Genomic DNA, 57,494 nt, shown 5'->3' with positions numbered 1-57,494 from the left:
GCCGCAGCGATAGCGCTCCTGCAGCGCCTGCTCAAGCTGGGCGGCAACGGCCTGATAAACAGTGGTCGGATGTCTGGATATCTCCATCACGCTCAATACCTCATTCGCATTGGTTGAGGAACGCAGCGGTCTTGCTGCGGGATGGCGATTACATTGCGCATGTCAGATGACAGCGCCGTGACGGCTCAATGACGGGCGGATGAATTTGTTTTAGGGCAGCAGAATCACCGCGAAACGGACGGCGTTTTTAATAAATTATTTTTAACTGTTCTGTTTGTGACAGCATTCAAAAAATTAACGCTAATTTACATCACGCTTTCATCTCCCCTACAGAATACAGCCTGCGGATGTTCTGCTAGGTTAAAGGATGAACCCTTCTTGTCAGGCCAACTTTTAAAATGATTAACGCAATAAAACTATCGGATGGTTTTCGCCGCAACTTTGTGCGTGAAGTTATTTTGCCGCTGCTGGCAATTTTGCTTCTGACCTTCGTCGGCGCGGGCGTGGGTCTGTTCTGGGGCACAGCGTTAAGCAATAACGAAGCGCGCGATCAGCAACAGCGCATGATACAGGCTTCGTTTACCCAGAGCCTGACGGAACATCTGCGCCAGCTGCGCAGCCTGACGCGCTGGTCACCGCTGGCCGATCAGCTGGCGTCGTCGCATCCCGACCAACGCTGGCTGACGCAAAATGTCGGCGGCTGGCTCTATGACATGTTTGATCACCAGTTGGTGGTGCTGCTGGACCGCGACAACCAGCTGATTAACGTGTGGCGCAATGGCCAGCCGGTGCCGGACAAGCGCATCGGCCCTTATCTGCAGGACATGCTGAACAGTCCGCTGGTGCAAAACAGCGATGTGGTAGCGGGCCCCACCGATCACGCCGATTTCGTGCGCATCGGTCAACGCGCCGCCGCGCTGGCGGTGGGCGATATCAGCAGTACCAAACAGGCCGGGCGCTATCGTCTGGTGAGCATTAAGTTTCTCGATGATGGCTATCTGCGCAACCTCGCCGATCGCAGCCAGCTGCGTCAGTTGCATTTCAGCGACAGCGAGCCAGCGGGGAAAACCAAAGCGCGCTATCTGCTGAATTCACAACAGGGCGAACCGGTCGGTTACCTCAGCTGGAATCCCGATAAGCCCGGCGCGCAGATGTTACGCACCCTCGGCCCGTCTACCTTGCTGTCGGTGATCCTGATTACCGTGCTGTGTTTGGTGATGGTGCGCCGCATCTGGACCTCGTCACTCAAGCTGTCGCAGTCGCTGCTGAAACTCGGTGCCAGTGAAGCGCAGGCGCAACATCTGGCCTTTCATGATGTGTTAACCGGTTTGCCCAATCGTTCTCTGGTGGAAGATCGCTTAACCCAGGCGCTGGCGCTGGCCGGACGCCACGATCAGCGCGTGGCGCTGCTGCTGCTGGATCTTGATCGCTTCAAAAATATCAATGATACCCACGGCCATCACGCCGGCGATGAGTTGATCATTGAGGTGGCGCGCCGCCTCAATGAGATTGTGCGCACCAGCGACACCGTGGGCCGCATTGGCGGCGATGAGTTCATCATCGTGATGCCGGAGGTGGAGAATATTGGTCAGGTGCAATCGCTGGCGAAACGCATCATCAGCCGCCTGAGCGAGCCGTATCAGCTGGTGGGCAGCGAGCTGTGGGTGGGCGTCAGCATCGGTCTGGCGCTGGCGCCAAAAGACGGCACTGATCGGCTGGAGCTGATGCGCAAAGCGGATATCGCGCTTTATGATGCCAAAAACCACGGACGCGGCCAGTATCGCCAGTTCGAAAAAGTGATGGATGAATCGCTGCGCACCCGTCAGCAGATGGCGGCGGATTTGCGTCAGGCGCTGGTGAAGTTTGACGGGTTAGCGGTATGGTATCAGCCGCTAATGGATATTAGCGGCCAGCAGGTGGTGGGTCTGGAAGCGCTGTTGCGCTGGCATCACGCCATGCGCGGCGACGTTTCACCGGGTGATTTCATCGCCATCGCCGAAGAGACCGGCATGATCATCCCGCTCGGCGAATGGGTGCTGCGCGAAGCCTGTAAAACGTCGCTCAAGCTGCCGGATATTGTGGTGGCGGTGAACGTCTCGCCGGTGCAGTTCCGCGCGGTGAATTTTGTTGAGCGCATCATCCATATCGTGCAGGAAGAAGGTGCCGATCCGCAGCGCATGGAGCTGGAGATCACCGAAGGCGTGCTGATCGAAGATGAACACGAGGCGCGCAACAGCATCATTGCGCTGCGCGAAGCCGGCTTCCGGATTGCGCTGGATGATTTCGGTACCGGCTATTCAAGCCTTAATTACCTCAGCAGCTTCCCGGTGGACAAAATCAAGATTGACCGTTCGTTTACTCAGTCGCTGGGCGTGGCGCAGAACTCTACCGCGATTGTGGAATCGGTGGTGCGGTTGGGTCACGCGATGGGCTTAACGGTGACTGCCGAAGGCGTGGAAACCGAAGGCCAGAAAAACGCGCTGGCCGATGCAGGCTGCAATCAGCTGCAAGGCTATTTGTTTAGCCACGCGGTGCCGCTGGATGACATTTTAACCATGTTGCCGTCCGCTTCCCGCCCTTAACGCCCCCGCGCGGCGGCCGCCGACTGCCGCGCTTTTCTCGCTAACGCATTGAAAAGCTGCGTGCGCATCGGGACCATTCTCGTACCCTGATTAACGCGTTTAACCCACTCTCTCGTCTGTGCGCCTGCTAAGCAGGCGTCGATCCCTTCTTTTACTCTGTTAAGGAACCACAGATGAAACCACGCTATCCGGATTACACCCTCGACACCGACCGCGCGTCGCGTGAAAACGGCTCAACCGCCTATATCGCGCTCGATAATTCAACTTATGTGATTGAGCAAACCGCCACCAAATCCCTGAGCAGTTTCCCTGAAAGCCTCGTCAGTGACACACCGGTAAGCTACGCGCACCAGCCTTCGTCCTACGCTTACGGCGTAAAAGCGGTCACCCCGGTTATTCGCTATGCCTGGGATGACGTTGGACAAGAGCAAGGCATGCGCGCCAGCGGCAACCGCACCGACGATGCCGCCCCGACTCTGCGCGGCACCGGCCCGGCGAACACTTACATGGACATTATGTTCACCAACGGCAGCGTAACCCGCTACAACGGCATCACAACCGACGCTGACGGTAACTGGAGCTGGACGCCACGCGCCGATTTGGCCGACGGCACCTGGACGTTTACCGTCCAGGCCGACGGCCAGGAGACGTGGAGCAATGCATTCACGTTGATCATCGACACTCCGGCGGCACCGGAAGCGCTGATTACCCACATCTACGATAACGTGGGCAGCGAGCAAGGCGAGCGTTTCAGCGGCAGCATCACCGATGACTCGACGCCAACCCTGCACGGCACCGGCCCGGCTAACACGCTGATCGATATCCTGTATAGCGATGGCGGCAGGGTGCGCACCAACAGTACCTTCACCGACGATGAGGGCAACTGGAGCTGGACGCCCTGGCAGAATCTGAATGACGGCTACTGGACGTTCCAGGTGCAGGTTGAAGGCGCACCGAGCTGGAGCCAGAGCTTCGCGATCACCATTGATACGCCGGAAGGCCGTATCGCGCTGCGCGATGCCGAGATCACCCATATCACCGATAACGTCGGCAGCGATCAGGGCGACCGCTTCAACGGCAGCATCACCGACGACGCGCTGCCAACCCTGCACGGCACCGGTCCGGCGAATACGCTGATCGATATTCTGTATACCGATGGCGGCAAAGTGCGCACCAACAGCACCTTCACCGACAACGAGGGCAACTGGAGCTGGACGCCCTGGCAGAATCTGAAAGACGGCTACTGGACATTCCAGGTGCAGGTGGAGGACGCACCGAGCTGGAGCCAGAGCTTCGCGATCACCATTGATACCTCGGCTGATACGGCAAGCAGTGATGACGCGTTCAGCAACGGGTTTACGTCACTGAGTTTTGGCGACCTGTTATCGGTTGTTGATAGTGACATTTTGATTGATAACGGTAAAACGCAGTACATGCTGGACAACGACGCCAGTAACGTGGTGAAGCTGGAGGATATTTTATCCGGCAACGATATTGACGGCTGGCAACAGCAGCAAGGCACCCTCACCGTGGCGGGTGTTCAATATGATGTTTACCACTACACAGATGAGACAGAATTACTGGTGCAACATGCCGTTTAATCGGCATTAAGTGAGAGCCGTATTAACCAAGCCATGCCGCCTTTGCAGCATGGCTTTTTTGTTTTTGGGCGGCGTTAAATGAAGTGCGCGTGAGTAGGGTTTAATGCCGATCAGTTAAGCGCCGTAGCAAATCACCGTACCTTCCGTTGCGGCGCGATTCATCGCGCATGCTGACGGCCGCACCCCGCCCCGCCCGGCACTGCGCCGCTCCAGGAATTTTCCTCCTTTGCAGACGGTTCTTGATACGGGCCCGTTACGCGCTGCTCTACCATTCCCGCCGCCGTGCGATGTCGCGTTGACCGCGCCGCACCACCTTTGACAACACAATTATGGACGATACCTATGAATGACTTATTAGCCCGCAGCCCGGTGTTCTATCGCGAAAGCGCCGACGGCAGACTGGTGTTCGGTAACAAAACCGCGCTCGAGCCCGGCGGCTTTATCGAGCTGGTGATTGGCACCGACACCTTCCGCGTCCCGGTGGACGACAAGGGCTTTTATCGCTGGGAGGCGCCGACGCCCTACGCCGACGGCGAGTACAGCTTCTCCATCCGCCACTTTGACGCCGCCGGCAACCGCAGCACGCCAACGCTCGGCACCGTGATTGTCGACACCACCCCGCCATCCGCGCCCGACCTGATTAACCTCTACGACGACCAGGGCGCCGTGACCGGCAGTTTCGACGCCGGCAAAGCCACCGACGACAAACGCCCGACGCTGACCGGCATCGCGCAGAAAGGCAGCACCGTTTACCTGCTCAACGACAAAAATGAAAAAATCGGCAGCGCGGTGGCGGACAAGGTCACCGGCAAGTGGGTGATGGAGCCGTCTCAGGACCTTAACGACGGCGTTAACAGCCTGCGCCTGATGGCCGAAGAGACCTTCGGCGGCAAGCTGCGCGCCGGCGCGCCTTCCGAGGCGTTTGACATCGTGATTGCCGGCGAGGACGTCAAAGTCACCATCACCGACGCGCTTGACGACGCGGGCAGCTTCACCGGCTCGCTCGGTCACGGCGCGCTCACCGACGACGCCACCCCGACCCTGCGCGGCGAGGTCTCCGCCGGCAGCACCGTTATCGTCTATTACCGCCTTGCCGGCAGCCCGACCTGGGCCGGCAGCGCCACCGCCACCGTCAGCGGCGACAGCTGGAGCTGGACGCCGGGCAGCAACCTGCCCGACGGCCGCTATGAGTTCCAGGCCAGCACCGGCGAGGTCGCCTCGGTGCTGTTCGAGCTGGAAATCGCCGGCACCGCCGGCATCGCCCAGCGCACCCGCATTGAGTCCGTGACGGACGACTTCGGCCCCGTCACCGGCCCGCTGGCAAACGGCGCGATGACCGATGACGCCACGCCGACCTTCCAGGGCCGCGCGGAGGCCAACAGCCAGGTGGTGATCCGCTACACGCTGGCGGGCGGCGCGGCCGCTTCCGTCACGGTTAACGCCGACAGCACCGGCCACTGGAACTGGACGCCGGGCGTCAGCCTGGCCACCGGTCAGTGGACGTTTGACGTGAAGTCGCAGGGCCAGTCCGGCTGGAACGACAGCTTCACGCTGACCATCAACCCGGACGCCGACCGCAACGCCACCATCGACGGCGCGCTGGACGACTTCGGCCCGGTGACCGGCAGCCTGAGCAGCGGCAGCAGCACCGACGACACCACGCCGACCCTGCGCGGCAGCGGCCCGGCGAACGGCAGCATCACGCTGCGCTATAAGCTGGGTTCGGGCGAGTACGCCTCTACCACGGTGAACGTGGACAGTGCAGGCAAGTGGACGTGGACGCCGTCCGCGCTGGCGAAAGGCAGCTGGACCTTCGAGGTGCAGAAGGCCGGCCAGAGCGGCTGGAGCAGCTTCCAGCTCACCGTTGATCCGGCGCTGGACCTGAAGCCGACCATTGACAGCGCCTGGGACGATGTTGGTGCGGTGACCGGCAGCCTGAACAGCGGTGACGCCACCGACGACAGCACGCCGACCCTGCGCGGCAAGGGCGTGGCCGGCAGCGTGATTTACTTTCAGAGCGGCACGTCCGGCGGTGCCTGGTACGACGCGGGCAGCACCGTGGTAAAAGCCGACGGCAGCTGGGAGTGGACCTCGCCGGCGCTGAGCAGAAACGGCACCTGGGAGTTCCGCGCCAAAGCCAGCCACGGCGGCGTCGACAGCACCTGGACCGGCAAGTTCATCCTTAAATACACCGCCGCGGAGGCGCCGGCCATCACCGACGCGCTGGACAACGCCGGCCCGGTGACCGGCAGCCTGAGCAGCGGCAGCAGCACCGACGACAGCACGCCAACCCTGCGCGGCAACGGCCCGGCGAACAGCACCATCACGCTGCGCTACAAAACGGACGGCGGCAGCTACGCCTCCACCACCGTGAACGTGGACAGCACCGGCCACTGGACGTGGACGCCGTCCGCGCTGGCGAAAGGCAGCTGGACCTTTGAGGTGCAGAACGCCGGCCAGAGCGGCTGGAACAGCTTCACGCTGACCATCGACCCGGACCTGGATCGCTATCCGACCATCGACAGCGCCTGGGACGATTTCGGCGCGGTGACCGGCAGCCTGAGCAGCGGCAGCAGCACCGACGACACCACCCCAACCCTGCGCGGCAGCGGCCCGGCGAACAGCGTGATTACGCTGCGCTATAAGCTCGGCAACGGCGGCTACACCTCCATCACGGTGAACGTGGACAGCAGCGGGCACTGGACGTGGACCCCGTCCGCGCTGGCGAAAGGCAGCTGGACCTTCGAGGTACAGAAGGCCGGCCAGAGCGACTGGAGCAGCTTTACGCTCACCGTCGATCCCACGCTGGACCGCAACGCGACCATTAACGGCGCCTACGATGATTTTGGAACCGTTAAGGGCATTATCGCTAACGGCGGCATCACCGACGACGCCACCCCAACCCTGAACGGCAGCGGCCCGGCGAACAGCGTGATTTCGCTGCGCTATAAGCTCGGCAGCGGCGGCTACGCCTCCACCACCGTAAACGTGGATGCGGCCGGCAACTGGACCTGGACGCCGTCCGCGCTGGCCAGCGGCAAATGGACCTTTGAGGTGCAGAAGCCCGGCCAGAGCGGCTGGAGCAGCTTCACGCTGACCGTTGACCCGACCGTGGACCGTAAACCGACCATCGACAGCGCCTGGGATGACGTCGGCCCCACCACCGGCCTCATCAGCAACGGCGGCACCACCGACGACAGTACGCCAACCCTGCGCGGCACCGGCCCGGCGAACAGCACCATACTGCTGCGCTACTTCCGCCTGGCCACCCTGGTTGAAGGCACCATCAAAGTGGACGCCAGCGGCAACTGGACGTGGACCGCGCCGGAGCTTACCGACGGCAACTGGACCTTTGAGGTGAAAAAAGAGGGGCAGCACGAGTGGAGCAGCTATGAGCTGAACATTGACTCCAGCGCCGACCGCTACCCGACCATCGACGGCGCCTGGGATGACGCGGGCCCCAACACCGGCAGCCTGAGCAGCGGCAGCGGCACCGACGACGCCACGCCGACCCTGCGCGGCAGCGGCCCGGCCAACGGCAGCATTACGCTGCGCTATAAGCTGGACGGCGGCAGCTACGCCTCCACCACGGTGAACGTGGACAGCGCAGGCAAGTGGACGTGGACCCCGTCCGCGCTGGCGAAAGGCAGCTGGACCTTTGAAGTACAGAAGGCCGGCCAGAGCGGCTGGAGCAGCTTCACGCTGACCATCGATCCGGCGCTGGACCTGAAGCCGAGCATCGACGGCGCCTGGGACGACGTCGGCGCGGTAACCGGCAGCCTGAAGAGCGGTGACACCACCGACGACAGCACGCCGACCCTGCGCGGGCGCGGCGTGGCCGGCAGCGTAATTTACTTCCAGAGCGGCACGTGGGACGGCGCCTGGGAAAACGCCGGCAGCACCGTGGTGAAAGCCGACGGCAGCTGGGAGTGGACCTCGCCGGCGCTGAGCCATAACACCACCTGGGAGTTCCGGGCGTTGGCCAGACTCGATGGCGCTCAGAGTGACTGGAGCGGCAAGTTTGTGCTGGAGTACAACAACCCGGGGCCGACCATTACCGATGCGTTTGATGATTTTGGTCCACAAACCGGCAGCCTCGCCAGCGGCGCCAGCACCGATGACAGCACGCCAACCCTGCGCGGCACCGCGCCGGCGGACAGCGTGGTGATGATCCGTGCGCAGCATGCGTCGGGTGAGACAACTTACAGCGTGCAGGCGGATGCGGATGGAAAGTGGAGCTGGACGCCGGATACGGCGCTGGCGAAGGGGGAATGGGATTTCCAGGTCAAAAACACTGAAACTGGCAGTTGGGGCAAGGTTTTTGAATTAAATATAATCAAAGAAATTCCTGATGGAGCAGAAAAAGCAGATCTAGACGACCTGGAATTGGGAAGATTCAATTGGGATATGCATATTTATTTCTTTAATAAAAAAATAAGCACAGCATTTCATGACACACCGGATGTAGTTTTGACCCCTGACAACGCTCCAGATAATTTCGGCGGTCATTCATTTAAATTCACCAGAGGTCAATATATTGATGTCTATCGTACAGTGAGTACTAGCTTAGTGGGTAGGGTTCAAATGGATCTTTGGAACAGTAGCAGTAAAGATATGACTTTAGTTTTGAATTCTGGTTATCGTTGGAGCATACAAATAGTGCTTAAAGCAGGTGAGGCCTTCACTTTGGACACGAAAGATTACGTAGACAATAAAGATGTCGGCATCTATTACAAGAATTTTCAGCACCTTACAATTACTTGCCCCGAGTCTTTAGCATACCTGTATATGGATAACTTGGTTGTGACTCATTTTCCTGACAAAGGATTATATGACGCTCAAGATGAACCCGAAAATATCGTCCACTTCCTCGACGGCGTCGACGAATTAACCGATCACCCCATCACCGGCAGTGAAACCCAGGTCGATACCCTGCAATTAACCGGTAAAGATCAGCTGCTCGATTTACCTCAGCATCAGGCAGAGATTCAATCGGTGGAGATTTTTGATATTCGCGGCAGCGGGGATAATACGCTGAAGATCGATCTGGATGCGCTGCTGCATTACGGCGAAAAAGATCTGTTTATCGAAGACGGCAAAACCCAGCTGATGGTGAATGGCGATGCCGGCGATGTGGTGCAGCTGAAAGATATTCTGCCGGCAGGCAGCGATATCAGCGAATGGCAGCATCAGCAGGGCACGGTGACGGTCGCGGGCGTGGAGTATGAGGTTTACAGCCACGGCGATGACGCGGAACTGCTGGTGCAGCAGGGGGTGAAAACCGAGCTGATTTAACGGTTAGATCCTCTATTATCTGTCTGGAAAGCCACCGAAATTCGGTGGCTTTTTTTGTTGTTTACCCACTCAGAAACTTCGGGCATTGCGCAACGGCTGGCATTGCGCGATAAATCGCGCCGCTACGTTGCGCGGCGGTCACGTCACACAAATTTCGCACGTTACCGTGGCGGCATCGCACCCCTTGCCACTCGGCATCATCCCATCGCCTGCGTCATCAACCCATAAGCCTGCATCGCGCCGGGCTGTGGCGCCCATGGCGTGCCGCGCACCATGATGGTGGGCGCATCCACCTGCTCCAGACCCAGGGTTTTCAACCATGCCGCCAGCGTTAACGCGGCGTCGGTATCGATACGCACAAACTCGCCGCGCAGCGTCTGCATCAGGGCGGCAATCAAGGTTTGCGCGCTCGCCAGATTCAGCGCAATCACCGGGCCAATCGACCAGCCGTGACCAAACCGCCGCAGGCTGGCGAAGCCCTGCACGCGCTGCTGCGCATCCAGCAATATCCGGGTTTGTGCAGCGGCAATCAGGTGGGTGATTAACGCGGGGCGCCACAGGCCGTGTGCCTGGTGATCGAAGGCGGTCAACGGTTGTGCCTCTGCGGGCAACGCGTGACGCAGCGTGAAACCGGCTGGCACCGTCAACGCTGGCACCGCCGCCAGCGCGCGCGTTTGATGCTGCAGGATCTGGCCCGTTACCGCAAAACCGAGTTTTTGATACAGCGGTTTGCCGCTCTCGGTGGCGTGCAGCCGCAGCCGGTAATCAGGGAATTGTTCCAGCAGCGCCAGCATCAACTGTTTACCGATGCCCTGCCCTTGCCAGCGTGGGCTGACGATGACGAGTCCGATGGTGGCTGCCTGCTCGCCCCAGCGAAACCCCAGCGCGCTGCCGGCATAGTCGCCCTGATGTTCAGCCACCGTGCCTGCGCCGAACGTCAGCGCCTGCTGCCAGTCTTCGCGGCGATGCGGCCATTGCAGTTGCTGCGTGAGGGCAACGCCGGAATCGATGTCGCGTGGCGTCATAGCGCGTAGCCTGATCATGTTTGCTCCTGATGTGCGGGAAATGCCCTTGTCTTTAGCACATTTCAGGGCGGGGATGAAAGCGGGAACGCGGTTGCGTGGCGGTGCGGCTGGGTTGCGCCGCACCGTGCTGGCTTAGATCTGGAAGTCGATGGCCGGTTCGTTTTCGGTTTCGTAGGATAGCGCCTGACGCTTGATCTCCTCCAGCGACAGGTTGGCATTACAGAGTTCGAGGAACTGCCAAACGTAATTGCGTTGCAGCTGGCCGCGCTTCAGGCCGAGCCACACGGTATTGGCATCGAACAGATGATGGGTGTCAATTTTTACCAGATCTTCGCCTTCGTAAATATCGCACGCCTGATCGGCGAGAATCCCCACGCCAAGACCGAGTTCCACGTAGGTTTTCACCACGTCAGAATCCTGCGCGCTGAGCACGATATCCGGGCGCAGACCGGCGGCCTGGAATGCCCGATCCACCCGCGAACGGCCGGTAATGCCCTGACGATAGGTGATTAACGGATAGCGGCTCAGGCTGGCGAGCGTAATGGGCTGCTGCTGTAACAGTTCATGATCGTGCGGCACCAGTAGCGAGTGATGCCAGCTGAACCACGGGAACGCCGCAAGACTGCTGTTGTTCACTAGCTGCTCGGAGGCGATACCGATATCGGCTTCACCGGCCAGCAGCATGGCGACAATCTCCTGCGGCGATCCCTGATTCAGCTCAAGGCGCACGTTGGGGTAGAGCTGGCGAAACGCTTTGATCACGCGCGGCAGGCTGTAACGCGCTTGGGTGTGCGTAGTGGCGATGGTCAGCACGCCGCTGGTTTCATTGGTAAACACATCCGCTAAGCGGCGCACTTTGCCCGCTTCATCAAGGATGCGCTCAGCAATGGTCAACAGCGCCTTGCCCGGTTCGGTCATGCCTAACAGTCGCTTACCACGACGAATAAAGATTTCCACGCCCAGTTCATCTTCCAGATCGCGAATATGGCGGCTGACTCCGGATTGGGAGGTAAACAGCGTATTCGCCACTTCGGTGAGGTTGAACTCGCAACGGGCCGCTTCACGTATAATTTTAAGTTGCTGGAAATTCACACCCTTTTCTCCTGATTCCTGCCCCTGTTTCGTCCATGTTATGAAGTTGGTGTCATCGCAACAAATAATAAAAAACGGTGTGTTATGCGGAATAGTAATAAGGGGTAGTTTGAAGGACGCCCTCACCCCCGCCCTCTCCCGCAAGCGGGCGAGGGAGCTGATCGAGCGGTTGGTTGGTGAGGTGATTTATTTGGCTAATATAGGCTGGATCGGTCCCCTCTCCCATTGATGGGAGAGGGTTAGGGTGAGGGAAAAAGTGCGCTTAACTCATCCCACCAGCATCAATTCACGGTCCTCTACCGCTGGCTTATTCAGCAGCGACAGCAAAATATTCTTCACGGCCTGCGCCGATGGCGACAGCGGCAGACGCGCCGAGATGTTCAGCGACAGCGGCAGATTGAGTGACGGACTGTTAATGCGCGCCATCCACGCATGGGTTGAACTCACCAGCGCCCGCGCCGCAGATTCTGGCAGCACCGTCACGCCCATACCGCTGGACACCGCCGCCGTCAGCGTCGAAATGGATTCGATTTCGCCAATGATGCGCGCGCTCAGACGGCGCAGCGAGAACGCTTCATCGACACGTTTACGCACCGCGCTGTAATCGCGTGGCAGGAACAGGCTCATCTGCGCCACATCGGCCAGATCGACCGTGGCACCCGGGCACGCTGTTGCGCCCACCAGATAGAGCTCTTCTTTCATTAAAGGAATGCTGTTGATGCCCGCCGTTGGCGCACGGTCGTACAGCACTGCCATATCCAGCTGGCCGTTCATCACTTTTTCATTGAGCGAGGTGCCGCTGTTTTCATGCAGATACACCAGCACATCCGGGAACTGCTCACGCACCGTGTGCAGCAGCGGCATGGTGAGCGAAGATGCAGCGGTGCCCGGCGCTAAACCAATCGAAACCTGGCCGTTCAGTGCCTGGCCGGCGTTAATCACCGCCGTTTGCGCCTGTTCACACTGGCGCAGAATGGTGCGAGCGTGGGCATACAGAATTTTTCCAGCTTCAGTGGGCGTTACGCCGCGCTTGGTGCGGATCAGCAATTGCTGATCGAGTTCATTTTCCAGCGTCGCCACCTGCTGGCTAAGCGCAGGCTGCGCGATGTGCAGCACTTCTGCTGCCTGAGTCAGGCTGCCGATATCGACGATTTTTACAAAATACTTGAGTCGTCTTAAATTCATGTTGCCTCCGTCAATCCCCGAATACCCAGTTGGGTGTTTCAGCCTGCTGGCTTGTGGGAATGAGGTTGCAATATGCAGGCCAGGTTTGTTCGCGATGCAAAATTGCGTTGCCAGATTTTTCCTAACGGCACGGAAAATAAGCGTTTGTGATTACCTCGAAGGAGTTAATAAGCGTGGGCGATGACGTGATTCGCGTGAGCTTTAAACAGCATGCACCGCCGTGGGGCAGAAAATGCGAGTCAGGCGTGCAAAAAAGTGATGACCGGATGAGCTGGTTTGGTGCAGAAAACACAGAAAGTGAACAGAAACGGCGGGAATGGAACAAAACGAGCGGGAAAGAATGGGTTTAGCCAGCTGGAAAACTTATGTGGGCGGCGGTGCGCGTTGTCCCTCACCCTAACCCTCTCCCGCGCGCGAAAGAGGTAACCGACCGTGCACAATGTCACTACGCAAAATAATTCGCGCTGTAGCAAGGCGGCAAGAAAATTCAGCCCCGGGAGCATAGTTAACTATGTGACCGGGGGGAATTTTCGCAGCTAACGCCGCTACAGCGTGAAGTATGAAGCGTATTAGCGTTTTTTACGGTTGCGATGCATATCTATTGAAACCGCTGCGACGATGATGATGCCTTTGATGATGTCCTGCACGTAGGCATCGACACCGACAAAGGTGAAGCCGCTCTTGATCAGGCCAAGAATCACCGCACCAATCAGCGTACCGGTAATGCGGCCCACGCCGCCCATCAGGCTGCTGCCGCCGATAACCGCAGCGGCGATGGCATCCAGTTCGTACGCCATCCCCATACTGGACTGGCCACTACTGACGCGCGCCGCCAGCACCACACCCGCCAGGCCAGAGAGCGCACCGGCGATGGTGTAGACGATGATCAGGTACTTATTAACGTTGATACCGGACACTTTGGCGGAGGTCATGTTGCCGCCAATCGCGTAGACATATTTGCCGTAGCGAGTGTGTTTTAGTGCGATGTGGAACAGGAACGCCACCACCAGGAAGATAATGACTGGCATCGCGCCCTGGCCGATGGAGGTGAAGCCATCTGACAGGAAGCTAATCGGGTTACCCTGCGTGTAGTACTGCGCCAGACCGCGTGCCGACACCATCATGCCGAGCGTGGCGATAAACGGCGGAATACCGGTTTTGGTGATCAGCACGCCATTCATTACACCGCACAGCAGCCCTACGCCAATCCCGGCGACGATGGGAATCACCGCAGGCAGGTTCACCAGCGAGGGATACATCGGCGACAGGCTGTCTGAGGTTTGCGCCAGACTGGCCGCCACCACCGCGGTTAAGGCAATAACCGAACCGGATGACAGGTCAATACCGGTGGTGATGATGACCTGGGTCACGCCCACCGCGATGATGCCGATGATCGCCACCTGCAGAATAATCAGCACTAAGCGGTTGGTGTTCATCAGGAAAGATTGGTCACGTACGTACCAACCGGCAATTTCAAAAATCAGGGCAATGCCCACCATCACGACAAAAATCCCGGTGTCTTTTGGCAACTTGTGACGCAAATTGCCAAAGAAAGAACTCTGTTCTGCGGCCTGCGGGGCCGTAATTTTTACGTTACTCATAGGTGTCTCACGCCTCACTCGGATGCCAACGACAAAATGGATTCCTGATTGGCCTCTTCTTTATCGAGGATGCCGGTTATACGTCCGCCGTGCATAACCATCACGCGGTCGCTCATGCCGAGAATTTCTGGCAGTTCGGACGACACCATGATGATGGCCACGCCGCGATTCGCCAGTTCACTGATTAAGCGATAAATCTCTGCTTTTGCCCCCACGTCGATACCGCGCGTGGGTTCGTCAAGAATCAGGATCTTCGGTTGCGCCAGCAGCCAGCGGGCAATCAGCACCTTCTGCTGGTTACCGCCGCTGAGGTTATTGATGATCTGATCCATGGTGGGGGTTTTAATGTTCAGCTTGCGAATTTGATCCATGCAGTCCTGCGCCATTTTGATGTGGCTGACAAAACCGCTTTTATGGGTGTAATCGGGCATGTTGACGATGCTCATGTTCTCCATCACCGACAACACCAGGAACAGCCCCGACTTTTTACGGTCTTCGGTCAGGAACGCCATGCCCTTCTCTATCGCCGTTGACGGCGAATCGATCTTGACCGGCACGCCATCAATCAGGATTTCACCGCTGTCGAAACTCTCCATGCCGAACAGGCTTTCCATCACTTCGCTGCGTCCGGCACCCACCAATCCCGCTACGCCGAGGATTTCGCCCTTGCGCACCGTGAAGTTGATGTCGGTGAAGCGATCTTTGCAGGTGAGATTGCGCACCGTCAGCACATCCCCACCGATTTCACCGTTGAATTTCGGGAACAGCTGGGTTAATTCACGGCCCACCATTTGCGTAATCAGTGACTGACGCGTGTATTCGCTGGTGCTGTTGCTGCCGACCCACGATCCGTCACGGAAAATACTGATCTCATCGGTAATGGTGAAAATCTCATCCATCTTATGGCTGATATAGATGATGGCTTTGCCCTGCTCACGCAGGTCGCGGATGATCGTGAACAGGTGCGCCACTTCGGTTTCCGTCAGTGCGGAGGTCGGTTCATCCATAATCACGATGTCCGAATTCCATGACACCGCTTTCGCGATTTCCACCATCTGCTGCGACGCAATACTCAACTCGCCGACCAGACGATCGGCTTTCAAACGGATATTGAGTTTGTTCAGCAGTTCCTGCGTCTGTTTGTTCAGCTTGCCGTGGTCAACAAAGCCGTACTTCATCGGTTCGCGGCCGAGCCAGATGTTCTCGGCCACGGTCATGTAAGGCACCAGATTGAGTTCCTGGTGAATCATGGAGATGCCGGAACGCAGCGCATCCATGGTGTCCTGAAACTGCACCGGCTCCCCTTTAATGCGAATGGTGCCCTTATCGGGACGATACATCCCGATAAGGCATTTCATTAAAGTGGATTTGCCCGCGCCATTTTCACCCATCAGGGCATGTACCGACCCCGGTTTAATACGCAGTGAGACATTGTCGAGTGCCTTCACTCCGGGGAAGAACTTGCTGATGCCTTCGGCTTCAAGCGCAAAAGCGGTCATACATCACCTCCGTACGGCTAAGTCGGTTACGGTTTATTTCTGATTCTGACTGGCGAATTTTTCGTAGTTATCTTTGGTAATCAGCTGGAACGGGATATCGACGACTTTCTGCACTTTCTCGCCGTTAATCAGCTTGACCGCCGTTTGTACCGCGCCTTCGCCCTGACCTTTCGCATCCTGGAAGACCGTGGCGACCATTTTGTCGTTCTTAATCATCTGCAGTGCGTCCGGTGTCCCATCCACACCCGCTACCAGGATGTGATTCGGGTTTTTACCCAGCGCCTGCAGCGCACCGATTGCCATTTCATCGTTGTTAGAGGCAATCGCCTGAATGTCATCGCCCGCGGTCAGCCAGTTACTCACCACGTCCACCGCATCATTACGGGTGAATTTGGCGGTCTGTTTCTGCACAACTTTAATGCCCGGATATTTGGCGACCACCGCTTCCACACCTTTGGTGCGTTCACGGGTAGATTCGTTAGCCAGGTCACCCAGCAGAATCGCCACGTTGCCTTTGCCATTCATCTTTTTAGCCAGCGCTTCCATCTGCAGACGGCCCGCCAGTTCAGAATCCGAACCGACAAACGCCATTTTGTCTTTCAACTCGCCTGCCGGTTTACGGTTGACGAACACCAGCGGCACGCCGGCTTTCGCTGCGGCATCCACCAGCGGTTTCACCGCGTTGGTATCCACTGGGTTAACAATGATGGCGTCAACGCCCTGACCAATGAAGTTCTGCACCTGCTGCAGCTGCTGTGCCACGTCGCCTTTGGCGTCTTCAACCTGGCCTTTGATGTTGTCTTTTTGCATCTCTTTCTGCATTGCGTTGCGCAGAATAGTGAGGAAGTTGTCGTCGAACAGCGCCATAGAAACGCCTACCTGAAGGTCTTTTGCCATCACGGCGGCAGGTAACATGCAAACTAACAGGGAAGTTAATAACGCTTTTTTGAATTTCATAGGTAACCCTTCTTATTCGTTAACATGCTCAGGTTGGCTGAGACCGCGAATGAAAAATATCTTTTACATTCACCCAACGTCGCTGGCGTTTTTTTTGTGGTTGTAGAGGTAAGGCTTCTGGTCTAACGCTATCGGTTTACTGCATCTTTTCTGTGTAACCCGCTACTAATCAGCCAGTTATTTTCGAAATGCCGTTTCAGATGAAGCAACTCATTTCGCCGGTGATGATTAGCAGTTCATTTATTTCATCTAACTTGCATTTGAAACTTTCATCATAAAAGCACTGAAATGATTGTTTTAAAATCGGCAAATAACAAAACTTTGACATGCATCTAACATCTCAAAGGAATTGCGTTTAAAGTGAGATCTTGCTGGCAGTTTAGAATCTGATCATTCAAGGCAGAAAAGCAGCATTCCGCTGCTTTTACGCGCACTTAAACCAAAAGTGTGCAGTCGGGCTTTGACAACGGGGATCGGCATCGCTAATATGCGCCTCGTTCACACGATTCCTCTGTAGTTCAGTCGGTAGAACGGCGGACTGTTAATCCGTATGTCACTGGTTCGAGTCCAGTCAGAGGAGCCAAATTTAGAGAAGCCCGCTTAGGAAACTAAGCGGGCTTTTTGCTTTTTATGCGCCGGGGCGGTCGCTGTTGAGGTGTGGTGGGGCTTCGGTTGTGCTCTCTGAGCAGCGGCCCGCCTTAGCGGGTCATCCCCCGGATCGTCCTGATTCCCCTCTGGTATCGGTTCATGTTCTCCTTTTTGGTTAAATGGCCTGAAAAGGCGGTGTCAGGATCCAGCCGTGAGCTGGCGCAGTTGAGTTTTCTGGTGCAGGTCGAAAAGGCTGCGTGCGTCACTTCCCGCTCTGCGCGGTTAAAGTGGCGCACTGGACTGGTGCAGTGTCTGAAAATTTATTGTTGGTGCAGTTTTACGACCACGCAGCAGGAAAGCCTTGCGGCAATGCAGGCCGCAGTCCGTAAGGTAAAAGGCGCTGAGGGTACAGGTTAGCCAGGAGAATTCCGGCACGGTGCAAATTCAGACTAGCAGGCTGGCGCAGTAAAGGACGTATCGTGTTAAAACTCGGGCCTTCGTCGCGATGTTCTGCGACCCGGTGTTTGCAGAGGTCTGCACCGGTAAACGGATCAAGCGTCCTGATAACAGGCGGTTCTTTCAGGTTGTGAAGCGTTGGGCGCTGTCTACGACAGCATAGAGCAAGGGGGAGACTACGCCAGTGCCGCTGGCGGGGAAAGGAGAAACTGTTTTTACCAGCAAAAGATTTTTTAATCACTTGTTGTTATAAAAAATGAGGGCGCTGTATGTGACAGCGCCCTCGTTCAGGTTACATAAAAAATATCAGCTCAGAATGGCTTCCAGTCGAGCCAGCACCTCATTCACGACAGCGTCGGGTATGCGCTCCAGTCGCTTACCATTTCGGGCTCCCATATCAATGGTTCTGGGCTGGTCGCAGCGGATCACGCCCGTTGTTTTTGTTCCCGCCCCGTCCAGTGAAACGGTGAAACCGGCTTCGCGAGCAAAGTTTCCGCCGCTGGTCACAGGGACAACAACGGGCAACCGGGTGAGCGTGTTAAATGATGCCTTCGATACGATAAGCACCGGACGTTTTCCGCTTTGCTCGTGGCCGGCAATCGGATCCAGTGAAACAAGCCAGATTTCCCCTCTGTCCATTTACAGGATCTCCTTGCCCACCGCAGGCGCATCAATCCATTCACGATCCTCTTCACTCATTTCGGCGTGCGGATCGCACTGCGCCAGCAGTTCCTCAAGCGAATAACGGGGCCGTTTCTGGGGTTCAATAATCAGGCAGCCATTATCAATAGTCATACCCACTTCGCTGCCCATCGACAGCTCCAGCGTTTTCAGCACGGCGGGGGGAACCGCCAGCATGATGGATCCGCCGACCTTTTTAAGGCGAGTTGTATACATAGAGCACCTCCTGATATTATATTTTAATATAACATCTACAGCAGGCGATGCACAATTATTCATCTGATTCATTGTGATTTCCTTAGCGTAATAAAGCGTGAAGAAAGCCTTAATCCATCGAAGGACAGATTCAGCCGTTTTCAAAGGCGGCGTTGCCGATAAAACGGCGACCATCCTGATACATAAGGCGCTTCTTTCAGGTCATGAAGCATTTTGTACAGGCGGGAGCTTAGTGCGTAACAAAGAAGGCCGATAATAGAAAACTGTTTTTGCAGTTCAAAGGATTATGACGGATCGGATAAACAAAATGCGGCGCAGCTTCCGTAACCTTGCTTGCAGTGACTGAGCTTTAACTTGAATAAGCGCTTCGTATGGTGACCGCCAACCATGTGCGCATAAGCGCGCACCTGGTTTAGGTTAATCGATAGCGTTTGGCAGCGGAGCCAGCTCCAGACTGCTGCGGAAATCGTTGCCGACATAATCGTTATCTATCAGCTGGCGGCGACGCAGTTCTGGCAGCAGGCCGTTGAGCAGCAAATCCTGCTGATCGGGCTGGCCGAGTCCATGCAGTGAAATCACATCCAGCACGCCGGCGCGGTAGCGCTGTTCGATGGCATCGGCCAGGGTTTCTGGCGTACCGGCTACAAACCAGTGGCCGGTCTCTTCGGCTTTGATGATCAGCTCGCGCAGGGTTAATCCTTCCAGCGCATAGCCACGGAAAATGGCGGCGCGCCCCTGACGACGATGCACCTGCGCCAGTTCGGGAATTAACGCGGCGGGCAGCGGTTGGTCGAGCGGCACATCGCGCAGATCCACCTCGCCGCCCAGCATGTCGGCCACGCGTAATCTGCCCTGTTCATAGTTGATGCGTTCATGCTTATCGCGCAGACGGCGCGCCACATCGGCGTCGCTGTCGCCAATGATGGCGTGGAACGAGTTCATGATCAGCGGCGGATTATGTTCGCGGCCAAAACGTCGCGCCCGCTGCTGCACATCAGCCACGAAGGTTTGCGCGGCATCAAACGTGGGCTGCGAGGTGTAAATCACCTCGGCATAACGTGCGCCGAGCGTGACGCCCGCGTCGGATTGGCCCGCCTGGAACTGCACCGGACGGCGCTGTGGCGGCGGCGGTACGTTAAGCGGTCCCGCCACCTGGAAATAGTCGCCGCGATAGTGAATCGGATGCAGTTTGCTGTGGTCGAGACGAATGCCGCCGCTGGCGGTGCGCTGCACTGCCGCGCGTTCGTTGGCGTCATACAGCGCGTTCATCACTTCAATAAATTCAGTGGCGCGCGCGTAGCGCTCCTGCGGTGGCGGCAGCTGGCTTTCACCGAAGTTCTCCTCACCTACCGATGACGTTACCGCGTTCCAGCCCGCGCGACCGCCGCTGATGTGATCGAGCGTGCCGACCTGACGCGCCAGATTATACGGATGCAGCCAGCTGGTGCTGACGGTAGCGATTAAACCGATGTGCGAAGTGACCTGGCTCAATGCCGCCAGCGCAATCAGCGGATCTTGCGTGCCGGTGGTGCCCGCTAATCCGGCCGCATCGGCCTGCAGCAAATCGGCGGTGAACAGGCCGGTGATTTTTTCGCGCTCGGCAATTTTCGCCAGTTCGATGGCGCGCGTGATGCCCACGCCGGGCTGGCTGTCATTGGCGGCGGAAATCACACTGCTGGCGCCGACCAGCGTTTTCAGTTTTCTGCGATAGGTTTGCGACACAACACTCTCCTTTATGGTTGTCGCGCGAAATCCGCTTTGACGTTGTTTAAGGCGTCCGCATCGGTCAGCAGACGTAAGCCGGTGCGTGCCAGCACGCGCGCGCCAATCAGCAGCGCCTGATAGCCGCGCGCTGAGTTGGCCGCTTCACGGAACGGCACGGTGTGGAAAATCAGATCGTCGGGGCCGATTTTCAGCCACGGATGCGCCGTAGGCACCGCGTGGCTGATGTCGCCAGCATCGGTGGAGACTTTGTTTTTCTGCGGCGAGAGATCAACCTGTTCGCCTGCCGCGGTGAACTCTTCCAGCAGCAAGGCATCCAGCGCTGAGTTGAGTTTGAAATCGCGCGGGCCAATCTGATGGTCAATCTCGACGCGCGCGCCGGTCGCAAGCGCCACGCCTTCAGCAATGGCACGCAGACGCGGCTCAAGGGATTCCACCACTTCGCGGCTGTCCGCGCGGATGTAGTAATGCGCGGAGGCGTATTCCGGGATCACGTTCGGGGCCTGGCCGCCGTTGGTGATAATGCCGTGCACGCGCACGCCATCCGGCAGTTGCTGACGCAACACGCTGATGCCGTTGTAGAGCAGCACCAGCGCATCCAGCGCGTTGATCCCTTCATGGGGCGCGCTGGCGGCGTGCGACGGCTTGCCGTAGAAGTGGAAATAGAGATGATTATTGGCGAGCGTCGATTCAGTCAGGCGGGTTTTGCCCGAAGGATGCACCATCAGCGCCACGTCGACATCTTTGAGGTAGCCGGCTTCGACAAAGCGCTTTTTCACGTTGCCTTTGGGTCCGCCCGGTCCGCCCAATCCGCCCTCTTCCGCTGGCGTGCCTAATACCACTACGCGCCCGCCGGTTTGATCCAGCACCTGCGCGAGCGTGATGGCCGCCGCCACGCTGGTGGTGCCAATCAGGTTATGACCGCAGGCGTGACCGATGCCGATCAGCGCGTCATATTCCGCGAGAAAAGCGATGGTGGGGCCCGGTTTGTCGCTGGCCTTCACCGCGTAGAACGCGGTTTCATGTCCGGCGACGTTGCGCGTGACCGCAAAGCCCTCAGCGCTAAGTAGTTGCGTGAGTCGCTCACTGGCAAAATATTCGTTGTTGCCGGTTTCGGGATTTTGGAATATCGCCTGCGATACCTTGAGATAAGCGGCGCTGTGTTGTTCGAGGCTGTTTTCGAGCGTGAGCTGAAGTGGATTCAGCGACATGAGCATTCTCCTTTGGCAAAACAATGCGCAATAGATTGCGCCGCTACCTTAGATGCAGGTATTCGTAGCGGCGCGATTTATCGCGCATCAGTGATAATCAATGGCGCTTATCAATACGCTGCACTAACCGGTCGCCGAGCCACTGAATGCTGCACACCAGCACAATCAGCACCGCGATCACCGCGATCATCACTGAGGTTTCAAAGCGCTGATAGCCATAACGGATCGCCAAATCGCCCAGTCCGCCTGCGCCAATCGCGCCGGCCATCGCCGAAGCACCAATTAGCGCCACCAGCGTAACCACAAATCCCGACAAGATGCCGGGCAGCGCTTCCGGGATCAGCACGTCCCAGACAATGCGCAGCTTGCTGGCGCCCATGGCGCGCACCGCATCAATCAGGCCGCGATCGACATCACGCAGCGACACTTCCGCCACGCGCGCGAAGTAAGGCGTGGCGGTGATCGACAGCGGCACAATTGCTGCCCAGGTGCCGAGCGAGGTGCCGACCAGAAAACGGGTAAAGGGAATTAACGCCACCAGCAGAATAATGAACGGCAGCGAGCGGAAGCTGTTGATGATCAGGCCCAGCACGCGATTCACGCCGCGATGTTCGGCGATGCCGCCGGGGCTGGTCATCACCAGAATCAGGCCGAGCGGCAAGCCCGCCACCAGCGAAAACAGGCCGGAAATCACCGTCATTAAAACCGTTTCGCCTAACGCATTGAGTAAAAGATCAATCATGACTGGCGACATAACCCACCAACTCCACTTGAGCCTGCTGCGCGTGCAGCCAGCTGAGAATCTGTTGCTCGTCGGCCGCGTTGGCTGCCGGGAGCGCAATAAAGAAACGCACCACCGCGTAGTGCTGGATGTGATCGATGCCGCCCTGCAGCAGACGGAATTTGCCCGGCAGCGCACCGGCAAAGCGGGTGAGCAGATCGCCCTGCGCATCGTCACCGGCAAAGTGCACGCTGTAGATGGCGTCGCCCTGCTTGTCATCGCTGAGGCGCGCAGCAATATTTTCCGGCAGCTGCGGCAGTAAACCGCGCAGCAGCGTGCGCGTCAGGGCCGATTGCGGATGCGCAAACACCTGCCAAACCGGACCTTGCTCAATGATTTCACCGGCATCAATCACCGCCACGCGATGCGCCACGGATTTGATCACTTCCATCTCATGAGTAATCAGCAAAATGGTGATGCCGAGTTTTTGATTCAGGGATTTGAGCAGCGCCAGAATCGAGCGCGTGGTTTCCGGATCGAGCGCCGAGGTGGCTTCGTCGCACAGCAGCAGCGCCGGGCTGGCCGCCAGCGCGCGGGCAATGCCAACCCGCTGTTTTTGGCCGCCGGATAACGCCGCCGGATAGCTTTGCGCTTTGTCCGCCAATCCCACCAGCGCCAGCAGTTCCGCCACGCGCTGCTGGCGTTGCGCTTTTTCCATGCCGGCGATTTTCAGCGGCAGCGCGACGTTCTGCGCCACCGTTTTTGCTGATAACAGATTGAAGTGCTGGAACACCATGCCAACGCGGCTGCGCACCGTTTGCAGCTGTTTTTCTGACAGGCCGGTGATGTTACGGCCTTCGATTTCAATGACGCCTTCATCAGGTTGTTCCAGCCCGTTGAGACAGCGGATCAGCGTGGATTTCCCCGCGCCGCTGCGTCCGATCAGGCCAAGGATTTCGCCTTTCTGCACCGTCAACGAGATGTCGCGCAGCGCCTGGGTTTGTCCAAAACGACGTGACACACCTTGCAGGCGCACCACGCTGCCGCTGTCGCGAAACTTCACCTGCGCCTCGTCATGGGCACTTTCCGCCACGCCGCGTTTCACGGCGGTAAAGGGCGTTTCGGCTGCTGAGAATAACGTCATCTTTATCGTTCCTTACCAGGCCGTTTCGCCCGTGCCTTTGTAGACCTTGTCAAACACGGTCTTCACGGCATCGTTCTGATAAGAAGCCACCAGCGTTTTCACCCACGGCGCGCTGACGTTCTCTTTCTTCACCGCAATAAAGTTGTTGTACGGGTTATCTTTTACCGGCTCCTGCGCAATGCGATCTTCGGCGGTCAGGCCACTTTTCAGCGCCCAATCGGTGTTGACGACGGCGGCATCCAGATCAGGAACGGAGCGGCCGATGATGCCGGAATCCAGCTCTTTGATTTTCAGATGATGCGGATTGGCGGTGATATCGGCGGTGGTGGCCGCGATGCCGACGCCCGGCTTCAGTTTGATCAGGCCTTGTTGCTCAAGCAGCACCAGACCGCGCGCTTCGTTAGAGGGATCGTTTGGCACGCCAATCAATGCGCCCTCTTTCAGCGCTTTGGCGCTTTTCACTTTCTTCGAGTAGAGACCAATCGGCCACACGGCGGTATCGCCGACGCGTACGATGTCGTAGTGATTGACCTTGATTTGGTTATTGAGGAACGGCTGATGCTGGAAGGCGTTGGCATCCACTTCGCCGTTTTGCAGCGCTTCGTTCGGCTGGTTGTAATCGTTGAAAATGACGGTTTTCACCGTTAAGCCTTTCGCCGCCGCTTGTTTGATCACTTCGCGCCAGACGTCTTCATCTTCGCCGCTCATAATGCCGACTTTTACCGAGGTTTTGTCCGCCGCGTGCGCGATGGACAGCGGCGACAGCGCCGCGCTGGCCAGCAGCAAGGCGCCAGCCGTTAACAGGAATTTATTTTTTACTGCTGACAGACGTGTGTGCATAAAGTGCTTCCTAATCGTTATAATTGCGCGAGTCAAAATTAGCTGTCGTAACGACAGTTGACCGCAGTATACGCAGATGCTTATTCCTGCATTATGATTTATTCAGGAATGCTATTCCTGAAAAGCATAAAGCCGCCGCGCCGCTCGCATCGCCACACGCGAGAAAGGGCTGTGCTATCCTCCCCCTTTTGATGGACTTGTTACTATAAGCGCTATGTCGAACACCACACCTAAACGAAAAAATGACCCTGAAGGGCTTAAGAAGCGCATTCTTGCTGGTGCGCTGAAAATGTTCGCCGAGTTCGGTATGCAGGGCGCGCGGCTGGAGCAGATCGCTGAGCACGCGCATACCACTAAACGCATGGTGGTGTATCACTTCGGCAATAAAGAGCAGCTCTATATTGAGGTGCTGGAGCAGGTGTATCAGGCGATTCGGCAGCATGAAACCGGCCTTAATCTCGCCGAGATGGCACCGGAACTGGCGATGACCAAACTGGTGGAAGCCAGCTTTGATTACCACGTTTCGCATCCGGATTTTATGCGGCTGGTGTGTACCGAAAACCTGCTGCGCGGGCGCTACATCATGCAATCCGAACGCATCAAGGCGCTGAACAAAAGTGCACTCGATGTGCTGGATGACATTCTGACGCGCGGCCAGCAGCAAGGGCTGTTTATTGCTGGGTTGGATACCGTAGATGTGCACCGCTTGCTGAGCAGCATTTGTGTGCATCACGTCTCCAATCGCTACACCTTTCACACGCTGTTCACGCCGAACGATAGCGAGGAAGACAGCATCCGTCGCAACCGCCAGTTAGCCGTCACCGCCACGCTGCGTTATGTGCGCAAAGCCCCGTAGGCTGCGGCTGCGCGCTGATGGTCTACGCTTTTAAATTTGGGACCGTCACAGACCACAGACTAAGGAACGCCGTAGTGAACAAAGATCCCCACCTTTATCCCTTACGCCATACGCAGAATACCGACCAGGACAGCGCACTGTGGAACTGGGCGCAAAACTCGGTGGTTGGTCAGCGCAGTCAGTTACATCAGCCGCAAACTGAAGCGGAGTTGCAACAACTGCTGCGCACCGCCAGCGGCAAAGTGCGCGTGCTGGGCAACCGCTTGTCGCCGGGCCGCATGCTGGGCGTTGATGAGCAGGATTTGCTGCTGGATCTCAGCGCGTTCAACGGCGTGATCGCCCAAGACGAAGAGAGCATCACCTTTGCCGCCGGTACGCCGCTGGAGCAGGTTTACAGCACCTTAACCGAGATGGATCGCATGCTGGCCTCGTCGCCGGGCGTGATTGCGGTGCAGACGCTGGCGGGCGCAATGGCCACCGGCACGCACGGCCAGGGTTTAGCACAAAGCTCCATCGCCGATGAAGCGCTGCGCATCCGCATGGTGTTGGCTGACGGCAGCGTGCGTGAATTTGTGCGCGGTGAGTCCGATTTCGCTGCCGCACAGGTTTCGCTCGGCAGCCTGGGCATTGTGACGGCCGTGACGCTGCGCACCCGCCCTTTCCGCCTGTTTACCTGCCACAAATTCGCCGTCTCCGCCGATACGCTGGAGAACGATCTGATCGAATGGAACCAGCAGTATGAGATGAGCAAAGCCTGGTGGTTTGTCGATGACAATCTGATGCACGTGTGGAACGCGCACGAAGCCAGCGCTGAAGATTCGCAGGCATGGCACGCCAATCAGCGCGAGGTGATTGAGCATGGCGATGACACCGACAGCAGCCTGAATGACACCATCGACCAGACGCTGGCGCAGATGCATCGCGATACGCAGATTCACGGCAAAGGCGGCAAACAGTTCCGCACCGTGACGCGCTTCCGCGATTTCACCGACATCAGCGGCGATATCTATCAGCTATTTTGTCGCGGCATTGCCGTGCCGCAGATCAACGTCGAGATCGGCGTGCCGCTGGAGAAAACGCCGCAGATTATCAGCAAGATCAAAGCGTGGTATGCCGAGAATCATCCGCACATGCACTATCCGATCATTCTGCGCTGTACCGGCGCGTCTGAAGGCTGGCTCAGCCCGGCGTATCAGCACGCCACCTGCTTCTTTGGCTTTGTGGTTTATTACGCTGATGACGGTTCGCTGTCGCAGGATGGCCTGCATTTTCTCACTGAAGTCGAGAAGCTGCTGGCGGCCGAAGGCGGACGTCCGCACTGGGGCAAATATTACGATCCGCAGCGCTATCAGTGGCGCGATATCTATCCGCAGTGGGACGCTTTCCGCGCGGTGCGCGACCAGCTCGATCCACAACGCCGTTTTAGCAATGACTATGTCACTGCTTTGTTTGATTAAGTTTGAAGGGGAGAAACCATGTTTGCATGGGTAACGCTGTTAACGCAGCCGGACTATTTCATTGGCGTGAAGGCGCTGCACCGCTCGCTTAAGCGCAGCGAAACCCGCTGGCCGCTGATTGTCATGGTCACCGACGCCATCGATCTGGAGACGCGTGAAGCGTTGCAGGCGCTGGGCTGCGTGATCCATCCGGTGGATCCGCTGATGCCAAACGCCGAACTGGAGCAGCATTACGCCTCGGCGCAGTTCGGAGAAGTGTGGAGCAAGCTGCGCGCGTGGGAGCTGGTTGATTGTGAGCGCGTAGTATTTCTCGATGCCGACATGCTGGTGCTGCGCAACATGGATGAGCTGTTTACGCTCGATCTGGGCAAGCATGCGCTGGCAGCGTGCCACGCCTGTCGCTGCAATCCCAACAAGATCGCCAGTTATCCCGCCAGCTGGCAGCCAGAGAATTGTCACTATACCTGGCAGGATCGCGGCGAACCGGCACCGTCCACGCTCGATCGCTACCTGAACGGCGGTTTTTTGGTGCTGAAGCCGGATCTGGCGGTGTTTGCGTGGCTGCAGGAGAAAGTGGCGGGCATTACCGATCTGCGCCGCTACCCGTTCTCGGAGCAGGATTTGCTTAATGAAGTGTTCGAGGATCGCTGGCTGCCGCTTTCGTACAAATACAATGCGCTGAAAACCTTGCCGTTCCAGCACAGTAAGACGTGGCGCGAAGATGAAGTGAAGAACCTGCACTTTATTCTGGCGAAGCCGTGGAAACGCGACTTGAATCAGCCTGAATCGGAACGCGACCGCTACTACGCGCTGGATAAGCTATGGTGGGAGTTAGCGGCGGAATAAAAAAAAACAGCGCGATTCGTCGCGCTGTTTCATATGAATTGCCCGTTACTGCGGGCCAGTTCGCCGCGAATGGGTTTCCTACGAAGCTTATGAACGGGTCTTCGCAATGCGCTCAAGCGCGACCTGCGCCAAAAAACCTGAACGGGTTTTGAATTCGGGATGCGTTGCTACGCAGCGGTCAATGCGATCAATCAGCAGTTTTGGCAAGGTTACATTGATTTTCTCGGACCCGCCCAAAATGCGAGTGACATCCACATCAATAAGTACCCAAACATAACCTGCATATTGCGGATCTTTCATCAACGATTTCAATTCAGAAACCGCCGGGATGTCCTGCTCTAATTCTACCAGCAGCTCCAGATGGCCGATAATCGCCTCTTTGGCATTTGTTACCGCCGCTTCCAGCGTATCTCCAGCAGAAAAACAGCCCGGCAAATCCGGCACCGTGACGCCAAATGCCGTGCTTTGGTCGCCCGCCTCAATCGCGATGGGATAGAACATACGTCACCTCTTTCGAATTAATGGACAGTCAGTCCGGCTTGTTTCCTGATACTTTTCACCGTTTTGATCGGCAAATCCTTTTTGGGGTGCGGTATCGTCACCAGCCCTTTTTTTACCGGATGGACAAAATGGTGATGGCTACCGTTTACTCGTATCAGTTCCCAGCCATCGGCCTTGATCTCGGCCATTAATGATCTGCTATCCATGCCATTGCCTTACCGCGTCCTGAAAGCATAAAAAATAACCCCAATAACTCTAAATCGCAAGAAGAGTTATTGGGGTTATCTTTTTCCCAAATAAAAAGGTCGTCATAAATGACGACCTCAAGATGAGTGGTGAATGGAAATTTATTGCGCTTTTGGCTCGCCCATCGCTTTCAACTTCTTCGACAGCTCGCGACGCTCTTTGGAGAGGTCAGCGTTTTTGATGATGTACTCATCAACGCGGTCTTCATAGTCCACACGCATGCTGGCGATAATTTCCTGCACCGCCTCGATGCTCATGCCGGGTTTGATGTATTCACTCAGGTTGTCCAGCAGCAGCACACGTTTCTGGTTATCACGGACTTTCTTCTCGTTATCCACGATTTCGCGCTGCAGTTTGTTTTTACGACGGAACATACGCACAAACTCCAGTACGTCCTGAAATGATTGCTTGGCATTTTCCATGTTGGCACCTTTCTTGAGGCCTGCGTCGGCAGGCGGAATAGTCATAACGTTTAGCTTAGCGGCTTGGCCGCCAGGGTTGCAATTCTCACCGCTAAATTCGGACTGGCGCTTATCTTAGCGCAAAGAAAGGGTGATTCACATTAAGTCCTTGCCTGAGAAAACTATTTACGCAGCGCCAGACGCACTAAATCAGTCATACGCTCCAGCTGACGCGCCTGTTCAAGGCTCAGCCAAACGTAGCCGTAAATCGCCGTGGTTTCGGAACGTCCGCTGCGATTAGCAATCAGCTGCTCCAGTTCCTGGGTGATCTCCTCCAGCGCGTGGCTGTTGGCGGTGATCTGCTCGGTTTCGCCTTTCACCATCAGCGTGGCCAGCGCATTTAGCGTGTCTTCTGTCATCTGCTGGGTGCGGCGCAGCGTAGGCGCGTTGAGCATAATCAAGTGGCTTTCACGCGACGACCACCATGCATCAATTTGCATCTGCATGGTGTTGACCAGATTGCGATTGATGGTTTGGATCGCCTCAAACACCGATTTCGGAATGCGCGTCTCTTTACTCGCCGGCTCCAGCAGCGCGCGCATTTTGATCACGCTGCTCAGCAATTTCTGAAAAGGTTTATTCAGCCGCGGCTTCTCCAGCAAATTGGCGGAGAAGCCGGTGTGATGCAGTTTGGCCATGGCGATAAACGCATCCGATAACTGGATGCGCCAATGCGTATAGGCGCGCTGCGCCCAGATGGCGCTGAACAGCAGCGCCATCAGTGAACCGAGAATCACATCGCCTCCGCGCCACATGGCGATGGTGAAATCCCCGGCCGGTGCGCCAACCACCACGCCGAGCGTGATGCCGATCAGCAGCGCCATGTAGGGATGTTTTCCCAGCGTCAGATAGCCACAGACCACCATCACAACGGCGCACCACACCAGCATCACCGGCAGTGAAAACAGCTCAAGCTTGAGCGCGATCAGGCCAGAAATCAGACCGGCAAAAGTGCCGCTAATGCGCTGCACCACGCGCGGCAGCACGTTGCCCCAGGTGGAAATCGGCCCCATCACGACCACCAGCGTAATCAGAGGCCAGGTGCCTTCGGGAATGTCGGTGAGCCGCACAAACAGGAAACACAGCACAAAGGCGATAGCGATACGCACGCCGTGTACGGTGCGATAGTGGCGGTAGAACCAGAACTCAATCTGCGAGATGGGCTTGTCAGCGCGTAACATGGTTGTCCGGGAACGCTAAAAATTTGCGCGCTATGTTACCCTGGGCACGGCTGCATCATCAGGGTCGAACGCAATTATTTTTCAGGTTTTGCTGAAATACAACATGGATATTACATCAGGTTTTCTCAATAGAAACATTGATGTAACGCAGCGTGTTTGGTGCGTGCATTAAAACGGTTGCCATGAATGGCGATCGGAAAATCATGTCATCGTACACCAGCACACCTTTCTGGTCTGCAACGCCAACAGCGATTGTGTCATCATCGCCGCATCACGGCGACGATGATGACGCGGAAAGACGCGACAGATTACAGTTTCTGTTTCACGTAATCGCTGATGCGCGTAATGATGCCTGCCTCTTCCACCGCTTGCAGCGCGTAGAGCGGATAGCTGGCCAACTGCTTATCTTTGTCCATCACCTGAATTTCGCCAATCTGCTCGCCCGCTTTCAGCGGCGCTTCCAGATCTTTGCGATCAATAACGTATTTCGCCATCACGTTGGCCACTTCGGTGCGCGGCAGCGACAGGTAGATATCCTGCGTGGTGCCGACATCGACCTTATGCGGATTGCCGTACCAGACGTTTTCGCTACCGATTTTTTTGCCTGCGTGGAACAGTTGCACGGTATCAAAGCTGTTTTGGCCCCACACCAGCAGCTTGCGCGCCTGATCTTCACGCCCTTTCGGGCTCTTGCCGCCCATGATCACCGCAATCAGGCGATGACGTCCGACGACGTTGGAAGCGATGATGTTAAAACCGGCGCTTTCGGTGTGGCCGGTTTTCAGCCCATCGACGTGCAGATTTTGATCCCACAGCAAGCCGTTGCGGTTGTTTTGGGTGATGCCGTTCCACGTCAGGGTTTTCTCCCCGTACATGGCGTAGAAATCGGGCTCGCCGCTGATGATGGCGCGCGACAGCACCGCCAGATCGCGTGCGGTGGTGTGCTGGCCCGGCGCATCGAGGCCGTGCACGGTTTCAAAATGGGTGTGCGACAGGCCGAGTTTCTGCACGTAGCTGTTCATCATGGTGACGAAGCTGCTTTCGCTGCCGGCCACGTGGTCCGCCAGCGCTACGCAGGCATCGTTACCAGAATCGATGATCACGCCGCGCATCAGGTCGCGCACCGTGACCTGATCGCCCGGCTTGAGGAACATCAGCGAGGAGCCTTTGAACACCGGATTGCCTGCGCCCCACGCATCTTTGCCGATAGTGACTTTGTCATCGCGGCTGATTTTATTCTGATCGATAGCGCGATCCACGACATAGCCGGTCATCAGTTTGGTCAGGCTGGCCGGGTTACGCTCTTCATCCGGATTGCCAGCGGTGAGAATTTGTCCGGTGGTGGCGTCCATCAACACCCATGAAGCCGCATCAATCGGCGGGGGTGTCAGGGGAAATGGCATGCTGTCGTCAGCCTGCGCCCACGATGCCCAAATAATTATTCCAGATACAGTTACCAGCAGACGCCTTTTCAACACTTCTTCCTCAAAATCAAAAAATGAATTTACCGCCGCACGTTTTACGGCAAATAGCGCTTACAGATCTGAATAAATTGAAAAAAAGTATGAACTGCGCATAAATGCTGCGCGCCTGCTCGCAGCGAGGATGATCGAGGTTGTACTGCTACCCATGGACGACTATCCTGTGCGTTGATTCTCCATTGCCAGGATAACGCCGTGCCCGCCTCTGAGTTCACCTTCTTATTCCACGATTATGAAACCTTCGGTAAAAGCCCGTCGCTGGACCGTCCGGCGCAGTTCGCGGGCCTGCGTACCGATAAAGAATTCAATGCAGTAGGTGAACCGCAGGTGTTTTATTGCCAGCCAGCCGACGATTATCTGCCGCAGCCGGAAGCGGTGATGATCACCGGCATTACGCCGCAAACCGCCAAAGCGCGCGGCGTGACCGAGGCGGCGTTTGCCGAACGCATTCATGGCCTGTTTAGCGAGCCGCAAACCTGTGTGATTGGTTACAACAATGTGCGTTTTGATGATGAAGTGACGCGCAATATCTTCTATCGCAACTTCTTTGATCCTTATGGCTGGAGCTGGCAGAACGGCAATTCGCGCTGGGATTTACTCGATGTGATGCGCGCCTGCTACGCGCTGCGTCCGGAAGGCATTGAGTGGCCGGAGAATGACGATGGCTTCCCCAGCTTCAAGCTGGAGCATCTCACTAAGGCCAACGGCGTAGCGCACGAACAGGCGCACGATGCGATGTCCGACGTTTATGCCACGCTGGCGATGGCAAAACTGGTAAAAGAGAAGCAGCCGAAGCTGTTTGAGTTTCTGTTTACCCATCGCAACAAACAGAAACTGATGACGCTGATTGATATCCCGCAGATGAAACCGCTGGTGCACGTCTCCGGCATGTTCGGTGCGGCGCGCGGTAACACCAGCTGGATTGTGCCGCTGGCGTGGCATCCGGATAACCGTAACGCGCTGATTGTCGCCGATTTGGCCGGTGATATGTCGCCGCTGCTGACGCTGGAATCTGACGAACTGCGCGAGCGTTTATATACCCGCCACAGCGATTTGGGCGATCTGCCTGCGGTGCCGATCAAGCTGGTGCACATTAATAAGTGTCCGGTGCTGGCGCCTGCCAGCACGCTGCGTCCGGAAGATGCCGCGCGCCTCAACATCGATCGTCAGCAGTGCCTTGCAAACCTCAAGCTGCTGCGTGACCACGCGGAAGTGCGTGAGAAAGTGGTGGCGCTGTTTGCCGACGCCGAGCCGTTTACCCCGTCAGATGATGTTGACGCGCAGTTGTATGACGGTTTCTTTAGCGATGCCGATCGCGCTGGCATGAATATCATCCGCCAGACGCCGCCGCAGAACTTACCGGCGCTGGATTTGACCTTCGACGACAAGCGCATTGCTAAATTGTTGTTCCGTTACCGTGCGCGCAACTTCCCCGGCACCCTGGATGACGCCGAACAGCAGCGCTGGTTGCAGCATCGCCGCGAAGCGCTGAATGCCGAGCGCGTGCAGGCGTTCTTGCTGGAGCTGGAGTCGCTGGCGAGTTTGCATGAGGGGAATACGGAGAAGATGGCGCAGCTGAAGGCGCTGTATTTGTATGCGCAGGAGCTGGTGTCTTAGTTCTCTGCGATTTGATGCCCTCACCCCGGCCCTCTCCCACAGGGAGAGGGAGACGCTGCCAAATGCTGGCGTGAGCGCTCGATCGGTTCCCTCTCCCTGTGGGAGAGGGTTAGGGTGAGGGAAAACCCTTAAATCATCCCCCACACCAGCCACGTCAATGCGAAACCGCTCAGCCCCATCACCGTCGTCAATACCGTCCAGGTCTTCAGACCATCGGCCACTGACAAGCCCAGATAGCGCGTCACCACCCAAAAACCCGCATCATTGACGTGCGACAAACCTAACCCACCGAAACAGGCCGCCAGCGTCACCAACACGCGCTGCATATCCGTTACATCGCCCACCGCCTGGCTTAACAAGCCGCTGGTGGTCAGAATCGCCACCGTTGCCGACCCCTGCGAAGCACGCAGCGCCAGCGACAGAATAAAGGCCGCCGGAACTAATGGCAGATGCAAGGTTTCCAGCGTCAACGCCAGCGCTTTGCCCACGCCCGATTCCACCAGCACCTTACCAAACGCACCGCCCGCGCCCGCCACCAGAATCACGCTGGCGGAGCTGGGAATCGCACGTCCGGTGAGATCTTCCAGTTTCTCTTTGCTCCAGCCGCGACGCACACCAAGCAGCCATGCCGCCAGTCCCAGCGCAATCAGCAACGCAATGGCTGGCGTACCGATCACCGTCATCACCGCACGCAGCTTGCTGCCTTCAGCCAGCGTGGTATGCGCGACGGTGCCCATGACGATCAACAGAATCGGCACAACAATCAGACCGGTAATGGTCAGTGCACCCGGCGCTGGCGCGTCGTTCTTCGGCTTGCCTTCCGGCTTCGCCAGCTGCAGCTGTTCTAATACATCAACGGAAAGATGATATTGGCGCAGGTTCATCGCTTTCGCGACGTAATAACCGACGATACCCACCGGAATCGAGATCAGGATACCGAGCATCATCAGCCAGCCCATATCAGTGTGCAGAATGCCCGCCGCCGCCGCCGCGCCGGGATGGGTTGGCAGCGCCACATGCACCGTCAGCATCACGCCCGCCATCGGCAAGCCAAACTTCAGCGGTGACACGCGCGCCACTTTGGTGAAGCCATAAATCAGCGGTATCACGATGATAAAGCCGACTTCGAAGAACACCGGAATGCCGAGGATAAACGCCGCCATGGTCAGCGCCGCCACGGTCCGCTTGATACCCAGCGATTTACTGAAGCGTTGTGCCAGCGACTCGGCACCGCCCGAGGCTTCAATCACTGCGCCGAGCATCGCCCCCAGCACGATGATAATGGTGATATGCCCCAGCAAGTTACCCATCCCGCTAAAGATGGTTTCCATAATTTTGTCGGCTGGAATGCCGGTCGCAATCGCCACCAGCAAGCTGACAATCAGCAGCGCCACGAAGGGGTGAACTTTGGTTTTAATCACCAGCAGCAGCAAGATCACAATGCTGGCGGTAGCAATGGCTAACAACAACGCGGTAGACATGATAATCCTCTGATTTAATTAGTATAGTTTGGGTACAGCTCTATCTGGTATTGACGAATTCAGGTATGACTTACCCAGCACAGTGCTGAAAATCCCTGTGCTGGGTGGTTAAAAAAATTTATTTAGCGTAAGGCGCGAACCAGTCGAGGCCGGCTTCAGTGCGGCCGCGCGGGATGTATTCACATCCCACCCAACCGTCGTAACCCACTTCATCCAGCAGGTCGAACAGATAGGAATAGTTGATCTCGCCCTCATCCGGCTCGTGGCGATGCGGCGCAGAGGCGATCTGGATATGGCGATAACGACCAGCGTATTCACGAATCAGATGCGTCAGATTGCCGTCCACCAGCTGTGCATGGAACAGATCGAGCTGAGTAAAGACGTTGGCACGATCGATACGCGCCATCATCGCCAGCGTCTGATACTGGCTGGCGTAGAGATAATTCGGTTTAGTGACTGGATTAAGTGCTTCCAGCAGCAGGCGAATGCCGTGCGGCGCAAAACGCTCGGCGGCATAATGCATATTACGCACGAAAGTCTCTTCATAGGCTGCACGATCGGCACCGTTTGGCACCGTTGCCGCCATCACATGCACCTGCCGGCAGTTGAGTGCCAGCGCATACTCCAGCGCCCGATCGATATCGGCACGCGCTTCCTGTTCACGGCCCGGAATGGCGGAAACGCCCCACTCGCCCGCCTGCACGTTGCCTGCAGCGGTGTTAAACAGCACCAGTTCCAGCTGATGTTTTTCCAGCTCGGCTTTAATCACCTTGGCCGGAAAGTCATACGGGAACAGGAATTCAACGGCGCGAAAACCGGCGTTGGCCGCGGCGGCAAAGCGTTCGATAAACGGCAACTCACCGAACTGCGTAGATAGATTGGCTGCAAACTTAGGCATTAAACATTCCTCAATTCCGCGACTTCGCTATCGGTCAGATAACGAATCGAGCGGTCACCGAGCGTAAACATCAGGCGCGCGGTCTCTTCCAGTTCTTCAGTGTTATTGGCAGCTTCGCGCAGGGATTTGCCCACCACCACCGGACCATGATTGGCCAGCAGGAAGGCGTTATAACGCGAGGCCAGATTGGCCAGATCGTCTGCCAGGCGCTGATCGCCCGGCTTGTAATACGGCACCACCGGCACATCGCCGACGCGCATCACCACATACGGCGTGAACGGACGAATACAGTTTTCGCTGTCGAGATTGTTCAGGCAGGAGAGCGCCGTCAAATAGTGGCTGTGCAGATGCACCACCGCTTTGCACGCGGGATTGTTCAGATAGAGCGCGCGGTGAAAAGCCACCTCTTTCGAGGGCTTGTCGCCGGAGATCCATTCGCCCTGAATCGTCACTTTCGACAGGCGATCGGCCTGCAGTTCGCCGAGGCAGGAGCCGGTTGGCGTCGCCAGCAAGTTGCCATCCTCCAGCAGCAGCGACAAATTGCCCGCTGAACCGGTGGCGTAACCGCGCTGAAAGAAGGACGCGCCGAGCTGTACCATTTCTTCGCGTGCTTGTTGTTCCGTCATGCTGAATACTCCTGTTGTGCGCGGGCAAAGAACTGTTCGTCGCCAAAGTTGCCTGATTTCAGCGCCAGCGACAGCGGCTGATGGATATCGCGTACCCACGGCACGCCCGGTGAAATCATCGGGCCAATGTGGAATGCGGTAACGCCAAGGCTTTGTGCCACCACGCCCGAGGTTTCACCGCCAGCAACGATGAAGCGCTGCCAGCCACGGGTTTTCAGTTCACGGGTTACCGCAGCAAACAGCTTTTCAACCGCTTCACTGCTGCGCGCCGCGCCGTATTGCTGCTGAATGGCTTGCAGCTGCTGCGCATCGGCGGTAGCAAACAGCAAGGGCGCCAGATCGGGCTGATGATGCGCTGCAACCCAGTCACAGAGTTCCTGCGCATAGCTTTCGGCGTTATCGAGGCAGCGCTCCACCAGCACTTCATGCGAGGGCGCTTGCTGACGATACGCCTGCACCTGACGGTTGGTCATTTGCGAGCAGGAGCCTGAGATCACCACCGCGCGATCGCCTTGTGGGCGCCCGGCGTGTTCAGCATCGCTGTTCTGCTGCTGCGTTGCCCAGGCGCGGGCGATACCGATCGCCAGGCCTGAACCGCCGGTCACCAGGCGCGTCTGTTTTAGCGCTTCGCCCTGCGTCAGCAGATGCTGCTCGTGCAGCGCATCCATCACCACATAGTTGATGCCCTGCGCTTTCAGGGTATCCAGCTGCGCACGCACCGCATCAGCACCTTGATCCAATTGCGCGGCGTTGATCACTGCGGCCTGGCCTTTGGCCTGGCGCGTCATCAAACGCACCAGATTGCTATCGGTCATTGGCGTTACCGGATGATGGCGCATGCCCGATTCAGACAGCAGCTGATCGGCGACAAAAAGATAGCCTTGATACACCGTACGACCGTTAACCGGCAGCGACGGCGAGATCACCGTTTGCGTTTCGCCCAACGCCGCCAACAGCGCATCAGTCACCGGGCCGATATTGCCCTGCTCGGTGCTGTCAAAGGTGGAGCAATATTTGAAATAGAAACGATCGCAGCCCTGCTGTTGCAGCCACTGCAGCGCCGCCAGAGACTGATCGATCGCCTGCTGTGCCGGGCATGAGCGTGATTTCAGGCTGATAACAATCGCCTGCGCGCTCAGCGCGTCATGACTTTCCGGCACGCCGTTGAACTGGATGGTCGGCAGACCGTTCTGCACCAGAAAACTGGCGATGTCGGTTGCGCCGGTAAAATCGTCTGCAATAACGCCTAAACGCATGATTATTGCTCCTTCGCCTGCGGCAGCGTGATGCCGCTGAAGATCTTGATCACTGCGCTGTCATCTTCACGACCGTGGCCGGCGTTGCTGGCTTCGGTAAACATATTGAGCGCAGTAGAAGCCAGCGGCAGCGGGAAGTGCAGCGACTTGGCGGTATCCGCCACCAGATTGAGATCTTTAACGAAGATATCGACCGCTGATTTCGGCGAGTAATCGCCATCCACCACGTGACGCATGCGGTTCTCGAACATCCATGAGTTACCGGCGGCGTTGGTCACCACGTCATACATGGTGTCGAGCGGGATTCCAGCGCGCGCGGCGAGCGCCATCGCTTCAGCGCCCACAGCAATGTGCACGCCCGCCAGCAACTGGTGAATGATTTTTACGGTTGAGCCGAGACCGATTTCGCTGCCCACGCGATAGACTTTCGCCGCCACCGCATCCAGCACAGGCTTGAGCAGGGCAAAAGCTTCATCGCTGCCGGACGCCATTACCGTCATTTCGCCAACTGCAGCTTTGGCTGCGCCGCCGGAAACCGGTGCATCCAGCATCAGCAACTGATGCTGCGCCAGCTGTTGTTCAATCGCCTGCGCATCCTGTGAAGAGATGGTAGAAGAGACCATGACCACGGTGCCGGGCTTGAGCTGCGCCGCCACGCCGTTTTCACCGAACAGGATTGCTTTAACCTGCGCGGCATTCACCACAAGCAGCAGCACCGCATCGAGTTCAGCGGCAAAGCGGGCAGCGGAGGTTTGCGCATCACGTGCACCGGCCTGACGCAGGGTTTCCAGCGCCTGCGGATTGAGATCAACACCCCAGGTATTTAATCCTGCACGGATGCAAGACTGCGCTGCACCCATGCCCATGGAACCTAAACCAATCACGCCGATGTTATTCACGGTTGCTGACATAGCAAACCTCCATTGTTAATTTAAGTGATAATTTGTTCATTGGTGTTAAGTCTGCCGCAGTCAGTGGCGAATAAACGTGCGTGATATCACAAAAATTAACTTATGCGCGCAAGGATTAACATGGATTCACAGCCGGAGGTCAGCGCTTCGAAGTCAGTCCAGATGGGATTTCTGCTTAGATTACGGCGAGATAAATTGTGCTGCGGGCTGTGAATCGATGATCTACAATGTGAAAAAATGATAATTCAGGGAGAGCAAGGTGATTCCGGTTGAACGTCATCAACAAATTTTAGCGCTGGTGGGCGAACGCGGCGTGGTTAGCATTGCCGAGCTCACTGAGCGCTTGGGTGTGTCGCATATGACGATACGTCGCGATGTGCAGAAGCTGGAAGAGCAAGGTGCGGTATTGTCTGTTTCGGGCGGCGTGCGCTCGGCGGATCGTCTGGCGGCGGAGCCGTCGCATCTGGCGAAAACCAATATGTATAGCGGCGAGAAGATGGCGATTGGGCAGTATGCCGCGCGTCATATTCCGCGTAATAGCTGCATCTATCTCGATGCCGGCACTACCACACTGGCGCTGGCGCGCGAGTTGCTTGAGCGTGATGACTTGCTGGTGGTGACCAACGATTTCGTGATTGCGCGCCTGCTGATGGAGAGCAGCGGCTGCAAGCTGATTCACACCGGCGGTACGGTGTGTCGTGAGAACCGATCCAGCGTCGGTGAAGCGGCGGCCAGAAGTTTGCGCCAGCTGGCGATTGATATCGCGTTTATCTCCGCGTCCTGCTGGGGCCCGCGCGGGCTGTTTACGCCGGATGAGGATAAGGTGCCGGTGAAGCTGGCGGCGAGCGATGTGAGTAGTAAACGCGTGTTGTTAAGCGACAGTTCGAAGTACAACAAGATTGCGACGCATCTGGCGTTGCCGCTGGAGCGGTTTGATACCTTGATTACCGATGCGGGGTTGAGTAAAGCGGGACGCGAGGCGTTGAGTGCGGGGCGTTGGGAGTTGGTGTTGGCGGGATAGTGCGTGCTGTTCCCGGTCGGTGCTCGCTGTCCCCCATCCCGGCCTTCCCCCGCTAGCGGGGGAAGGAGACGCTGCCACATGCAGCTTCAGAACTCACATATGGCAGCATCTTCCTCCCCCATTTATGGGGGAGGACCGAGGAGGGGGACAGCGACGTCGATCAAATCACACTTCTTCGCTGAACTGCGGAACCGGGTTGCGGAAGGTGCGGGTCACAAAGGCGAGGTAAATAATACCAATCGCAGCCCACACCAGGCCGAGCACCATGGAGGTCTCTTCCAGGTTAATCCACAACGCACCCACCGTCAGGGCACCCATTACCGGCAGCACCAGATAGTTGATGTGATCTTTCAGCGTCTTGTTACGCTTCTCACGGATCCAGAACTGCGCAATCACCGACAGGTTTACAAAGGTGAACGCCACCAGCGCACCGAAGTTAATCAGCGCAGTTGCGGTTACCAGGTCGAAGTTGATCGCCATCAGCGCGACCGCGCCCACCAGCAGCACGTTCAGTGACGGCGTGCGGTATTTCGGGTGCACGAAGCCAAAGAAACGCTGCGGGAACACGCCATCGCGGCCCATCACGTACATCAGACGTGAAACGCCTGCGTGCGCGGCCATACCGGATGCCAGCACCGTCACCACCGAGAAGATCAGGATGCCAATTTGCAGCGCTTTACCCGCCACGAACAGCATGATCTCTGGCTGTGAAGAGTCCGGATTCTGGAAACGCGAGATGTCCGGGAAGTACAGCTGCAGGAAGTAAGAAACACCGATAAAGATCACACCACCAATCAGCGCGGTGAGGAAAATTGCGCGCGGGATCGTGCGTTCAGCATCTTTGGTCTCTTCTGACAGCGAACTGATACCGTCAAAACCAAGAAACGAGAAGCAGAGAATGGTCGCACCGGTAATCATCGGGACTACGTGCGCATTCTCAGACCAGAACGGTCTGCTGCTGGTCAATGTCCCCTCGCCAACACCGTGTGCCACACCGTAAACCACCATACCGGTAATCACTACCATCACTACCACCTGCAGCACCACGATCACGCTGTTGAAGTTGGCAACGGTTTTGATTCCACGCAGGTTGGAGATGGTCATAAAGGCCACCAGCAGCACCACGAAAATCCACGACGGAATGCCCGGCACCAGCGTCTCAAAGTAGCTTTTCGCCAGCAGGATGTTGATCATCGGCATGAACAAGTAGTCCAGCAGTGATGACCAGCCAACCATAAAGCCGACGTGCGGACTGATTGCCTTCTGAGCATAGGTGTAAGCGGAGCCCGCAGATGGGAAGCGGCGTACCAGCTTGCCGTAGCTCACGGCAGTAAACAGAATCGCGATCAGGGCGAAAGCATAAGCGGTGGCGACGTGGCCGTCGGTCAATCCAGACACGATTCCGAAGGTATCAAACAGGGTCATTGGCTGCATATACGCCAGGCCCATCATGACAACCGGGATCAGGGTCAGAGATTTTTTCAGGTGTGCACGCTGAGGTGCGGCAGAGGTGTTAAGCGACATTGTTCAGGCCCCCGCAGACGACAACCGCGATCGGTTGGGCTACAGGGCTACTGCGCAATTTGCTGCAGTGAGAAGTGATATTAGTGTTTACGATTGTCGCGGCGCCGTAGTCATCACGGAAGCGAGAACCAGCCTGCGCTGGTGCAATGTTAAACAGTCCCATCTTTGTTTTCCTCAAATCTCACGCACAAGCGTGTTTGTCAGTATCTATCTATCCGGATGCGTGTCCGGCCTCGTGTGAATGTCAGTGAGTACATCATGCAAAAAAATAACCGACGCGGTTAACGTCGGTTAGTTCTCATTTTGCAGGGCGCGTATTTTGCCCCAACTTATGCCATCGGCACAAGACGTTAGATCAATTCTTCCGGCACTCAGGCATTCTTGAGCATCCAGTCGATTTCCGTCGAGGTGATTAAGCGCTCAAACTGCATCAGTTCGTACTGTTTGCAGCTGTGCCACACCCCGCTAAAACGCTCGCCCAGCAGCTTTTGCAGCGGATAGCTATTCTCGAATTCATACAGCGCATCACTCTGCCGAATCGGTAATGCCAGCCCTTCGGCTTCATGTCCATTGCCCTGCACCGCATGCGGTAAAGGTAGCTGATTATCCAGACCGTGCAAGATACCGGCAAGAATTGTTGACACCACCAGATAGGGATTTGCATCCGCACCGGCCACGCGATACTCGATGCGATGGTTATCCGCATCGCCACAAGGCACACGCAGCGCAACCGTGCGGTTGTTATGTCCCCATGACGCCTGCAGCGGTACATAGGCTTCCGGCAGGAAGCGGCGATAGGCGTTCACGTTCGGCGCCAGCAGCGCCATCGAAGCCGGCATTAAATCGATCATGCCCGCCAGCGCGCGTTTCATCAGCGGTGAATCGCTGCCGTCATCAAGCGCGAAAGCGTTGTGGTCGGCGGCATCCAGCATGCTGATGTGCACATGCATGCCGCTGCCTGCGTACTCTTCATAAGGCTTGGCCATGAAAGTGGCGGTCATGCCGTGATTTTCCGCCACCTGACGCACTAGCCGTTTCAGCTGAATAGCGTGATCGCAGGCTTTCAGCACGTCGCGCGTGTGATGCAGGTTGATTTCGAACTGGCCGGGCGACGCTTCCGCCAGCGCGCCATCGGCGGGAATGCCTTGCAGCCTGGCCAGATGGTCGATGTCCCGCAGTACGTCGGCGAAGTGATCGAGATTATCCACCGAATACACCTGGCTCTGCATATTGCGTTCGTCACTGCCCGGCGAGCACGGCGGCTGAATGAAGCCCTCCGCATCACGCTTTTTATCCACCAGATAGAACTCCAGCTCTACCGCTACCACCGGGAACAATCCTCGATTACGCAGCTGTTGCCACAGTCGATTGAGGACATTACGGGGTTCAACGTCAAAGGGAGTGCCATCTTGGTTACACATGGTCAGCAACAGCTGAGCGATGTGCGTGGGATCGGCGGCAGAAGGAATCAAGGTGCCGGGCACCGGCATGCAGAGGTGGTCGGGTTCGCCCAGTGACTGACCCAGTCCGGCGTCTTCGACGGTGTTACCGAGAATATCCATAGCGAAAACCGAGGCCGGGAAGTAACACCCTTTTTCCAGTTTTGCCAATGCGGAGATGGGAATGCGTTTACCGCGAAATACCCCATTTAAATCATTAAGAAGAATATCGACATACTGCGTTTCAGGATGGCGTTCCAGCCAGGTTTTGACCTCCAGCTGGAACGCGCTTGTTCGCTTCTCTTCACTGTGTCGCGTGAAGTCTTCTACTTCTACGAGGTTCGTCATGATCCCACCCGCCCTTTACCGTTTAATATTGGTGCGCGCAATGCTCAAAATAACAGCCACTCCACTAACATAGCGCTAACGCAAAAAGTGTGCAAATGTAACAATTCTGTTTGAGGAATGAACGATCGGTTGCTAGATTGACAAAATATTGCACACTTTTAAGGCCAGCCGCGCATTTCCGGCGAAAATATTGAACAGCAACGCGGAGACGTTATGGGCATTATTTTTGACAAGCCCTTGATTGGCGTAGTGATGTGCCAGAACTTTATTGGCAGCCACGTAGGGCAAACGGTTCACAACAAATATCTCGACGCTATCGTGCTTGCCGGTGGCGTGCCGCTGCCATTACCGCATCAACTGATGCAGGCACCTCATCTATTAGAAAACAGTATGACCGTGCTGGATGGCATTTTGCTGACCGGCAGCCCCAGCAACATCGAACCCTGGCATTACGGCGCAGACGGTAAAGAGGCGCATGCCGATCCGGCGCGCGATCGCCTCGCCTTTGGGCTCATCACCCATGCGATGGGTAAAAAGATGCCGATGTTCGGTATCTGTCGCGGTTTGCAGGAGCTGGTGGTCGCTAATGGCGGTGCGCTGCATCGCCAGCTGCATATGACACATCTGTTTCAGGAGCATCGCGAAAACGACGCGCTGCCGCTGGATGAGCAATACGCGCCGGTACATACCGTGCAGCCAGAAGTGGATGGCATGCTGAGCCAACTGCTCGGCAGCGCCGAACCATTTGCTGTCAACTCGCTGCACGGGCAAGGCATCCGTGAAACCGGTCCGCAGCTGCGTGTCGAAGCGCGCGCGCCCGATGGGCTGGTTGAAGCCGTAAGCCTGCCAAAGCACCCTTTTGCCCTTGCGGTGCAATGGCATCCGGAATGGCACTCCGATCGCGATCCGGTCTCGCGCCGTTTGTTTGAGGCTTTTATCCACGCCGCTGTCTGTTATCACAAGGAAAAACAGCCATGAATGATGCCACTCTGGCACCCGGACGTCGCTTATCGCAGATCCGGCAGGAGTTGGGATTGTCTCAGCGTCGCGTCGCTGAGTTATCAGGTTTAACGCACAGCGCCATTAGCACCATTGAACAGGACAAAGTGAGCCCGGCCGTCAGCACCTTACAGAAGCTGCTGAAAGTTTACGGGCTTTCGCTCTCAGAGTTTTTCTCCGAACCCAAAATCAATGCCACGCCGCGGGTGATTGTGCGCCCGGAAGAGTGCGTGGAGATCGGCAGCCTTGGCGTATCGCTGATGCTGATCGATAACGGTGCCGCACGACGCGCGCTGGCGATGCTACTGGAGCGTTATGAACCCGGCGCCAGCACCGGCGAGAAGTTACGCCATCCCGGCGAGGAAACCGGCACCGTGCTGGAAGGGGAAATCATGCTGGTGGTCAACGGCCAGAGTTACCATCTCTATCGCGGTGAAAGCTATGTGATTGATACCGGCTTGCCGCACAGTTTTACCAATACCTCAGATCAGCCGTGTCGCATTGTTAGCGCGCATACGCCCGCCAATTTCTAAGGTTTCGCGCTTAAGGAGGATGTCATGCAACATGTGGGAAGTTATTACGCCGCTACCGCCAACGCCCACCAGCCGTGGCCGGAGCTGCAAGAGTCAGTGCAGTGCGATGTCTGCATCATTGGCGGCGGCTTTACCGGGCTCTCGTCCGCGCTGTTTCTCACCGAAGCCGGTTACGACGTGGTGCTGCTTGAAGCGGCGAAAATCGGCTTTGGCGCCAGCGGCCGCAATGGCGGCCAGGTCGTCAACTCCTACAGCCGCGACGTGGATGTGATTGAGCAGCGCTACGGCAAACAGACCGCACAAATGCTTGGCAGCATGATGTTTGAAGGCGCGGAGATCATTCGCGACCGCATCGACCGTTACGCTATCGCCTGCGACTATCGTCCCGGCGGCATTTTCGCCGCACTGAATCAGCGGCAAATGGGCCATCTGCGCAGCCAAAAAGCCCTTTGGGCACACTACGGCAATCACGATTTGGAGCTGCTCGACGAACGCGGCATTCGGCGCGAAGTAGCGACCGATCGCTACGTCGGTGGCTTACTCGATAAGCGCGGCGGGCATCTTCATCCGCTTAATCTGGCGCTGGGCGAAGCCGAAGCGATTCGCCGTCACGGCGGGCGCATTTATGAGCAGTCAGCGGCGATTGAAGTGAAATACGGCGCACCGCATCGAATAAAAACCGCTAAGGGCGCAGTCAGCGCCACCTTCGTGATTTTTGCAGGTAACGCTTATTTGCCGTCACAGCTTGAACCGCGCCTGACAGGCAAAAGCATGCCGTGCGGTTCGCAGATCGTCACCACCGAACCTTTAACGCGCGATCAGGCGCTGGGTTTGCTGCCGAACAATTACTGCGTTGAAGATTGTAACTATCTGCTCGACTACTTCCGCCTCACCGCCGATAACCGCCTGCTCTACGGCGGCGGCGTAGTGTATGGCGCACGCGAGCCGGATGACATCGAAGCGCTGATTCGCCCTAAGCTGCTGCGCACCTTTCCGCAGCTGCGTGACATCAAAATCAGCCACCGCTGGAGCGGCAATTTCCTGCTCACGCTATCGCGCATGCCGCAGTTTGGGCAGGTGGAGAAGAATGCGTTCTTTATGCAGGGTGACAGCGGGCACGGCGTGACCTGTACGCATCTTTCGGGGAAGCTGATTGCTGAAGTGCTGCGTGGGCATGCGGAGAGATTTGATGCCTTCGCAAAATTGCCGCATCTGCCGTTTCCAGGTGGGAGACGGTTTAAGGTGCCGCTTACCGCGATGGGAGCGGCGTGGTATGCGTTAAGGGATCGGTTTGGGGTGTGAACCACTGATTACAATTTCTCGACATTCCTTTACCAAAACTTGCTATAAAACAGCAGTAATGTCAGGATCGGGCTCTTTAATTTTTGGGCTGCAAAATGTTGAGGTTGTTCGCTAGATACACTTCTGTAGGTGTAATTAATACGCTCATTCATTGGGGCGTATTTGCCGCACTTTATGCCATCTTTGGTAGCCAATCCCTGTCTAACCTCGTGGCGTTTTGTGTTGCGGTAACCTTTTCATTCTTTGCCAACGCAAAATGGACGTTTAACGCAGAAGCGACCACCACTCGATATCTTCTCTATATCTGCTTTATGGGCGCAATGGCAACAGCCGTGGGCTGGACAGCTGACTATCTGCACATTAATCCAATTATTACATTGGTTTTCTTCTCTGCACTCAGCTTGGTTTGCGGCTTCGCCTACTCTAAGTTTTTCGTGTTTAGGACAAGTAAATGAAATTATCTCTTATTGTTCCAGTACTGAATGAAGAGGAGGCCATTCCCCTCTTCTATAAAGCAGTACGCGAATTTGAACCCTTTCAAAAATATGATATTGAATTGGTTTTTGTAAATGATGGCAGCACAGACAAGACAGAAGCGGTACTAACTGAAATTGAGACGGACGATTCTTTAGTTAAACATATTTCGTTTACACGCAATTTCGGTAAAGAGCCAGCCCTTTTTGCTGGCCTTGAAGCAGCAACTGGCGATGCTATTATCCCTATTGATGTCGATTTACAAGATCCTATTGATGTCATTCCTTTGATGGTCGATAAATGGCATTTGGGCGCGGATATTGTTCTGGCGAAACGTGTTGATCGCAGCACAGACTCTCATCTAAAGCGTAAGACTGCTGAGTGGTTTTACAAACTGCATAACAAGATCAGCTCGCCAAAAATTGAAGAAAACGTGGGTGATTTCCGCTTAATGTCACGCGACGTAGTGGAAAATATCAAACTGCTGCAAGAACGTAACCTGTTTATGAAAGGTGTTCTCAGCTGGGTCGGCGGCAAAACTGAAGTCGTTGAATATATTCGCGCTGAACGTGTTGCTGGTACAACAAAATTCAATGGCTGGAAACTGTGGAACCTTGCACTTGAAGGGATAACCTCGTTTTCAACCTTCCCGCTTCGTATCTGGACTTATCTCGGGCTTGTCGTCGCTGCCCTTTCATTCATCTATGGCGCATGGATGGTAATTGATACTATTTTCTGGGGCAACCCTGTTAAAGGCTATCCTTCCATTATGGTTTCCATGTTGTTTTTAGGTGGTATTCAACTCATTGGGATTGGCGTACTTGGTGAATATATTGGCAGAATTTATTTAGAGACAAAAAGAAGACCAAGATTTATTCTTAAAAAATCAAAAGAGAAGATTTCACATGACTAAAGTTTTCAATGAGAAAAACGATAATAAAGTATTTATCTCCCTTGCAATATTACTTGTAATGTATTGTTTTCCTATAATATTTACTGGTAGATTATATATTGATGATTTGGGAAGAACATTATATGGTTATACCGGATGGGGGCTAAATGGCCGACCACTTAGTGATATGCTGATGTCTGCATTAAACTACGGCACTCCATTACTCGACATCTCTCCGCTAAACCAAATACTGAGCGTTATTTTGTTAGCAGGAACCTTATATTTCTACGCAAAAACTAATTTCCCTACACTCTCTTACATATCTACTACAGCTATTATATTTTTCTTTATAGCTAATCCATTTTATATTGAAAACTTGTCCTATAAGTATGATTCACTGACTATGTCACTTAGTCTAATAACATTGATTATTCCCTTTATTATAAGATTTAATAACGCTTATGATGTAATATTATCAATTACAATGATAATATGCTCATTGTCACTATATCAAGCATCGCTTGGTTTATTTGCTATTCTTACAGTAATCGAGTTAACAACAAAGTTTAGCAAACTTGGTAATAAACACATTTTACTAAGAACCTTATCGCGATTATTACAAATTACCATCGGCTATGTAATATATAGGATATTCATTGCGTCTAAATTTGTCGAGGGTGAATATAATTTAACGCACTCAAAAACGCTTCCTTTGAATATCGATTCATTAGTTCCATTTGAGAAAAACCTAAGTAACGTTTTGTGGTATTTCAATGAATGGATTGCAAGCATACCATTATTCGCCACAATTACATACGCTCTAATATTTTTAATATCTATAATTTTTATCGCTCGAGACTTATATGACGATGGATTGAGGAAAAATGCACTCTCCTTCGCCATATTACTATCTTCGCCTTTGTTAATTTTTATTTTTTCTTTTGCACCACTTCTGACTTTAGAATTTCCAGTATTTGCACCGCGAGTATTAATTTGCTTTGGTGGCGTCCTTTTGTATTTTTCACTAATAATTTTGCGTGTAATAAAAAACAACCATTTAAAAACATTAGTTTGTTTACCAATGCTTTGGGTGGCGTTATATTATTCTTACTCTTTCTCTAACGCATCCTCCAGCCAAAGGGATATTGACAGTTTGATTTCATCATCAATTTATAATGACGCAAGCCATTACGGTAATGAATTTAAATATGTCAATATTATAGGGAAAATGCCTGAATCTAAACAATTTTCATTGGCTCAGTCAAAACTTCCGATTATGTCTCGGCTCATACCAGTCTATATGAATGGCGATTGGTTATGGGGTGCAGAGTTACTCAATCATTATGGCATGACACTACAATATAAAGTAATAGATGAAGACACAAAAAAAAACCTCTGCCAAATTAAACCCTTTGTAGTAAGTAAATATTACAACCTTTATTCAATTAGTGATGTATTAATCATCTCATTTACGAAATCTTCATGCTAACATTTGGCCTCGAATCAGATTCGAGGCCAAATTTCATGAACTTTAGAAGTTTACAATTGTTATAAATTATCACGTTACCAAATCGAAAATTTGTTATTCCAAGGGCATTTTCATCGGGTCATCATACGTATACTCAAACCCCAGCTCACTCGCGATCTTCGAGCCATCAATCACCTTGCCGTTAGAACGCTCGGGCTCAGCGACAAACGTCGGTGGCTCAAGCCCCAACTGCTTCGAAACGCTAGGATAAAAACTGTCGCGCGACGGATGTTTCGAGGCACACAAATTGTAAACATGCCCGCCTTTCGGGGTTTGCAGCAACAGCACAATCGCATCGACCACATCATCGAGATGCACCAGATTGACCGCATGCCCGCCGTTTTCCAGCCCGGTTTTACCGGCAAGGAAACGCCCCGGATGACGATTCGGCCCCACTAATCCCGCGAGACGCACAATGTCTACACTGGTGCCGGGCAAATCGTGCAGCCAGTTCTCCAGCTCCACCAGCGTTTTGCCGGCGACGGTTTCCGGCTGCAGCGGACTGCTCTCTTTCATTACACCCTCACCGCTGCCGTACACTGACGTTGAGCTGGTGAAAATAATGCGCGGCACTTTCTTCGCCAGCGCGGTATCCACAACGTTCTGCACCGCCTGCATGTAATCTTCACCGCCTTTCACCGTGCGGCTGGCAGGTAATGTCACCACCAGCGCATCGACTGCCATCAGCGTATCTAACTCTTCAGCTTCACACTCCAGTTCGGGGGTTAGCACCAGCTGGAAGGCTTCAATGCCACAGCGGCGTGCGGCGTCCACGCCATCCGGCGAGGTTTTACTGCCGGTGACCTGCCAGCCGCGTGCCGTTAGCGCCATCGCCAGCGGCATACCCAGCCATCCCAGACCTACAATCGCGACCTTTTTCATATCGACTCCTGCTATGGGCTCACACTTCATCTTAGTGCGGGTAGATGTGCCAAACCAGCGCAAACTGTTTCGGGAGATTCCGGAAATTGACGGTTAAAAAAGGGTTGCCAATTGTCACCATCTTCGTTAGGTTATTCAGCAGGCAAATGAATACTCATTCAGCAACGGAATTTACTATGACACGCGTTCAGTTCAACCACCATCATCACCATCACCCTGACTAGTCTTTCAGGCGATGTGTGCTGGGAGACGATTAGGATCTTCCAGTGGTGCGAACGCAAAGAGAGCCCCCGGAAGATCATCTTCCGGGGGTTTTTTTATGGGCGAACGCCAACCAACACGTTCAGACAGGATTGAATAAGAGGACAGGAACCATGTTAGATAACACCCGTATTCGCATAGCTATGCAGAAATCTGGCCGTTTAAGTGATGAATCACGCGAACTGCTGGCACGCTGCGGTATCAAAATTAACCTTCAGCAGCAGCGTCTGATTGCGTTTGCGGAGAACATGCCGATCGACATCCTGCGTGTGCGCGATGACGATATCCCTGGCCTGGTAATGGATGGCGTGGTCGATCTCGGTATCGTCGGTGAAAACGTGCTGGAAGAGGAGCTGCTGAACCGTCGTGCTCAGGGCGAAGATCCGCGTTACTTCACGCTGCGTCGTCTGGATTTCGGCGGTTGTCGCCTGTCGCTGGCGATGCCGGTTGATGAAGAGTACACCGGCCCGCAATGCCTGAATAACGCACGCATCGCCACCTCTTATCCACACCTGCTGAAGAAATACCTCGATAAACAAGGCGTCGCCTTTAAATCCTGCCTGCTGAACGGATCGGTTGAAGTCGCACCACGCGCGGGTTTGGCCGATGCGATTTGTGACCTGGTTTCAACCGGTGCCACGCTGGAAGCGAACGGCCTGCGCGAAGTCGAAGTGATCTACCGCTCTAAAGCGGTGCTGATCCAGCGCGATGGCGAACTGCCGCCTGCTAAGCAAGAGCTGGTCGACAAAATGATGACGCGTATTCAGGGCGTAATTAAAGCGCGTGAATCCAAGTACATCATGCTGCACGCGCCAAGCGAGCGCCTGGATGAAGTGATTGCGCTGCTGCCGGGCGCTGAGCGTCCAACCGTGCTGCCGCTGGCCGGAGATGTGAGCCGCGTGGCGATGCACATGGTGAGCAGCGAAACGCTGTTCTGGGAAACCATGGAAAAGCTGAAGTCGCTGGGTGCCAGCTCGATCCTCGTGCTGCCAATTGAAAAAATGTTGGAGTAATACCATGAGCACGCTGATGACACCCATTGATTGGCAGCAGTGCAGCGCAGAGCAGCAGCAAGCGCTGCTGATGCGTCCGGCGATTTCGGCTTCAGAAACTATCAGCCAGATCGTGCGCGACGTGTTAGTGCAAGTGAAAGAGAGCGGCGATGCGGCGCTGCGTGAATTTAGCGCGCGCTTCGATAAAGCGCAGGTGGATAACCTCCGCGTCAGCGCCGAAGAGATGCAAGCGGCCAGCGATCGTCTGAACGACGCGCTGAAGCAGGCGATGGCCGTAGCCGTGAGTAATATCGAGACTTTCCACAACGCGCAGATTCTGGCGGAAGTGGATGTGGAAACTCAGCCTGGCGTGCGCTGCCAGCAGATTACCCGTCCGGTCAAATCGGTGGGTTTGTACATTCCTGGCGGTTCCGCCCCGCTGTTCTCAACCGTATTGATGCTGGCGACACCGGCACGCATCGCCGGTTGCGGTCGCGTGGTGCTGTGCTCGCCGCCGCCGATTGCCGATGAAATTCTTTACGCGGCACAGCTGTGTGGCGTGAAAGAGGTGTTTCAGGTGGGCGGCTCACAAGCCATCGCCGCCCTCGCCTTCGGCACCGAAACCGTGCCGAAAGTGGACAAGATTTTTGGCCCAGGCAACGCGTATGTGACCGAAGCCAAACGTCAGGTTAGCCAGCGTTTAGATGGCGCGGCAATTGATATGCCAGCCGGTCCATCGGAAGTGCTGGTGATTGCCGATGAAGGCGCCACGCCCGCGTTCGTGGCATCCGATTTGCTGTCGCAGGCGGAACACGGCCCGGATTCGCAGGTGATTCTGCTGACGCCATCGCTGCAACTGGCCGAAGGCGTGGCGCAAGCGGTTGAAGAGCAACTGGCGCAGCTGCCGCGTGCGGCTACCGCGCGTCAGGCGTTAGCGAGCAGCCGCCTGATTGTGCTGCGCGATTTAGAGCAGTGCATCGAGATCTCCAACCTGTACGGCCCGGAGCACCTGATCATTCAGACGCGTCAGCCGCGCGATCTGGTCGAAAGCATCACCAGCGCCGGTTCGGTATTCCTTGGCGACTGGTCCCCGGAATCGGCGGGCGATTACGCGTCCGGCACTAACCATGTGCTACCGACCTACGGCTACACCGCGACCTGTTCCAGCCTTGGCCTGGCCGATTTCCAGAAACGTATGACGGTGCAAGAGCTGACGCCGCAAGGCTTCCTCAATCTTGCCGCGACGATTGAAACGCTGGCCGCCGCCGAGCAGCTGGAAGCCCACAAAAATGCCGTTACCCTGCGTGTTGCCGCGCTAAAGGAGCAAGCATGAGCCTGAATATTGAAGAGTTAGCGCGCGCCAACGTGCGAGCGTTGACGCCGTATCAATCGGCGCGTCGTCTGGGTGGTAACGGTGATGTGTGGCTGAATGCCAACGAATTCCCGCTGCCGGTGCCGTTTGAGCTGTCGCAGCAGACGCTGAACCGCTATCCGGAATGCCAGCCAAAGATTGTCATTGAGCGCTATGCCGCTTACGCCGGTTTGACGCCGGAGCAGGTTCTGGTCAGCCGCGGTGCGGATGAAGGTATCGAACTGCTGATGCGCGCGTTTTGCGAGCCGGGCAAAGATGCGATTCTGTTCTGCCCGCCAACCTACGGCATGTACAGCGTCAGCGCCGAAACCATCGGCATCGAATACCGCACCGTGGCGGCACTCGATGACTGGCAGCTGAACTTGCCGGCAATTGCTGACCAGCTCGACGGCGTGAAAGTCGTCTATATGTGCAGCCCGAACAATCCGACCGGCAACCTGATCAATCAGGATGACATCCGCGCGCTGCTGGCGATGACCGCCGGTAAAGCGCTGGTAGTGGCCGATGAAGCCTATATCGAGTTCTGCCCGGACGCGACGCTGGCGGGCTGGCTGCAGGAATATCCGCACTTAGTGATTCTGCGCACGCTGTCTAAAGCCTTTGCGCTGGCCGGTTTGCGCTGCGGCTTCACCCTCGCGAACAAGCCGGTGATCGATCTGCTGATGAAGGTGATTGCGCCCTATCCGCTGGCGACGCCGGTAGCGGATGTGGCTGGACAAGCGCTGAGCGAGCAAGGCATTACGCTGATGCGTCAACACGTTGCCGAGCTGAACGCCAATCGTGCCTGGCTGTTTGAGCAGTTGCCGCAGATTAGCGTAGTGCAGCAGGTGTTCCCGAGTGAAACCAACTATATTCTGGCGCGCTTCACTGATTCGCCAAAAGTGTTTAAAACGCTGTGGGATCAAGGCATTATTCTGCGCGACCAAAATAAAAACCCCGGCCTTGCGGGATGCCTGCGCATCTCCATCGGCACCCGTGAAGAGTGCGAGCGCCTGATCGCCGCGCTGCAAGCCTTATCAGTGGAGCAAGCATGAGTCAGAAGATCCTTTTTATCGACCGCGACGGCACCATCATTTCTGAGCCACCCACTGATTATCAGGTGGATCGCATGGAGAAACTGGCGTTTGAGAAGAACGCCATTCCGGCGCTGCTGGCGTTGCAGGCAGCGGGCTATCAGCTGGTGATGATCACCAATCAGGATGGCCTCGGCACCGACAGCTTCCCGCAGGCCGATTTTGACGGCCCGCACAACCTGATGATGCAGATTCTCCGCTCACAAGGCGTGAATTTCAGCGACATCCTGATCTGCCCGCATATGCCGGAAGATAACTGCGATTGCCGCAAGCCGAAGACCAAAATGGTGGAAGCCTGGCTGGCCGCCGGTGCGCTCGATACCGCCAACAGCTACGTGATTGGCGATCGTCTGACCGATATTCAGCTGGCGCAGAACATGGGCATTCAGGGCCTGCGTTACGGCGCGGAAGGCGAAGATTGGGATGCGATTCAGGCGCGCCTGACCAAACGCGATCGTTACGCGCTGGTGCAACGCAACACTAAAGAGACGCAGATCAAAGTCGAAGTGTGGCTGGATCGTGAAGGCGGCAGCAAAATTAACACCGGCGTCGGCTTCTTCGATCACATGCTGGACCAGATTGCGGTGCACGGCGGCTTCCGCATGAACATTGATGTGAAAGGCGATCTCTACATCGACGATCACCACACCGTGGAAGATACCGGTCTGGCACTCGGCGAAGCGCTGCTGAAAGCGCTGGGCGACAAACGTGGCATCGGCCGTTTCGGCTTTGTGCTGCCAATGGATGAGTGCCTGGCGCGCTGCGCGCTGGATATCTCCGGCCGTCCGCACATCGAATTCAAAGCCGAGTTCAGCTACCAGCGCGTCGGCGATCTCAGCACCGAGATGGTCGAGCACTTCTTCAGCTCGCTATCCTACGCGATGATGAGCACGCTGCACCTGAAAACCAAAGGCCGCAACGATCACCATCGTGTGGAAAGCCTGTTCAAAGCCTTTGGCCGAACGCTGCGCCAGGCGATTCGCGTGGAAGGCAACACCTTGCCGAGCTCGAAAGGAGTGCTGTGATGAACGTGGTGATCCTCGATACCGGCTGCGCCAACCTGTCTTCGGTGAAGTGGGCCATTGAGCGCCTCGGCTACACGCCGCAGGTGAGCCGCGACCCGGATGTGGTGCTGCATGCCGACAAGCTGCTGCTGCCCGGCGTGGGCACCGCGCAGGCGGCGATGAATCAGCTGCAGGAGCGCGATCTCATCGACTTAATCAAAGCCTGTACTCAGCCGGTGCTCGGTATTTGCCTCGGCATGCAGCTGCTCGGTCGCGGTAGCGATGAGAATGGCGGCGTCACCACGCTCGGCCTGGTTGATGAGCCCGTCACGCTGATGGATACGCAGGATTTACCGCTGCCGCACATGGGCTGGAACCAGATCACCGCTAAAGCCGGCCATCATCTGTTCCGCGACATTCCCGATGGCAGCTACTTCTACTTCGTGCACAGCTACGCCATGCCGGTGAATGCCGCCACTATCGCCCAGTGCGATTACGGCTATCCGTTCACCGCTGCCCTGCAGAAAGATAACTTCTTCGGCGTGCAGTTCCACCCGGAGCGTTCGGGCAAAGCCGGCGCGCAGCTGCTGAAAAATTTCCTGGAGATGTGATGATTATCCCCGCATTAGATTTAATCGACGGCAAAGTGGTGCGCCTGCATCAGGGCGATTACGGCCAGCAGCGCGATTACGGTAGTGATCCGCTGCCGCGCTTACAGGATTACCAACGCCAGGGTGCTGAAGTACTGCATCTGGTGGATTTGACCGGCGCGAAAGATCCGGCCAAACGTCAGATTCCTCTGCTCACCACCTTACTGCGCGGCGTGACCGTGCCGGTGCAGGTTGGTGGTGGCATCCGCCATCGCGATGACGTGGCGGCGCTGCTGGCAGCGGGTGCCACGCGCGTGGTGGTCGGTTCCACCGCGGTGAAGCAACCGGAAGAAGTCAAAAGCTGGTTTAACGAGTTTGGCGCCGACGCCATTGTGCTGGCATTAGATGTGCGCATTGATGCCAACAACCGCAAAGAGGTGGCAATCAGCGGCTGGCAGGAAGCGGCGGGCGTTACGCTGGAAGAGGTGATTGGCTGGTATCAGCCGGTTGGCCTCAAGCATGTGTTGTGCACTGACATTTCGCGCGACGGTACGCTGAGCGGATCCAACGTCGCGCTGTATAAAGAAGTGTCTGCGGCCTTCCCGGACATCGCTTTTCAGTCTTCAGGCGGCATCGGTTCGCTGGATGACATCGCGGCGTTACGCGGCAGCGGCGCACAGGGCGTGATCGTTGGTCGCGCGTTACTGGAAGATAAATTCACGGTGGCGGAGGCAATCGCATGCTGGCAAAACGGATAATTCCTTGTCTCGATGTGCGTGACGGGCAAGTGGTGAAAGGCGTTCAGTTCCGCAACCACGAAATCATCGGTGACATTGTGCCGCTGGCGCAGCGTTATGCGCAGGAAGGTGCGGACGAGCTGGTATTCTACGATATCACCGCCTCATCAGATGGCCGCGTCGTGGACAAAAGCTGGGTGTCGCGCGTGGCGGAAGTGATCGATATTCCTTTCTGCGTGGCGGGCGGCATTAAGAGCGAAGAAGACGCGGCGCGCATTCTGCAGTTTGGTGCCGACAAGATTTCCATCAACTCGCCAGCATTAGCCGATCCGACGCTGATTACGCGCCTGGCCGATCGCTTTGGCGTGCAGTGCATCGTAGTGGGCATCGATACCTGGTTTGACGAAGTGAGCGGCAAATATCACGTCAATCAGTACACCGGCGACGAAGCGCGCACCAAAGTGACCACGTGGGAAACTCTGGATTGGGTACAGGAAGTGCAGAAGCTGGGCGCGGGTGAAATCGTACTCAACATGATGAACCAAGATGGCGTGCGTAACGGCTACGATCTGGTGCAGCTGAAGAAAGTGCGCGATGTGTGCAAAGTGCCGCTGATCGCCTCCGGCGGCGCAGGCACCATGCCGCACTTCCTTGACGCCTTTGTGCAGGCGAACGTCGATGGCGCGCTGGCGGCTTCGGTGTTTCACAAACAAATTATCAATATCGGCGAGTTGAAAAACTTCCTGATCGACAACGGTGTGGAGATTCGCGCGTGTTAACTGCAGAACAACTGGCCAGGCTGGATTGGGTCAAAACCGCGGGCATGATGCCCGTTATCGTCCAGCACAACGTTTCCGGCGAAGTGCTGATGCACGGTTATATGAATGAAGAAGCGCTGCAAAAAACCCTCAGCGAGGGCAACGTCACCTTCTTCTCTCGCACCAAAAACCGTTTATGGACCAAAGGCGAAACCTCGGGCCACTTCCTGCAAGTGGCGAGCATTACTCCGGATTGCGACAACGATACCTTGCTGGTGCTGGCCAATCCGATTGGCCCAACCTGCCATCTCGGCACTTCCAGCTGCTTCTCACCGGCTGCGCCAGACTGGACGTTCCTCTATCAGCTCGAGCAGCTGCTGGCTTCGCGCAAAAGCGCCGACCCGGAGAGTTCGTACACTGCGAAGCTTTATGCCAGCGGCACCAAGCGCATCGCGCAGAAAGTGGGGGAAGAAGGCGTGGAAACGGCTTTGGCGGCAACGGTTAACGATCGTCACGAGCTGACCAATGAAGCTTCGGATCTGCTTTATCACCTGATGGTGCTGCTGCAGGATCAGGAGCTGGATTTGAGCACCATCATCAATAATCTGCGCGCGCGTCATAAATAACGTTTCGTAGGGTCGCCATTCATGGCGACCAATGTCCCAAGCGCGCATAAATGCGCACCCTACGCTATTCATCAGCATGGAAAACACCATGACCACACATGAAAAATTGCTCGCCCTGCTCGACCAACATCAGGCGCGCTATCGCGTGATGGAGCATGAAGCGACCGGCAAGTGCGAAGCGGTGGCAGCGATTCGTGGTACGCAAGTGGGTCAAGGTGCGAAGGCGCTGGTGTGTCATGTGAAAGGCAACGGTATCAAACAGCATGTGCTGGCGGTGCTGCCTGCCGATCAGCAAGCGGATCTCAGCAAGGTTGCTGCAGCGGTTGGCGGTCGCCGTGCTTCGCTGGCCTCACCGGCGGAAGTGGATACGCTGACCGGCTGCGTGTTCGGGGCTATTCCGCCGTTTAGCTTCCATCCTGATTTACAGCTGGTGGTCGATCCGCTGCTGTTTGAACGCTATGACGAAATCGCCTTCAATGCCGGATTGCTGGAGCAATCGGTAGTGCTCAACATTGCAGATTACCAGGCGCTGCATAATGGTAACGTGATGAAAATAATCCTCTAATTGCCTTGCCAGGCCCTGAGCGGTACTCTTTCTGACTCAACATCACATCAAAAGAAGACCGATATTATGGCAAGTTCTCGTTTAACCGCCCGCCTGCGTCACACGCTGGCGCTGGCTGTGCTGGCAGGTTGCGCGTTTGGTGCGCAGGCAAAAATTGATCAGGTGCGTTTCGCGGTTGATCCCACCTATCCTCCTTTCGAATCCAAAACGCCGCAGGGCAAACTGGTCGGTTTTGATATCGACCTCGGTAATGCGCTGTGCGAGCAGATGCAGGCCAAATGCGTGTGGGTGGAGAGCCAGTTCGATGGCATGATCCCTGCGCTGAAAGCGCGTAAGTTCG

The 57,494-nt window shown here is 56.0% G+C and carries 53 protein-coding genes, 1 tRNA gene and 1 other annotated feature (2 of these 55 cut by a window edge); of the genes, 27 read left to right on the top strand and 27 right to left on the bottom strand.

What is annotated here, in order from left to right; all coding sequences use genetic code 11:
• Positions 1–87, bottom strand: the 5' end (the start) of a protein-coding gene (phnF, locus tag Q3H59_RS07465) for a phosphonate metabolism transcriptional regulator PhnF (protein ID WP_192233472.1). 630 nt of this gene lie to the left of the window's left edge; only the first 87 of its 717 coding nucleotides appear in the window; its start codon is at positions 85–87; its stop codon lies beyond the left edge, outside the window.
• Positions 88–398: 311 nt separating this feature from the next.
• Between phnF and Q3H59_RS07460 the strand changes: the two genes are divergently transcribed.
• The 3 genes from Q3H59_RS07460 to Q3H59_RS07450 all read left to right on the top strand — a co-directional run bounded on the left by Q3H59_RS07460 (position 399) and on the right by Q3H59_RS07450 (position 9,478).
• Positions 399–2,582 carry an EAL domain-containing protein gene (locus Q3H59_RS07460; protein ID WP_309834095.1) on the top strand — a complete coding sequence of 728 codons (2,184 nt, stop codon included), beginning with the start codon at positions 399–401 and terminating at the stop codon, positions 2,580–2,582.
• A gap of 173 nt (positions 2,583–2,755) precedes the next feature.
• Positions 2,756–4,183 (top strand): Ig-like domain-containing protein, encoded by a 1,428-nt coding sequence (locus tag Q3H59_RS07455; RefSeq protein WP_309834093.1) that lies wholly within the window; start codon positions 2,756–2,758, stop codon positions 4,181–4,183.
• A 342-nt stretch (positions 4,184–4,525) separates the two neighbouring features.
• Positions 4,526–9,478 (top strand): Ig-like domain-containing protein, encoded by a 4,953-nt coding sequence (locus Q3H59_RS07450; RefSeq protein WP_309834091.1) that lies wholly within the window; start codon positions 4,526–4,528, stop codon positions 9,476–9,478.
• 197 nt (positions 9,479–9,675) lie between these two features.
• Here Q3H59_RS07450 and Q3H59_RS07445 read toward each other — a convergent pair whose 3' ends face one another.
• From Q3H59_RS07445 to nac, 3 genes are all read right to left on the bottom strand, one after another.
• The gene (locus tag Q3H59_RS07445; protein ID WP_309834089.1) at positions 9,676–10,521 is read right to left on the bottom strand and encodes a GNAT family N-acetyltransferase; all 846 of its coding nucleotides are present in this window, start codon (positions 10,519–10,521) and stop codon (positions 9,676–9,678) included.
• Positions 10,522–10,635: 114 nt separating this feature from the next.
• The gene (gene cbl / locus Q3H59_RS07440; protein WP_101762578.1) at positions 10,636–11,595 is read right to left on the bottom strand and encodes an HTH-type transcriptional regulator Cbl; all 960 of its coding nucleotides are present in this window, start codon (positions 11,593–11,595) and stop codon (positions 10,636–10,638) included.
• Positions 11,596–11,862: 267 nt separating this feature from the next.
• Positions 11,863–12,780 (bottom strand): nitrogen assimilation transcriptional regulator NAC, encoded by a 918-nt coding sequence (gene nac, locus Q3H59_RS07435; RefSeq protein WP_101763422.1) that lies wholly within the window; start codon positions 12,778–12,780, stop codon positions 11,863–11,865.
• Between the two features lie 173 nt (positions 12,781–12,953).
• On the opposite strand from nac, the gene Q3H59_RS07430 reads away from it, so the two are divergent.
• Positions 12,954–13,130: a hypothetical protein gene (locus Q3H59_RS07430; RefSeq protein ID WP_210082089.1), complete on the top strand. Its 177-nt coding sequence runs from the start codon at positions 12,954–12,956 to the stop codon at positions 13,128–13,130.
• A 219-nt stretch (positions 13,131–13,349) separates the two neighbouring features.
• On the opposite strand, the gene Q3H59_RS07425 is transcribed toward Q3H59_RS07430, so the two are convergent.
• Genes Q3H59_RS07425 through Q3H59_RS07415 form a run of 3 tightly spaced genes read right to left on the bottom strand, consistent with a single transcriptional unit; the run spans position 13,350 to position 16,837 of the window.
• Positions 13,350–14,381 (bottom strand): ABC transporter permease, encoded by a 1,032-nt coding sequence (locus Q3H59_RS07425; protein WP_101763421.1) that lies wholly within the window; start codon positions 14,379–14,381, stop codon positions 13,350–13,352.
• Between the two features lie 14 nt (positions 14,382–14,395).
• Positions 14,396–15,880, bottom strand: a complete 1,485-nt coding sequence (locus tag Q3H59_RS07420) for a sugar ABC transporter ATP-binding protein (protein ID WP_101763420.1) — start codon at positions 15,878–15,880, stop codon at positions 14,396–14,398.
• A gap of 33 nt (positions 15,881–15,913) precedes the next feature.
• The gene (locus Q3H59_RS07415) at positions 15,914–16,837 is read right to left on the bottom strand and encodes a sugar ABC transporter substrate-binding protein (RefSeq protein ID WP_110866691.1); all 924 of its coding nucleotides are present in this window, start codon (positions 16,835–16,837) and stop codon (positions 15,914–15,916) included.
• Positions 16,838–17,344: 507 nt separating this feature from the next.
• Between Q3H59_RS07415 and Q3H59_RS07410 the strand changes: the two genes are divergently transcribed.
• Positions 17,345–17,420 (top strand) — tRNA-Asn (locus Q3H59_RS07410).
• 767 nt (positions 17,421–18,187) lie between these two features.
• Here the strand turns inward: Q3H59_RS07410 and Q3H59_RS07405 are convergent.
• The 7 genes from Q3H59_RS07405 to Q3H59_RS07375 all read right to left on the bottom strand — a co-directional run bounded on the left by Q3H59_RS07405 (position 18,188) and on the right by Q3H59_RS07375 (position 24,416).
• Positions 18,188–18,520 carry a type II toxin-antitoxin system PemK/MazF family toxin gene (locus tag Q3H59_RS07405; RefSeq protein ID WP_277973770.1) on the bottom strand — a complete coding sequence of 111 codons (333 nt, stop codon included), beginning with the start codon at positions 18,518–18,520 and terminating at the stop codon, positions 18,188–18,190.
• A complete protein-coding gene (locus tag Q3H59_RS07400) occupies positions 18,521–18,778 on the bottom strand; it encodes an AbrB/MazE/SpoVT family DNA-binding domain-containing protein (RefSeq protein WP_075808466.1) in 258 nt (85 codons plus the stop codon).
• A gap of 417 nt (positions 18,779–19,195) precedes the next feature.
• The gene (locus Q3H59_RS07395; protein WP_309834084.1) at positions 19,196–20,500 is read right to left on the bottom strand and encodes an NtaA/DmoA family FMN-dependent monooxygenase; all 1,305 of its coding nucleotides are present in this window, start codon (positions 20,498–20,500) and stop codon (positions 19,196–19,198) included.
• A gap of 11 nt (positions 20,501–20,511) precedes the next feature.
• Positions 20,512–21,711 carry a M20 family metallopeptidase gene (locus tag Q3H59_RS07390; protein ID WP_309834082.1) on the bottom strand — a complete coding sequence of 400 codons (1,200 nt, stop codon included), beginning with the start codon at positions 21,709–21,711 and terminating at the stop codon, positions 20,512–20,514.
• Positions 21,712–21,808: 97 nt separating this feature from the next.
• Positions 21,809–22,465, bottom strand: a complete 657-nt coding sequence (locus Q3H59_RS07385; RefSeq protein ID WP_309834081.1) for a methionine ABC transporter permease — start codon at positions 22,463–22,465, stop codon at positions 21,809–21,811.
• A complete protein-coding gene (locus Q3H59_RS07380; RefSeq protein WP_309834079.1) occupies positions 22,446–23,576 on the bottom strand; it encodes an ATP-binding cassette domain-containing protein in 1,131 nt (376 codons plus the stop codon). The genes Q3H59_RS07385 and Q3H59_RS07380 overlap by 20 nt, the downstream gene beginning before the upstream one ends.
• A gap of 12 nt (positions 23,577–23,588) precedes the next feature.
• A complete protein-coding gene (locus tag Q3H59_RS07375; RefSeq protein WP_309834077.1) occupies positions 23,589–24,416 on the bottom strand; it encodes a MetQ/NlpA family lipoprotein in 828 nt (275 codons plus the stop codon).
• Positions 24,417–24,630: 214 nt separating this feature from the next.
• Between Q3H59_RS07375 and Q3H59_RS07370 the strand changes: the two genes are divergently transcribed.
• The 3 genes from Q3H59_RS07370 to Q3H59_RS07360 all read left to right on the top strand — a co-directional run bounded on the left by Q3H59_RS07370 (position 24,631) and on the right by Q3H59_RS07360 (position 27,575).
• Complete coding sequence (locus Q3H59_RS07370; protein WP_309834075.1) at positions 24,631–25,272, top strand: TetR family transcriptional regulator; 642 nt, start codon at positions 24,631–24,633, stop codon at positions 25,270–25,272.
• 74 nt (positions 25,273–25,346) lie between these two features.
• Positions 25,347–26,729 (top strand): D-arabinono-1,4-lactone oxidase, encoded by a 1,383-nt coding sequence (locus Q3H59_RS07365; RefSeq protein ID WP_309834073.1) that lies wholly within the window; start codon positions 25,347–25,349, stop codon positions 26,727–26,729.
• 18 nt (positions 26,730–26,747) lie between these two features.
• Positions 26,748–27,575, top strand: coding sequence for a glycosyltransferase family 8 protein (locus Q3H59_RS07360; protein ID WP_192411558.1), 828 nt, complete (start codon positions 26,748–26,750; stop codon positions 27,573–27,575).
• An 87-nt stretch (positions 27,576–27,662) separates the two neighbouring features.
• On the opposite strand, the gene Q3H59_RS07355 is transcribed toward Q3H59_RS07360, so the two are convergent.
• The 5 genes from Q3H59_RS07355 to dacD form a co-directional block, all read right to left on the bottom strand.
• Positions 27,663–28,076: a type II toxin-antitoxin system HicB family antitoxin gene (locus tag Q3H59_RS07355; protein WP_101763410.1), complete on the bottom strand. Its 414-nt coding sequence runs from the start codon at positions 28,074–28,076 to the stop codon at positions 27,663–27,665.
• Positions 28,077–28,093: 17 nt separating this feature from the next.
• Complete coding sequence (locus Q3H59_RS07350) at positions 28,094–28,282, bottom strand: type II toxin-antitoxin system HicA family toxin (RefSeq protein ID WP_007891008.1); 189 nt, start codon at positions 28,280–28,282, stop codon at positions 28,094–28,096.
• Between the two features lie 141 nt (positions 28,283–28,423).
• On the bottom strand, positions 28,424–28,744 hold the full coding sequence (gene tmaR, locus Q3H59_RS07345; RefSeq protein ID WP_008110563.1) for a PTS system regulator TmaR: 321 nt from the start codon (positions 28,742–28,744) through the stop codon (positions 28,424–28,426).
• 161 nt (positions 28,745–28,905) lie between these two features.
• Positions 28,906–29,964, bottom strand: a complete 1,059-nt coding sequence (locus tag Q3H59_RS07340; protein ID WP_101763409.1) for an FUSC family protein — start codon at positions 29,962–29,964, stop codon at positions 28,906–28,908.
• Between the two features lie 308 nt (positions 29,965–30,272).
• Positions 30,273–31,439 carry a serine-type D-Ala-D-Ala carboxypeptidase DacD gene (gene dacD, locus Q3H59_RS07335; RefSeq protein ID WP_192233442.1) on the bottom strand — a complete coding sequence of 389 codons (1,167 nt, stop codon included), beginning with the start codon at positions 31,437–31,439 and terminating at the stop codon, positions 30,273–30,275.
• A gap of 201 nt (positions 31,440–31,640) precedes the next feature.
• On the opposite strand from dacD, the gene sbcB reads away from it, so the two are divergent.
• Positions 31,641–33,062: an exodeoxyribonuclease I gene (gene sbcB, locus Q3H59_RS07330; protein ID WP_101763407.1), complete on the top strand. Its 1,422-nt coding sequence runs from the start codon at positions 31,641–31,643 to the stop codon at positions 33,060–33,062.
• Positions 33,063–33,190: 128 nt separating this feature from the next.
• Here the strand turns inward: sbcB and Q3H59_RS07325 are convergent, their stop codons facing one another.
• From Q3H59_RS07325 to ltnD, 5 genes are all read right to left on the bottom strand, one after another.
• The gene (locus Q3H59_RS07325; protein WP_309834063.1) at positions 33,191–34,543 is read right to left on the bottom strand and encodes a GntP family transporter; all 1,353 of its coding nucleotides are present in this window, start codon (positions 34,541–34,543) and stop codon (positions 33,191–33,193) included.
• Between the two features lie 118 nt (positions 34,544–34,661).
• A complete protein-coding gene (locus Q3H59_RS07320; protein WP_309834061.1) occupies positions 34,662–35,441 on the bottom strand; it encodes an HPr family phosphocarrier protein in 780 nt (259 codons plus the stop codon).
• Positions 35,441–36,067, bottom strand: coding sequence for an aldolase (locus Q3H59_RS07315; protein WP_101763404.1), 627 nt, complete (start codon positions 36,065–36,067; stop codon positions 35,441–35,443). The genes Q3H59_RS07320 and Q3H59_RS07315 overlap by 1 nt, the downstream gene beginning before the upstream one ends.
• On the bottom strand, positions 36,064–37,323 hold the full coding sequence (gene otnK, locus Q3H59_RS07310; protein WP_309834058.1) for a 3-oxo-tetronate kinase: 1,260 nt from the start codon (positions 37,321–37,323) through the stop codon (positions 36,064–36,066). Before otnK ends, Q3H59_RS07315 begins: the two co-directional genes overlap by 4 nt.
• Positions 37,324–37,325: 2 nt before the next feature.
• Complete coding sequence (gene ltnD, locus Q3H59_RS07305) at positions 37,326–38,234, bottom strand: L-threonate dehydrogenase (protein WP_101763402.1); 909 nt, start codon at positions 38,232–38,234, stop codon at positions 37,326–37,328.
• Positions 38,235–38,493: 259 nt separating this feature from the next.
• Between ltnD and ygbI the strand changes: the two genes are divergently transcribed.
• Positions 38,494–39,255 (top strand): DNA-binding transcriptional repressor YgbI, encoded by a 762-nt coding sequence (gene ygbI, locus Q3H59_RS07300; protein ID WP_309834055.1) that lies wholly within the window; start codon positions 38,494–38,496, stop codon positions 39,253–39,255.
• A 165-nt stretch (positions 39,256–39,420) separates the two neighbouring features.
• Here ygbI and Q3H59_RS07295 read toward each other — a convergent pair whose 3' ends face one another.
• Positions 39,421–40,779, bottom strand: a complete 1,359-nt coding sequence (locus Q3H59_RS07295) for an APC family permease (protein WP_101763400.1) — start codon at positions 40,777–40,779, stop codon at positions 39,421–39,423.
• A 371-nt stretch (positions 40,780–41,150) separates the two neighbouring features.
• Positions 41,151–42,566 carry a glutamine synthetase family protein gene (locus tag Q3H59_RS07290; protein ID WP_405041645.1) on the bottom strand — a complete coding sequence of 472 codons (1,416 nt, stop codon included), beginning with the start codon at positions 42,564–42,566 and terminating at the stop codon, positions 41,151–41,153.
• A gap of 213 nt (positions 42,567–42,779) precedes the next feature.
• Here Q3H59_RS07290 and puuD point away from each other — a divergent pair, with 213 nt between their 5' ends.
• The 6 genes from puuD to Q3H59_RS07260 all read left to right on the top strand — a co-directional run bounded on the left by puuD (position 42,780) and on the right by Q3H59_RS07260 (position 48,255).
• The gene (gene puuD, locus Q3H59_RS07285) at positions 42,780–43,544 is read left to right on the top strand and encodes a gamma-glutamyl-gamma-aminobutyrate hydrolase (protein ID WP_309834052.1); all 765 of its coding nucleotides are present in this window, start codon (positions 42,780–42,782) and stop codon (positions 43,542–43,544) included.
• The gene (gene puuR / locus Q3H59_RS07280; RefSeq protein ID WP_277973779.1) at positions 43,541–44,098 is read left to right on the top strand and encodes an HTH-type transcriptional regulator PuuR; all 558 of its coding nucleotides are present in this window, start codon (positions 43,541–43,543) and stop codon (positions 44,096–44,098) included. The genes puuD and puuR overlap by 4 nt, the downstream gene beginning before the upstream one ends.
• Positions 44,099–44,122: 24 nt before the next feature.
• Positions 44,123–45,400 (top strand): FAD-binding oxidoreductase, encoded by a 1,278-nt coding sequence (locus tag Q3H59_RS07275; protein WP_309834050.1) that lies wholly within the window; start codon positions 44,123–44,125, stop codon positions 45,398–45,400.
• A gap of 95 nt (positions 45,401–45,495) precedes the next feature.
• Positions 45,496–45,855 carry a GtrA family protein gene (locus Q3H59_RS07270; RefSeq protein WP_309834048.1) on the top strand — a complete coding sequence of 120 codons (360 nt, stop codon included), beginning with the start codon at positions 45,496–45,498 and terminating at the stop codon, positions 45,853–45,855.
• On the top strand, positions 45,852–46,787 hold the full coding sequence (locus tag Q3H59_RS07265) for a glycosyltransferase family 2 protein (RefSeq protein WP_309834046.1): 936 nt from the start codon (positions 45,852–45,854) through the stop codon (positions 46,785–46,787). Before Q3H59_RS07270 ends, Q3H59_RS07265 begins: the two co-directional genes overlap by 4 nt.
• Positions 46,780–48,255, top strand: a complete 1,476-nt coding sequence (locus tag Q3H59_RS07260) for a glucosyltransferase domain-containing protein (protein WP_309834044.1) — start codon at positions 46,780–46,782, stop codon at positions 48,253–48,255. The genes Q3H59_RS07265 and Q3H59_RS07260 overlap by 8 nt, the downstream gene beginning before the upstream one ends.
• A gap of 93 nt (positions 48,256–48,348) precedes the next feature.
• Here Q3H59_RS07260 and Q3H59_RS07255 read toward each other — a convergent pair whose 3' ends face one another.
• Positions 48,349–49,176, bottom strand: coding sequence for an SDR family oxidoreductase (locus tag Q3H59_RS07255; protein ID WP_277973780.1), 828 nt, complete (start codon positions 49,174–49,176; stop codon positions 48,349–48,351).
• 176 nt (positions 49,177–49,352) lie between these two features.
• Between Q3H59_RS07255 and hisL the strand changes: the two genes are divergently transcribed.
• The 11 genes from hisL to Q3H59_RS07200 form a co-directional block, all read left to right on the top strand.
• Positions 49,353–49,400, top strand: a complete 48-nt coding sequence (hisL, locus tag Q3H59_RS07250) for a his operon leader peptide (protein WP_100396937.1) — start codon at positions 49,353–49,355, stop codon at positions 49,398–49,400.
• Positions 49,376–49,497: a sequence feature (His leader region), on the top strand. It overlaps the preceding gene by 25 nt.
• A gap of 53 nt (positions 49,498–49,550) precedes the next feature.
• The gene (hisG, locus tag Q3H59_RS07245; protein ID WP_210081861.1) at positions 49,551–50,450 is read left to right on the top strand and encodes an ATP phosphoribosyltransferase; all 900 of its coding nucleotides are present in this window, start codon (positions 49,551–49,553) and stop codon (positions 50,448–50,450) included.
• Between the two features lie 4 nt (positions 50,451–50,454).
• Positions 50,455–51,762, top strand: coding sequence for a histidinol dehydrogenase (gene hisD, locus Q3H59_RS07240; protein ID WP_210081862.1), 1,308 nt, complete (start codon positions 50,455–50,457; stop codon positions 51,760–51,762).
• Positions 51,759–52,835 carry a histidinol-phosphate transaminase gene (gene hisC / locus Q3H59_RS07235; protein ID WP_137386097.1) on the top strand — a complete coding sequence of 359 codons (1,077 nt, stop codon included), beginning with the start codon at positions 51,759–51,761 and terminating at the stop codon, positions 52,833–52,835. The genes hisD and hisC overlap by 4 nt, the downstream gene beginning before the upstream one ends.
• Positions 52,832–53,899 (top strand): bifunctional histidinol-phosphatase/imidazoleglycerol-phosphate dehydratase HisB, encoded by a 1,068-nt coding sequence (gene hisB, locus Q3H59_RS07230; protein WP_137386098.1) that lies wholly within the window; start codon positions 52,832–52,834, stop codon positions 53,897–53,899. Before hisC ends, hisB begins: the two co-directional genes overlap by 4 nt.
• A complete protein-coding gene (hisH, locus tag Q3H59_RS07225; RefSeq protein ID WP_101763389.1) occupies positions 53,899–54,489 on the top strand; it encodes an imidazole glycerol phosphate synthase subunit HisH in 591 nt (196 codons plus the stop codon). Before hisB ends, hisH begins: the two co-directional genes overlap by 1 nt.
• Positions 54,489–55,226 carry a 1-(5-phosphoribosyl)-5-[(5-phosphoribosylamino)methylideneamino]imidazole-4-carboxamide isomerase gene (hisA, locus tag Q3H59_RS07220; protein WP_192411542.1) on the top strand — a complete coding sequence of 246 codons (738 nt, stop codon included), beginning with the start codon at positions 54,489–54,491 and terminating at the stop codon, positions 55,224–55,226. Before hisH ends, hisA begins: the two co-directional genes overlap by 1 nt.
• Complete coding sequence (gene hisF / locus Q3H59_RS07215; protein ID WP_101763387.1) at positions 55,208–55,984, top strand: imidazole glycerol phosphate synthase subunit HisF; 777 nt, start codon at positions 55,208–55,210, stop codon at positions 55,982–55,984. Before hisA ends, hisF begins: the two co-directional genes overlap by 19 nt.
• A complete protein-coding gene (gene hisIE, locus Q3H59_RS07210) occupies positions 55,978–56,589 on the top strand; it encodes a bifunctional phosphoribosyl-AMP cyclohydrolase/phosphoribosyl-ATP diphosphatase HisIE (RefSeq protein ID WP_101763386.1) in 612 nt (203 codons plus the stop codon). The genes hisF and hisIE overlap by 7 nt, the downstream gene beginning before the upstream one ends.
• An 88-nt stretch (positions 56,590–56,677) precedes the next feature.
• Positions 56,678–57,154: a YbaK/prolyl-tRNA synthetase associated domain-containing protein gene (locus Q3H59_RS07205; RefSeq protein ID WP_309834033.1), complete on the top strand. Its 477-nt coding sequence runs from the start codon at positions 56,678–56,680 to the stop codon at positions 57,152–57,154.
• Between the two features lie 66 nt (positions 57,155–57,220).
• Positions 57,221–57,494, top strand: partial view of an ABC transporter substrate-binding protein gene (locus Q3H59_RS07200; RefSeq protein ID WP_309834031.1) — the beginning only. The gene runs 524 nt beyond the window's last position; 274 of the gene's 798 nt are visible here — the first part of the coding sequence; the start codon lies at positions 57,221–57,223; the stop codon falls past the right edge of the window.

The sequence above is a fragment of the Pantoea sp. SORGH_AS_0659 genome, assembly GCF_031453915.1.
GTDB lineage: Bacteria > Pseudomonadota > Gammaproteobacteria > Enterobacterales > Enterobacteriaceae > Pantoea > Pantoea leporis.
This window is presented reverse-complemented; position numbering and strand designations above follow the sequence as displayed.

What these genes read in the sequence shown, in the direction of transcription:
- Q3H59_RS07460 (WP_309834095.1), top strand. Translation starts at nt 399, where the DNA reads ATGATTAACGCAATAAAACTATCGGATGGTTTTCGCCGCAACTTTGTG.
- Q3H59_RS07455 (WP_309834093.1), top strand. Translation starts at nt 2,756, where the DNA reads ATGAAACCACGCTATCCGGATTACACCCTCGACACCGACCGCGCGTCG.
- Q3H59_RS07450 (WP_309834091.1), top strand. Translation starts at nt 4,526, where the DNA reads ATGAATGACTTATTAGCCCGCAGCCCGGTGTTCTATCGCGAAAGCGCC.
- Q3H59_RS07445 (WP_309834089.1), bottom strand. Translation starts at nt 10,521, where the DNA reads ATGATCAGGCTACGCGCTATGACGCCACGCGACATCGATTCCGGCGTT.
- nac (WP_101763422.1), bottom strand. Translation starts at nt 12,780, where the DNA reads ATGAATTTAAGACGACTCAAGTATTTTGTAAAAATCGTCGATATCGGC.
- Q3H59_RS07425 (WP_101763421.1), bottom strand. Translation starts at nt 14,381, where the DNA reads ATGAGTAACGTAAAAATTACGGCCCCGCAGGCCGCAGAACAGAGTTCT.
- Q3H59_RS07420 (WP_101763420.1), bottom strand. Translation starts at nt 15,880, where the DNA reads ATGACCGCTTTTGCGCTTGAAGCCGAAGGCATCAGCAAGTTCTTCCCC.
- Q3H59_RS07415 (WP_110866691.1), bottom strand. Translation starts at nt 16,837, where the DNA reads ATGAAATTCAAAAAAGCGTTATTAACTTCCCTGTTAGTTTGCATGTTA.
- Q3H59_RS07405 (WP_277973770.1), bottom strand. Translation starts at nt 18,520, where the DNA reads ATGGACAGAGGGGAAATCTGGCTTGTTTCACTGGATCCGATTGCCGGC.
- Q3H59_RS07400 (WP_075808466.1), bottom strand. Translation starts at nt 18,778, where the DNA reads ATGTATACAACTCGCCTTAAAAAGGTCGGCGGATCCATCATGCTGGCG.
- Q3H59_RS07390 (WP_309834082.1), bottom strand. Translation starts at nt 21,711, where the DNA reads ATGTCGCTGAATCCACTTCAGCTCACGCTCGAAAACAGCCTCGAACAA.
- Q3H59_RS07385 (WP_309834081.1), bottom strand. Translation starts at nt 22,465, where the DNA reads ATGTCGCCAGTCATGATTGATCTTTTACTCAATGCGTTAGGCGAAACG.
- Q3H59_RS07380 (WP_309834079.1), bottom strand. Translation starts at nt 23,576, where the DNA reads ATGACGTTATTCTCAGCAGCCGAAACGCCCTTTACCGCCGTGAAACGC.
- Q3H59_RS07375 (WP_309834077.1), bottom strand. Translation starts at nt 24,416, where the DNA reads ATGCACACACGTCTGTCAGCAGTAAAAAATAAATTCCTGTTAACGGCT.
- Q3H59_RS07370 (WP_309834075.1), top strand. Translation starts at nt 24,631, where the DNA reads ATGTCGAACACCACACCTAAACGAAAAAATGACCCTGAAGGGCTTAAG.
- Q3H59_RS07360 (WP_192411558.1), top strand. Translation starts at nt 26,748, where the DNA reads ATGTTTGCATGGGTAACGCTGTTAACGCAGCCGGACTATTTCATTGGC.
- Q3H59_RS07355 (WP_101763410.1), bottom strand. Translation starts at nt 28,076, where the DNA reads ATGTTCTATCCCATCGCGATTGAGGCGGGCGACCAAAGCACGGCATTT.
- Q3H59_RS07350 (WP_007891008.1), bottom strand. Translation starts at nt 28,282, where the DNA reads ATGGATAGCAGATCATTAATGGCCGAGATCAAGGCCGATGGCTGGGAA.
- tmaR (WP_008110563.1), bottom strand. Translation starts at nt 28,744, where the DNA reads ATGGAAAATGCCAAGCAATCATTTCAGGACGTACTGGAGTTTGTGCGT.
- Q3H59_RS07340 (WP_101763409.1), bottom strand. Translation starts at nt 29,964, where the DNA reads ATGTTACGCGCTGACAAGCCCATCTCGCAGATTGAGTTCTGGTTCTAC.
- Q3H59_RS07325 (WP_309834063.1), bottom strand. Translation starts at nt 34,543, where the DNA reads ATGTCTACCGCGTTGTTGTTAGCCATTGCTACCGCCAGCATTGTGATC.
- Q3H59_RS07320 (WP_309834061.1), bottom strand. Translation starts at nt 35,441, where the DNA reads ATGCCTAAGTTTGCAGCCAATCTATCTACGCAGTTCGGTGAGTTGCCG.
- Q3H59_RS07315 (WP_101763404.1), bottom strand. Translation starts at nt 36,067, where the DNA reads ATGACGGAACAACAAGCACGCGAAGAAATGGTACAGCTCGGCGCGTCC.
- otnK (WP_309834058.1), bottom strand. Translation starts at nt 37,323, where the DNA reads ATGCGTTTAGGCGTTATTGCAGACGATTTTACCGGCGCAACCGACATC.
- ltnD (WP_101763402.1), bottom strand. Translation starts at nt 38,234, where the DNA reads ATGTCAGCAACCGTGAATAACATCGGCGTGATTGGTTTAGGTTCCATG.
- Q3H59_RS07295 (WP_101763400.1), bottom strand. Translation starts at nt 40,779, where the DNA reads ATGTCGCTTAACACCTCTGCCGCACCTCAGCGTGCACACCTGAAAAAA.
- Q3H59_RS07290 (WP_405041645.1), bottom strand. Translation starts at nt 42,566, where the DNA reads ATGACGAACCTCGTAGAAGTAGAAGACTTCACGCGACACAGTGAAGAG.
- puuD (WP_309834052.1), top strand. Translation starts at nt 42,780, where the DNA reads ATGGGCATTATTTTTGACAAGCCCTTGATTGGCGTAGTGATGTGCCAG.
- puuR (WP_277973779.1), top strand. Translation starts at nt 43,541, where the DNA reads ATGAATGATGCCACTCTGGCACCCGGACGTCGCTTATCGCAGATCCGG.
- Q3H59_RS07275 (WP_309834050.1), top strand. Translation starts at nt 44,123, where the DNA reads ATGCAACATGTGGGAAGTTATTACGCCGCTACCGCCAACGCCCACCAG.
- Q3H59_RS07270 (WP_309834048.1), top strand. Translation starts at nt 45,496, where the DNA reads ATGTTGAGGTTGTTCGCTAGATACACTTCTGTAGGTGTAATTAATACG.
- Q3H59_RS07265 (WP_309834046.1), top strand. Translation starts at nt 45,852, where the DNA reads ATGAAATTATCTCTTATTGTTCCAGTACTGAATGAAGAGGAGGCCATT.
- Q3H59_RS07260 (WP_309834044.1), top strand. Translation starts at nt 46,780, where the DNA reads ATGACTAAAGTTTTCAATGAGAAAAACGATAATAAAGTATTTATCTCC.
- Q3H59_RS07255 (WP_277973780.1), bottom strand. Translation starts at nt 49,176, where the DNA reads ATGAAAAAGGTCGCGATTGTAGGTCTGGGATGGCTGGGTATGCCGCTG.
- hisG (WP_210081861.1), top strand. Translation starts at nt 49,551, where the DNA reads ATGTTAGATAACACCCGTATTCGCATAGCTATGCAGAAATCTGGCCGT.
- hisD (WP_210081862.1), top strand. Translation starts at nt 50,455, where the DNA reads ATGAGCACGCTGATGACACCCATTGATTGGCAGCAGTGCAGCGCAGAG.
- hisC (WP_137386097.1), top strand. Translation starts at nt 51,759, where the DNA reads ATGAGCCTGAATATTGAAGAGTTAGCGCGCGCCAACGTGCGAGCGTTG.
- hisB (WP_137386098.1), top strand. Translation starts at nt 52,832, where the DNA reads ATGAGTCAGAAGATCCTTTTTATCGACCGCGACGGCACCATCATTTCT.
- hisH (WP_101763389.1), top strand. Translation starts at nt 53,899, where the DNA reads ATGAACGTGGTGATCCTCGATACCGGCTGCGCCAACCTGTCTTCGGTG.
- hisA (WP_192411542.1), top strand. Translation starts at nt 54,489, where the DNA reads ATGATTATCCCCGCATTAGATTTAATCGACGGCAAAGTGGTGCGCCTG.
- hisF (WP_101763387.1), top strand. Translation starts at nt 55,208, where the DNA reads ATGCTGGCAAAACGGATAATTCCTTGTCTCGATGTGCGTGACGGGCAA.
- Q3H59_RS07205 (WP_309834033.1), top strand. Translation starts at nt 56,678, where the DNA reads ATGACCACACATGAAAAATTGCTCGCCCTGCTCGACCAACATCAGGCG.